Source organism: Ruegeria sp. BG3 (assembly GCF_056538485.1).
Map to the genome: position 1 here is coordinate 230,686 of NZ_JBQFTE010000005.1, position 57,349 is coordinate 288,034.

Annotated in this window: 51 protein-coding genes (1 of these 51 cut by a window edge); 29 read left to right on the forward strand and 22 right to left on the reverse strand. The window is 58.0% G+C overall.

What is annotated here, in order from left to right:
* Positions 1 to 143: 143 nt before the first annotated feature.
* A complete protein-coding gene (locus ACR0AI_RS10110; protein ID WP_480673463.1) occupies positions 144 to 386 on the reverse strand; it encodes a hypothetical protein in 243 nt (80 codons plus the stop codon).
* Positions 387 to 688: 302 nt separating this feature from the next.
* On the opposite strand from ACR0AI_RS10110, the gene ACR0AI_RS10115 reads away from it, so the two are divergent.
* Entirely contained in the window at positions 689 to 1,162 is a 474-nt protein-coding gene (locus ACR0AI_RS10115; protein WP_480701312.1) for a DUF427 domain-containing protein, read from the forward strand.
* Between the two features lie 6 nt (positions 1,163 to 1,168).
* Positions 1,169 to 2,488 carry an ABC1 kinase family protein gene (locus tag ACR0AI_RS10120; protein WP_480673459.1) on the forward strand — a complete coding sequence of 440 codons (1,320 nt, stop codon included), beginning with the start codon at positions 1,169 to 1,171 and terminating at the stop codon, positions 2,486 to 2,488.
* Between the two features lie 11 nt (positions 2,489 to 2,499).
* Here ACR0AI_RS10120 and ACR0AI_RS10125 read toward each other — a convergent pair whose 3' ends face one another.
* The 4 genes from ACR0AI_RS10125 to ACR0AI_RS10140 all read right to left on the reverse strand — a co-directional run bounded on the left by ACR0AI_RS10125 (position 2,500) and on the right by ACR0AI_RS10140 (position 5,172).
* Positions 2,500 to 2,898, reverse strand: coding sequence for a DUF4149 domain-containing protein (locus tag ACR0AI_RS10125; RefSeq protein ID WP_480673457.1), 399 nt, complete (start codon positions 2,896 to 2,898; stop codon positions 2,500 to 2,502).
* A gap of 430 nt (positions 2,899 to 3,328) precedes the next feature.
* On the reverse strand, positions 3,329 to 3,766 hold the full coding sequence (locus ACR0AI_RS10130) for a hypothetical protein (protein ID WP_480673455.1): 438 nt from the start codon (positions 3,764 to 3,766) through the stop codon (positions 3,329 to 3,331).
* Positions 3,766 to 4,209 (reverse strand): thiol-disulfide oxidoreductase DCC family protein, encoded by a 444-nt coding sequence (locus ACR0AI_RS10135; RefSeq protein ID WP_480673453.1) that lies wholly within the window; start codon positions 4,207 to 4,209, stop codon positions 3,766 to 3,768. The genes ACR0AI_RS10130 and ACR0AI_RS10135 overlap by 1 nt, the downstream gene beginning before the upstream one ends.
* Before the next feature lie 723 nt (positions 4,210 to 4,932).
* Complete coding sequence (locus tag ACR0AI_RS10140; protein WP_480673451.1) at positions 4,933 to 5,172, reverse strand: hypothetical protein; 240 nt, start codon at positions 5,170 to 5,172, stop codon at positions 4,933 to 4,935.
* Between the two features lie 7 nt (positions 5,173 to 5,179).
* Between ACR0AI_RS10140 and ACR0AI_RS10145 the strand changes: the two genes are divergently transcribed.
* The 5 genes from ACR0AI_RS10145 to ACR0AI_RS10165 all read left to right on the forward strand — a co-directional run bounded on the left by ACR0AI_RS10145 (position 5,180) and on the right by ACR0AI_RS10165 (position 10,242).
* Positions 5,180 to 5,971: a LysR family transcriptional regulator gene (locus ACR0AI_RS10145; protein WP_480673449.1), complete on the forward strand. Its 792-nt coding sequence runs from the start codon at positions 5,180 to 5,182 to the stop codon at positions 5,969 to 5,971.
* Positions 5,972 to 6,084: 113 nt separating this feature from the next.
* Positions 6,085 to 7,074, forward strand: a complete 990-nt coding sequence (locus ACR0AI_RS10150) for a pyridoxal-phosphate dependent enzyme (protein ID WP_480673447.1) — start codon at positions 6,085 to 6,087, stop codon at positions 7,072 to 7,074.
* Between the two features lie 93 nt (positions 7,075 to 7,167).
* Entirely contained in the window at positions 7,168 to 8,121 is a 954-nt protein-coding gene (locus ACR0AI_RS10155; RefSeq protein ID WP_480673445.1) for an ornithine cyclodeaminase family protein, read from the forward strand.
* 22 nt (positions 8,122 to 8,143) lie between these two features.
* Positions 8,144 to 9,271, forward strand: coding sequence for an aminotransferase (locus tag ACR0AI_RS10160; RefSeq protein ID WP_480673443.1), 1,128 nt, complete (start codon positions 8,144 to 8,146; stop codon positions 9,269 to 9,271).
* Positions 9,272 to 9,282: 11 nt separating this feature from the next.
* The gene (locus tag ACR0AI_RS10165) at positions 9,283 to 10,242 is read left to right on the forward strand and encodes a Rossmann-fold NAD(P)-binding domain-containing protein (RefSeq protein ID WP_480673441.1); all 960 of its coding nucleotides are present in this window, start codon (positions 9,283 to 9,285) and stop codon (positions 10,240 to 10,242) included.
* Positions 10,243 to 10,247: 5 nt separating this feature from the next.
* Here ACR0AI_RS10165 and ACR0AI_RS10170 read toward each other — a convergent pair whose 3' ends face one another.
* On the reverse strand, positions 10,248 to 11,351 hold the full coding sequence (locus ACR0AI_RS10170; RefSeq protein ID WP_480673439.1) for a mandelate racemase/muconate lactonizing enzyme family protein: 1,104 nt from the start codon (positions 11,349 to 11,351) through the stop codon (positions 10,248 to 10,250).
* Positions 11,352 to 11,418: 67 nt separating this feature from the next.
* Positions 11,419 to 13,896: an FAD-dependent oxidoreductase gene (locus ACR0AI_RS10175; RefSeq protein WP_480673437.1), complete on the reverse strand. Its 2,478-nt coding sequence runs from the start codon at positions 13,894 to 13,896 to the stop codon at positions 11,419 to 11,421.
* A 134-nt stretch (positions 13,897 to 14,030) separates the two neighbouring features.
* Here ACR0AI_RS10175 and ACR0AI_RS10180 point away from each other — a divergent pair, with 134 nt between their 5' ends.
* The 6 genes from ACR0AI_RS10180 (at position 14,031) to ACR0AI_RS10205 (ending at position 21,352) form a co-directional block, all read left to right on the forward strand.
* Positions 14,031 to 15,128: an aromatic ring-hydroxylating oxygenase subunit alpha gene (locus ACR0AI_RS10180; RefSeq protein ID WP_480673435.1), complete on the forward strand. Its 1,098-nt coding sequence runs from the start codon at positions 14,031 to 14,033 to the stop codon at positions 15,126 to 15,128.
* A 168-nt stretch (positions 15,129 to 15,296) separates the two neighbouring features.
* Positions 15,297 to 15,677, forward strand: coding sequence for a carboxymuconolactone decarboxylase family protein (locus ACR0AI_RS10185; RefSeq protein ID WP_170376962.1), 381 nt, complete (start codon positions 15,297 to 15,299; stop codon positions 15,675 to 15,677).
* Between the two features lie 331 nt (positions 15,678 to 16,008).
* Entirely contained in the window at positions 16,009 to 17,004 is a 996-nt protein-coding gene (locus ACR0AI_RS10190; protein WP_480673433.1) for a taurine ABC transporter substrate-binding protein, read from the forward strand.
* A 69-nt stretch (positions 17,005 to 17,073) separates the two neighbouring features.
* Positions 17,074 to 17,880, forward strand: a complete 807-nt coding sequence (locus ACR0AI_RS10195) for a taurine ABC transporter ATP-binding protein (protein ID WP_170376956.1) — start codon at positions 17,074 to 17,076, stop codon at positions 17,878 to 17,880.
* Entirely contained in the window at positions 17,877 to 19,142 is a 1,266-nt protein-coding gene (locus ACR0AI_RS10200; RefSeq protein WP_170376954.1) for an ABC transporter permease, read from the forward strand. Before ACR0AI_RS10195 ends, ACR0AI_RS10200 begins: the two co-directional genes overlap by 4 nt.
* A 203-nt stretch (positions 19,143 to 19,345) precedes the next feature.
* Positions 19,346 to 21,352, forward strand: a complete 2,007-nt coding sequence (locus tag ACR0AI_RS10205; RefSeq protein ID WP_480673431.1) for an adenylate/guanylate cyclase domain-containing protein — start codon at positions 19,346 to 19,348, stop codon at positions 21,350 to 21,352.
* 9 nt (positions 21,353 to 21,361) lie between these two features.
* Here the strand turns inward: ACR0AI_RS10205 and ACR0AI_RS10210 are convergent, their stop codons facing one another.
* Positions 21,362 to 23,503, reverse strand: a complete 2,142-nt coding sequence (locus ACR0AI_RS10210; protein ID WP_480673429.1) for an ATP-binding protein — start codon at positions 23,501 to 23,503, stop codon at positions 21,362 to 21,364.
* The gene (locus ACR0AI_RS10215; RefSeq protein ID WP_170472364.1) at positions 23,500 to 24,207 is read right to left on the reverse strand and encodes a response regulator transcription factor; all 708 of its coding nucleotides are present in this window, start codon (positions 24,205 to 24,207) and stop codon (positions 23,500 to 23,502) included. The genes ACR0AI_RS10210 and ACR0AI_RS10215 overlap by 4 nt, the downstream gene beginning before the upstream one ends.
* A 322-nt stretch (positions 24,208 to 24,529) precedes the next feature.
* Between ACR0AI_RS10215 and ACR0AI_RS10220 the strand changes: the two genes are divergently transcribed.
* Positions 24,530 to 25,156, forward strand: a complete 627-nt coding sequence (locus ACR0AI_RS10220) for an adenylate/guanylate cyclase domain-containing protein (protein ID WP_480673427.1) — start codon at positions 24,530 to 24,532, stop codon at positions 25,154 to 25,156.
* A 132-nt stretch (positions 25,157 to 25,288) separates the two neighbouring features.
* Here ACR0AI_RS10220 and ACR0AI_RS10225 read toward each other — a convergent pair whose 3' ends face one another.
* A complete protein-coding gene (locus ACR0AI_RS10225) occupies positions 25,289 to 26,056 on the reverse strand; it encodes a DUF5765 domain-containing protein (RefSeq protein WP_480673425.1) in 768 nt (255 codons plus the stop codon).
* A gap of 40 nt (positions 26,057 to 26,096) precedes the next feature.
* Between ACR0AI_RS10225 and ACR0AI_RS10230 the strand changes: the two genes are divergently transcribed.
* A complete protein-coding gene (locus ACR0AI_RS10230) occupies positions 26,097 to 26,951 on the forward strand; it encodes a class I SAM-dependent methyltransferase (RefSeq protein WP_480673423.1) in 855 nt (284 codons plus the stop codon).
* Positions 26,952 to 27,096: 145 nt separating this feature from the next.
* Positions 27,097 to 28,059, forward strand: coding sequence for a fatty acid desaturase (locus tag ACR0AI_RS10235; protein ID WP_480673422.1), 963 nt, complete (start codon positions 27,097 to 27,099; stop codon positions 28,057 to 28,059).
* 8 nt (positions 28,060 to 28,067) lie between these two features.
* On the opposite strand, the gene ACR0AI_RS10240 is transcribed toward ACR0AI_RS10235, so the two are convergent.
* The 4 genes from ACR0AI_RS10240 to ACR0AI_RS10255 all read right to left on the reverse strand — a co-directional run bounded on the left by ACR0AI_RS10240 (position 28,068) and on the right by ACR0AI_RS10255 (position 31,188).
* Positions 28,068 to 28,994, reverse strand: coding sequence for a thermonuclease family protein (locus tag ACR0AI_RS10240; RefSeq protein WP_480673420.1), 927 nt, complete (start codon positions 28,992 to 28,994; stop codon positions 28,068 to 28,070).
* Positions 28,995 to 29,087: 93 nt separating this feature from the next.
* On the reverse strand, positions 29,088 to 29,348 hold the full coding sequence (locus ACR0AI_RS10245) for a DUF6525 family protein (RefSeq protein WP_480673418.1): 261 nt from the start codon (positions 29,346 to 29,348) through the stop codon (positions 29,088 to 29,090).
* Positions 29,345 to 29,980, reverse strand: a complete 636-nt coding sequence (locus ACR0AI_RS10250; RefSeq protein WP_480673416.1) for a DUF1826 domain-containing protein — start codon at positions 29,978 to 29,980, stop codon at positions 29,345 to 29,347. The genes ACR0AI_RS10245 and ACR0AI_RS10250 overlap by 4 nt, the downstream gene beginning before the upstream one ends.
* Positions 29,977 to 31,188, reverse strand: coding sequence for a GTP-binding protein (locus ACR0AI_RS10255; RefSeq protein ID WP_480673414.1), 1,212 nt, complete (start codon positions 31,186 to 31,188; stop codon positions 29,977 to 29,979). Before ACR0AI_RS10255 ends, ACR0AI_RS10250 begins: the two co-directional genes overlap by 4 nt.
* A 104-nt stretch (positions 31,189 to 31,292) precedes the next feature.
* Here ACR0AI_RS10255 and ACR0AI_RS10260 point away from each other — a divergent pair, with 104 nt between their 5' ends.
* Positions 31,293 to 31,688 carry an Rrf2 family transcriptional regulator gene (locus ACR0AI_RS10260; RefSeq protein ID WP_170640320.1) on the forward strand — a complete coding sequence of 132 codons (396 nt, stop codon included), beginning with the start codon at positions 31,293 to 31,295 and terminating at the stop codon, positions 31,686 to 31,688.
* Positions 31,689 to 31,822: 134 nt separating this feature from the next.
* On the opposite strand, the gene ACR0AI_RS10265 is transcribed toward ACR0AI_RS10260, so the two are convergent.
* A complete protein-coding gene (locus ACR0AI_RS10265; protein ID WP_480673412.1) occupies positions 31,823 to 32,836 on the reverse strand; it encodes a LacI family DNA-binding transcriptional regulator in 1,014 nt (337 codons plus the stop codon).
* A 231-nt stretch (positions 32,837 to 33,067) separates the two neighbouring features.
* Here ACR0AI_RS10265 and ACR0AI_RS10270 point away from each other — a divergent pair, with 231 nt between their 5' ends.
* The 6 genes from ACR0AI_RS10270 (at position 33,068) to ACR0AI_RS10295 (ending at position 39,249) form a co-directional block, all read left to right on the forward strand.
* On the forward strand, positions 33,068 to 34,372 hold the full coding sequence (locus ACR0AI_RS10270) for an extracellular solute-binding protein (RefSeq protein ID WP_170376927.1): 1,305 nt from the start codon (positions 33,068 to 33,070) through the stop codon (positions 34,370 to 34,372).
* 72 nt (positions 34,373 to 34,444) lie between these two features.
* Entirely contained in the window at positions 34,445 to 35,326 is an 882-nt protein-coding gene (locus ACR0AI_RS10275; protein WP_170376925.1) for an ABC transporter permease subunit, read from the forward strand.
* 11 nt (positions 35,327 to 35,337) lie between these two features.
* Positions 35,338 to 36,231 (forward strand): ABC transporter permease subunit, encoded by an 894-nt coding sequence (locus ACR0AI_RS10280; RefSeq protein WP_480673410.1) that lies wholly within the window; start codon positions 35,338 to 35,340, stop codon positions 36,229 to 36,231.
* A gap of 11 nt (positions 36,232 to 36,242) precedes the next feature.
* Positions 36,243 to 37,289: a sn-glycerol-3-phosphate ABC transporter ATP-binding protein UgpC gene (locus ACR0AI_RS10285; protein ID WP_170481540.1), complete on the forward strand. Its 1,047-nt coding sequence runs from the start codon at positions 36,243 to 36,245 to the stop codon at positions 37,287 to 37,289.
* The gene (locus tag ACR0AI_RS10290) at positions 37,289 to 38,305 is read left to right on the forward strand and encodes an endonuclease/exonuclease/phosphatase family protein (RefSeq protein ID WP_480673804.1); all 1,017 of its coding nucleotides are present in this window, start codon (positions 37,289 to 37,291) and stop codon (positions 38,303 to 38,305) included. Before ACR0AI_RS10285 ends, ACR0AI_RS10290 begins: the two co-directional genes overlap by 1 nt.
* 203 nt (positions 38,306 to 38,508) lie before the next feature.
* Positions 38,509 to 39,249 (forward strand): 4'-phosphopantetheinyl transferase family protein, encoded by a 741-nt coding sequence (locus tag ACR0AI_RS10295; RefSeq protein WP_480673407.1) that lies wholly within the window; start codon positions 38,509 to 38,511, stop codon positions 39,247 to 39,249.
* Between the two features lie 133 nt (positions 39,250 to 39,382).
* Here ACR0AI_RS10295 and ACR0AI_RS10300 read toward each other — a convergent pair whose 3' ends face one another.
* The gene (locus ACR0AI_RS10300) at positions 39,383 to 40,306 is read right to left on the reverse strand and encodes an SMP-30/gluconolactonase/LRE family protein (protein WP_480701314.1); all 924 of its coding nucleotides are present in this window, start codon (positions 40,304 to 40,306) and stop codon (positions 39,383 to 39,385) included.
* A 220-nt stretch (positions 40,307 to 40,526) separates the two neighbouring features.
* Between ACR0AI_RS10300 and ACR0AI_RS10305 the strand changes: the two genes are divergently transcribed.
* The 4 genes from ACR0AI_RS10305 (at position 40,527) to ACR0AI_RS10320 (ending at position 44,838) form a co-directional block, all read left to right on the forward strand.
* Positions 40,527 to 41,576 (forward strand): patatin-like phospholipase family protein, encoded by a 1,050-nt coding sequence (locus tag ACR0AI_RS10305; RefSeq protein WP_480673403.1) that lies wholly within the window; start codon positions 40,527 to 40,529, stop codon positions 41,574 to 41,576.
* Between the two features lie 133 nt (positions 41,577 to 41,709).
* Positions 41,710 to 42,723: a catalase gene (locus tag ACR0AI_RS10310; RefSeq protein ID WP_480673401.1), complete on the forward strand. Its 1,014-nt coding sequence runs from the start codon at positions 41,710 to 41,712 to the stop codon at positions 42,721 to 42,723.
* Between the two features lie 4 nt (positions 42,724 to 42,727).
* On the forward strand, positions 42,728 to 43,444 hold the full coding sequence (locus ACR0AI_RS10315) for a hypothetical protein (RefSeq protein ID WP_170376913.1): 717 nt from the start codon (positions 42,728 to 42,730) through the stop codon (positions 43,442 to 43,444).
* Positions 43,441 to 44,838 carry a Dyp-type peroxidase gene (locus ACR0AI_RS10320; RefSeq protein ID WP_480673399.1) on the forward strand — a complete coding sequence of 466 codons (1,398 nt, stop codon included), beginning with the start codon at positions 43,441 to 43,443 and terminating at the stop codon, positions 44,836 to 44,838. Before ACR0AI_RS10315 ends, ACR0AI_RS10320 begins: the two co-directional genes overlap by 4 nt.
* 49 nt (positions 44,839 to 44,887) lie before the next feature.
* Here ACR0AI_RS10320 and ACR0AI_RS10325 read toward each other — a convergent pair whose 3' ends face one another.
* Genes ACR0AI_RS10325 through ACR0AI_RS10340 form a run of 4 tightly spaced genes read right to left on the reverse strand, consistent with a single transcriptional unit; the run spans position 44,888 to position 49,044 of the window.
* Positions 44,888 to 45,520: an ATP-binding cassette domain-containing protein gene (locus ACR0AI_RS10325; protein ID WP_480673802.1), complete on the reverse strand. Its 633-nt coding sequence runs from the start codon at positions 45,518 to 45,520 to the stop codon at positions 44,888 to 44,890.
* Positions 45,516 to 47,228 (reverse strand): ABC transporter permease, encoded by a 1,713-nt coding sequence (locus tag ACR0AI_RS10330; protein ID WP_480673397.1) that lies wholly within the window; start codon positions 47,226 to 47,228, stop codon positions 45,516 to 45,518. Before ACR0AI_RS10330 ends, ACR0AI_RS10325 begins: the two co-directional genes overlap by 5 nt.
* Entirely contained in the window at positions 47,218 to 48,414 is a 1,197-nt protein-coding gene (locus tag ACR0AI_RS10335; protein WP_480673395.1) for an ABC transporter substrate-binding protein, read from the reverse strand. Before ACR0AI_RS10335 ends, ACR0AI_RS10330 begins: the two co-directional genes overlap by 11 nt.
* Positions 48,415 to 48,429: 15 nt before the next feature.
* Positions 48,430 to 49,044, reverse strand: coding sequence for a CDP-alcohol phosphatidyltransferase family protein (locus tag ACR0AI_RS10340; protein WP_480673393.1), 615 nt, complete (start codon positions 49,042 to 49,044; stop codon positions 48,430 to 48,432).
* A 338-nt stretch (positions 49,045 to 49,382) separates the two neighbouring features.
* Between ACR0AI_RS10340 and ACR0AI_RS10345 the strand changes: the two genes are divergently transcribed.
* The gene (locus ACR0AI_RS10345; RefSeq protein WP_480673391.1) at positions 49,383 to 50,357 is read left to right on the forward strand and encodes a LysR family transcriptional regulator; all 975 of its coding nucleotides are present in this window, start codon (positions 49,383 to 49,385) and stop codon (positions 50,355 to 50,357) included.
* Here ACR0AI_RS10345 and ACR0AI_RS10350 read toward each other — a convergent pair whose 3' ends face one another.
* The gene (locus ACR0AI_RS10350) at positions 50,358 to 51,878 is read right to left on the reverse strand and encodes a trimethylamine methyltransferase family protein (protein WP_480673389.1); all 1,521 of its coding nucleotides are present in this window, start codon (positions 51,876 to 51,878) and stop codon (positions 50,358 to 50,360) included.
* 194 nt (positions 51,879 to 52,072) lie between these two features.
* On the opposite strand from ACR0AI_RS10350, the gene ACR0AI_RS10355 reads away from it, so the two are divergent.
* On the forward strand, positions 52,073 to 54,508 hold the full coding sequence (locus ACR0AI_RS10355) for a GcvT family protein (protein WP_480673387.1): 2,436 nt from the start codon (positions 52,073 to 52,075) through the stop codon (positions 54,506 to 54,508).
* Here the strand turns inward: ACR0AI_RS10355 and ACR0AI_RS10360 are convergent.
* Positions 54,505 to 57,349 carry the 3' portion of an adenylate/guanylate cyclase domain-containing protein gene (locus ACR0AI_RS10360; RefSeq protein ID WP_480673385.1) on the reverse strand. 476 nt of this gene lie beyond the right edge of the window, so only the last 2,845 of its 3,321 coding nucleotides appear in the window; its start codon lies beyond the right edge, outside the window; it ends in the stop codon at positions 54,505 to 54,507. The two genes, ACR0AI_RS10355 and ACR0AI_RS10360, sit on opposite strands and share 4 nt — an antisense overlap.

The window sequence follows — 57,349 nt, forward strand, 5'->3', positions numbered from 1 at the left end:
CGACCCACAATCAAACGATCAAATGTCGATCCCATGGCGCAGACCAGTCCATTGGCGGCAAAAAGCGACGCCCCCAAGACGATAGCGGGTCGACAACCAATGCTGTCAGAAAGAGACCCGAAAACCAGCTGACCTGCCGTCAGTCACAAAAAAAGGACAAGAATGATAAGACGGCGCCGATTGCTCTCGACTCCAAACTCCGATGCCATCTCCCAAAACACTGGCGACATAACGTCAATCGACAGCGCAATGGTCGCCATAAAAACGGCGGCACTTGCGACAAACTCAATGAGGCTCGGGTTCTTCTTAGGCTTAATGGTTTTGAAGCTGTAGCCGTGCACAGCAAACAATGGAAACATCAAACCTGAATTCAGCGTCGTCCACATAGCGGTCCTAGTGCCATTTTACGCAAGTGTCCGCAATCACACGAAGCGGTCATTGAGAGTAGAAAATTCGATTTGCCGTGAACGAAGAACTGCTTAGCAACGCTTAGCTGTCATTTGATGAATACAAGCGAGTGACAGAAACAAGCCCAAGGGGGCAGAATTCTTACAGTAGTTGTTCCTAATTTGCTCCTGTGGCTAACGATTGGAAAGCGTTTCTTGAAACTCGACATCCTAGATTAATGCTGACCTTGCGCTATGTCCACCGCGAGAACTGCAATGAGTCATACCGTAGCTGGTTCCTTATGATGTCACTTAAGATCGAAAACGTCCAAGACTATCCGCGACCACCTGCGCTGCGGGCAGTACCCCATCGGGTGCGGATCGAGCTCGGCGGTCAAACCATCGTTGAGACCGATCAGGCGTTTCAGGTTCTCGAAACCCATCACGCCCCCACGTATTATATTCCGCCGCAAGACATTGATGCCGTTCTGACGAAGGCCTCGGGTAGATCATTCTGCGAGTGGAAGGGTGTTGCGAGCTACTGGGACGTTCAGAGCGGGGCGGCCGCGGCTAAGAACGCTGCGTGGAGTTATGCTGCACCCACCACCAGATTTGAACAGGTTAAGAGCTATCTCGCCTTTTACGCCGGACTTATGGACGCTTGTTTTGTTAGTGAGTACCGGGTGATCCCGCAACCCGGGGCCTTCTATGGAGGCTGGGTCACCGAAAACTTGAAGGGTCGCATAAAAGGCGCTCCGGGCACGGAATTGTGGTGAGTATTGATGACCGACCCTAAATCCTCATCAACCCCTTTGGCAGTTCCTACTAGCCGTTTAGCCCGTGTCGCCGGTTTAAGCAGCATGACGGCAGGTATTGCGGGGAACATGGCAGCACGCGCCCTAAGAGAGATCGGCCGCGGTGCGCGACCCGATATGCGTGGTTTGTTGATGACACCCGGCAACGTGACACGCGTTGCGGATCAGCTTGCGCGTATGCGTGGGGCCGCGATGAAGGTGGGTCAGTTGATTTCGATGGATGCAGGTGAGGTCTTGCCGTCTGAACTGGCAGACATCATGGCGCGTCTGCGAGATCAGGCGCATTTCATGCCGCCGAAACAATTGCGTGACATCCTGAACCGAGCCTGGGGTGCAGGTTGGCGAAAATCCTTCCAAAGCTTCGATGTAAGGCCTGTAGCGGCTGCAAGCATCGGGCAAGTACATCGTGCGACATTGAAAGACGGTCGCGATGTGGCGATCAAAGTGCAGTATCCGGGCATCGCTCGTAGTATCGAAAGCGATGTTGCGAATGTCGCGACTCTGGTTCGGATGTCGGGTCTACTCCCGAAGAACTTTGATCTGGATCCATATATCCAAGAGGCGCGCAGTCAACTGCATGAAGAAACCGATTATGAACGTGAGGGACAGCACCTGCGCCATTTTGCTGACCTCCTGCAGAATGATGAAGCGTTTGAAATCCCGGAATTCTATCCAGATTGGAGCACGCCAGAAGTTCTAACGATGTCCTTTCTGGAAGGTCGCCCTATCGAAGCCGTGGGTGATGCGACCAGCGAGGAACGCAATCGAGTCTCAGAAGCCTTGGTCAATCTCACGCTGCGCGAGGTTTTCGAGTTTGGTATCATGCAGAGCGACCCAAACTTTGCCAATTACCGATACAACCCATCCAATGGAAAAGTCAGTCTCTTGGATTTTGGCGCGGCACGCGCACTGCGACCACCTGCAATAGATGGATACATGGATCTGTTGCGCGCCGGTTTGCTTGAAGACCGTGCGGCGCTTCGTAAGGCTGCCATGCAACTGAAGCTTATTGAAGGTGATGGCCCATTTGACGACCGGATCCTTGGAATGATCCGCAGCGTTTTCGAAGCAATTCTATCTGCGAATGAATTTGATTTCTCTGACCGAACTCTTTCCCAACGCCTGAACAAAGACGGCATGTCCTTGGCTGAGGCCGGCTATATCCCACCCCAGGTGCCAATGGACGTTCTTTACCTCCAGCGAAAGATTGGGGGAATGTTCCTGTTGGCCACTCGATTGAATGCCTCGCTACCCGTGAAGACGCTTCTTGAAAAGTACGTCATCTGAACGGCCACGATTCACGCCAAACCAGCAAGTCGAACAATTACAAAACCCGCGGCTCCGATATGAACCAGTGTGATTAGGACAGATAGCGTGTGCAGCAGCTTGAAACGGTGAGTGTCACCTGTGTCTGTAGCGTTATTGATTGCGGGCATCAGAACCTGCCGTGCGAACACCGTTGTCACAGCAATAACTCCCATAATTGCGCTGGACACTGAATCTCTGGCGACGAGCAGAATAGCAGCTGCGCCTGCTGTGGCCGTGACAAACAGGTAAAAGTGGGGGAAGGCCCGCCTTATAAGCGATCCTGCCGCCTCCGCTGGGAGCGCGTTAAAAACAAACGCCGCGAAACCGAAAGAATAGAGTACCGTTCCACCAAACATAAGCGCGGTAATAAGCAAAGCGAGTTCAAGCATTTGTATTCATTCCTTGATTAGTCACGGCTCATAAATCGCCTCGACTCCCTGGCCGAATGATTCACGCTGCTGGCGCGTCGTGGGATCGCATAGGGAACGTTGTCTCTATAGTCTCGGAAACGCTGACCAAATAGCTTCTCAAATCGCCGCTCTTTTAGCTTCGGTGCAGCAAGGCAGTAGCTTGTCAACACGACAGCGAGAGTAAGCTGGTCTGGGGTCCACACCGGAACCGTCCACCGCGTCAAAGCAAAGGAAACGTAGATTGGCTGGCGTATCACGCCGAACAAACCAGTTGTGGGCATGTCTGGGAAAACGGGTTTTGCGTTTCGCATTAGTGACATCCAACCCAATGCGCCTGATTGAACCTCGGCCCCGGCGTCCCAGCTGGCTTTAACCAGCAAACCCCAAGACGCAGCATAGAGCGCGCTAATCAGGTAGACTGCCCAACCCTCTGCCTGCCACCAGATGGCACCTGTGTGGGTCCAAACGCAAAGAGCACAAGCAGTTGGAGCGAGGCGATGATTGCGTACGTGGATGTGCTCAACGTCGCGCTATGGGGACTTGGGACGAGGCTGGAGAGCCATTTCTTACCGGCGTCCGACAAAAGGAATGAGTGCGTCACCGGAAATTGCAGAACCGAAATGGCGTTGACGAATGCCGCGGTTGGCCAAGGCACGGCTCCAAGGCTTTTTCTCCTGCCAAAAAACATGGCCACCACCATCGCAAGAACGGCGGCGGCAAAGATGGTGTGCGTGAGGAACCCAAAACACAGGGCGAGTGTGATGCGACCGATGCCGGGAGCGGGCTCGAAAACCCCTTTCACGAGCCAGACCAGCCGTTTGAAATGACTATCGCCCGGGCTGATCATTAAAGCGTATCTTTCTGGTTGACCGGCTTTGCTCCGACCCAAGATGCGATCCGCGAGAGCATCGGTCTGAGGGGTAGGAAACCCCGATACGTAAGCTCTAGCAAAGGTAAGATCCCTGGCAACCTTGCGATACGCGCTAACCAACGCCATTTGGGTAAAGCGCCCCAAAGCTCTGTGAAGCCACGCGCGCCAGAAACAAGTTTTCCATCCGCTCGTCGTACATGAAACCGACCCATTGCCTCTTGCCGCGTTAGATCTTCACCGAGACGCACCTTGGCGTTTGAGACGTCGACAAAATGCAAACCATCAGAGCCCTCACAGGAGGCATAGTGCCCAATCTCTACTGAGCAGAGCGGGCACGATCCGTCGTAGTACACCGTAGCGCAGGCTTGATCGGCCTTACCCGATTTGACTGCAACCTCAACTCGTTCCGTTTTGTGCATTGTGTTCGACCTTTGCCAGTAAGGTTAGCCCGATCTTTGTCAAAAGTTAGCGCAAATGCTGAAGAAACGAGGTTGTAGCTATCGCAAACAGGTGCGGTACGAGGCCGCAACTTGTCCAGCTTTTAGTTAAATTCAATGGCAGATTTGTCCGCTCAATTGCCATTCCAGTCTAAAAATTCCAACATCCGGTTTCCGCAGTTCTCGGCATGCTGCAAGAGCGAATCTTAAAACATCAGTGGAGGTCTGCTAAGGGCTACTTGCAGACCTCGGTGCGAACGAAGCATAAACCCATCCCCCGTTTTCGCAGCCAATTCAACGGTCCAATGCCAACTTTGAACAAGTCGTTCAGATGTTGGTGCGGCAACCCAAAAAGGCTGACGTTCGACGTGTTTTCCCCGATCAGTGGAAGGAGCAAGATCGAAGCAAACACTTTGTCCAGTAAGTGTTTATCACACGCAGGAAATTCAGCGCATAGCCCGCGAGATCGAGGGTAGCCGGTGGTGCCAGCCGTAAACAGAATTGCCAATATTGTTAATCACGATCAGTAAGTCCTGATAGAAAAAACATCGAGGATTTGCTGGCATCGGCAGCGTCCTATGAGGTAGCCGATGAGACCTACAGACATAACTTCTTTGTCTTGCTCAGGCACTTCTTCTTGACGAGTAAGAACAAAGAATCGTCCCAAATGATCGGCCGAGTCTCCATGGTGCAAATGCAGACAGGCTAGCGTAGCTGAAAGGACTCCTCGACCGCGTGCTCACGCTGAAACACCTCACCGAAAACGTCCCGCAAGCTATCTTTGCAGATGATGATGGCGACATAGCCGGTTAAATCCGCATATGCGAAAAGGCGCTGTTCGGCCTCGCCAACGGTAGGATTACTTTCATTCCCCTCCTGCCAAGCTGTGCGCATTTGCTCGAGCACCCATTGCCTGATCCAGTCCTTGCCAACGGCCAAGGTCATTGGCTCGTTGACGGATAGACGCAGGCATTACTCGAACCTTGAAACGCGGCTGGACCTGCGGCTGTGTGACTACGGAAGTGGAAGGTTTCAACTGACCGAAGGGGGGCTTCTTGTGTATCAGGAACTCTGCTCGCTCAGCGTTGCGATCGGATCCTTCAACAGGTCGGTTCAGGCCTATACGAGCGACATGCAGGGTCAATTCAACATCGCGATGGACGATGCAATTCTGACCAATCTCTCCTGCCCGATCTACAAGGTGATCCAGAGGTTTGCCGCGCAAGCGCCGGAGATTTCGCTGAACATCACCATAATGAGCGCCCCTCAAATGGAGCGCGCCTTGCTGAACAATGAACTCAACATCGCCATCGGGCCGTTTCAGGACTTGTCCCCCTCGCTGAGCGCAAAGACGGTCTATGTCGAACAGCAGTTGTTGTGCTGCGGCCGGTTGCATCCGATTTATGATCTGCACGACCCCGACGAAGTCGAAAAGGCGGTGGCCAAGGCGCAGTATTCCAAACGCAGTTTCGAAGATCGCGACCGGCATCAGGCAAACGGGCGGTTCACCAGCGCCGCAACGGCGGCCACGATGGAGGCGATGCTGGCGATGGTCCTCAGCGGTCTGTACCTCGGCTACCTGCCCCACCACGCCTGCGCGCCATGGATCGAGCGGGGCGATTTGAAATCGCTTTTACCGCAGGTCTTTGCCTATGACACCGATATTCAGCTGGTCTCCCGCAAGGGCCATGGGGACAAACGTTTCGATTTGTTCCTGGCCGCGCTGGCGGAAACTCAAACCTGAACGCCGTCACTTTTGCGCCGCCATAAGTTCACTTCGAAAAAAATGGATTTTCTCGCGGCCGGTTTCTGACATTGTGTCCCGATGGCATCGAACGCAACGGCAGGACCCCTGACATGACGACCCCCGACAGCTATGTCTCGCTGCAAGAGATCATGCGCACCGCACAACGGATTGCGCCCATCGTGCGCAAGACACCTCTGGTGTTTTCCGAGGCCCTGTCAGAACGCGCGGGTTTTGAAATCTGGCTGAAGCTGGAGAACCTGCAAACCACAGGCAGCTTCAAACTGAGGGGGGCCTCAAACCGCATTCTGCAACTGACCGCCGAGGAACGCGCACGCGGGATCATTGCTGTGTCCAGCGGCAATCACGGCAGGGCCGTGGCCTATCTGTCCAAACGTCTGGGGATCACAGCCCGTGTGGTTGTCTGCTCGCTCTGTCCGGAAAACAAGCGTCAGGCGATGCGCGACCTCGGGGCCGAAGTAATCGTGCATGGCGACACCCAGGACGAGGCGCAGGATCACGCGGATTGGCTGATGGAGCAGCACGGCTATACCTGGGCCGATCCGTTTGACGATCTGAACGTCATCGCAGGGCAAGGCACGATCGCGGTTGAGGCGCTGACCGATTTGCCCGATGCGGATATGATCATCGCGCCCTTGTCCGGGGGTGGTCTGTTGTCTGGCATTGCGCTGGCCACCAAGTCGATCTCACCCAAGATCGCTGTTGTCGGGTCGTCGATGGAGGTCGAACCGGGCATGGTGCGCAGTCTTGAGGCGGGCAAACCGGTCCATGTCGAGGAATTCCCAAGCCTCGCCAGCAGCATCACGGGGGCCATCGGCCTGCGTAATCGCTATACCTTCCCGATCATTCGCGACTTCATGGATCGCGCCGTTCTGATCCCCGAGGACGCGCTGGTGCCTGAAATGGCCCGGTTTGCCGATAGCGAAGGGCTGATCGTCGAGGGCGGCTCGATCACCTCGGTCATCGCAGCGCTTAGCCCTGAGGTCCGTGAAATGGCCCCTAAACGGGCAATCGTGGTCATGAGTGGCCGCAATATTGGCCTGCCGACATTTCTGTCGGTGCTCAAAGACACCGGGGTCTGACCCCCGCCCCGGTGATTGGGCATTTCCTGCCCGCATCCCGCCCGTTAAGACACTCCGGGGATTACCCCGCACCGAAAGACCAAGGACTCCGCCATGACCGACACCTCAAAATCCGCAATCGTGCTGAACGCCTCAGACGTTGCCGCGCTTTTGCCCTCAGTTGACGCGCTGGCCGCGATGCGCGCGCTGTTTACCGAGCTTGGGCGCGGGCAAGCCGTGCAGCCGTCACAAACCCTGACGCTGTTCCCTGAAGACAAGGGCGATTTCATCACCTATCTGGGGGCAAGCACCGGGGCCGATCTGTTTGGTGCCAAGCTCTCGCCCTATCTGGTGCGTCCCGGCAAACCCGTGATCACTGCTTGGACAGTTCTCATGTCGATGGAAACCGGCCAACCCCTGATGCTGTGCGATTCCGGTGAGCTGACGACCGAACGCACCGCCGCCACGACCGCTTTGGCCGTCGACCACCTCGCCCTTCCTGAGGCAAAGGTTCTGTCGATCATCGGCTCCGGCAAACTGGCGCGAGCGCATCTGAAACATGTGCTGGCCCTGCGCGACTGGAGCGATATTCGCGTCTATTCCCCCAACCTTGCGCAAAACGCCGAGCTTGCGGCGCAGTGGCAGGAGATAGACAGCCGCGTCCAGCTGGCGGGCAGCGCCGAAGCCGCCGGTCAGGGCGCGGATGTCGTCATGCTCTGCACCTCGTCCGGTACGCCTGTGTTCGACACGACGTCGGTAGATGCTGGGGCGTTGGTTACCTCAATCAGCACCAATGTCGCCAACGCGCATGAGGTCGACCCGGCCTTCCTGACCACAGCCGAGGTCTATTGCGACTATCGCGCCACCACGCCCGGTTCCGCCGGAGAGATGAAATTGGCGGCCGAGGCCGGATGGCAGCCAAGCAGCATTCGCGGTGATCTGGCAGAATTGCAGGTTGAGGCCTGCAAGACACCGTCAGGCGACAAACCCGTCTTCTTCCGCTCAATCGGGTTGGGGCTAGAGGACATCTTCATGGCCCGTGCCGTCTATGACGCGGCTTCGGCGTAACTGAGATCAGGAGGAACGACCCATGGATATCAGACCTTTCGGCGTCGAAATGTGGATGAATGAGTTCGAGACGAAATGCGAGCTCAACCTTGCGGAAACCTGCGTGGAGTCCATCACTCTGGGTGAATTGTTCGAGATGGCCGGACAGCACAACAGCATTCTGAACGACCTGTCGGCAATGAAGATGACCTATGGCGCGATCGAAGGCTCGGACCGGTTGCGCGATGCGATTTGCAGCCTCTACGAAAACCAGACGCCTGAGAACACCCTGACCACCCATGGCACCATTGGCGCGAATTCTCTGGTGCATCAGACCCTTGTTTCGCGCGGGGATCACGTGATTTCGGTGATCCCGACCTATCAGCAGCACTACTCGATCCCCGAAAGCATCGGCGCCGAGATCGAACTGCTGCACCTGAAACCCGAAAACGCGTTCCTGCCCGATCTGGATGAATTGCGCGCCATGGTCCGCCCGGACACACGCCTGATCGCGATCAACAACCCCAACAACCCGACGGGCGCTTTGATGGACCGCGAAATGCTGGAACAAATCGTCGAGATCGCGCGCAGCGTCGGTGCCTGGCTGCTGTGTGATGAGGTCTATCGCGGTACCGATCAGACCGGGGATGGCTTCACGGCGGCGGTCGCTGATCTTTACGAAAAAGGGATCAGCACGGCGGGGATGTCCAAAGCCTATTCTCTGGCCGGTCTGCGCGTTGGCTGGATCGCGGGACCCAAGGACATGCTGCATGACGTGATGATCCACCGCGACTACAACACCATCTCGGTCGGTCAGGTCGATGAGTTGCTGGCCGCCATGGCGCTGGAAAATCGCGACAAAATTCTGGATCGCGCCCAGCGGATCACCCGTGAGAACCTGCAGATCGTCGAAGACTGGATCGCGCAGGAGCCTCTGATCTCGTGGGTGAAACCGAAATCCGGCACCACCGCCCTGTTGAAATACGACCTTCCCATGTCCTCGCGTGAGCTGTGCGTGACGTTGCTGAAAGAGGACGGCGTGATGCTGACCCCCGGCAGCGCCATGGACATGGAGGGCTGGCTGCGTCTGGGCTACACCAATCCCACGGCGGATCTGGTAGCGGGCCTTGAGAAATTCTCGGGCTTTCTGGCCCGCCACAGCGCCGCCTGAAAGAGACGCCGATGATTCAGATGGACAAGGCGTGGATTCAGGATCGATTCGACTTCTCTAGGGCCGTCGATGCGATCCGCGCGGCCTATATCGCCGTGGCGCAGGGACGGGTTCAGACCCCGCCCGTCACCTATCTGGGCTTCCCCGAGGCCGCAGGGGATTGTCACGTCAAATCCGGCCATATCGAAGGTGACGATATCTTCGTCATCAAGATTGCGACCGGATTTTACGACAATCCCTCCAAGGGCTTGCCCAGCTCAAACGGCATGAACCTTGTCTTTTCCGCCAAAACCGGCGCGCCGGTGGCTTTTTTACAGGACGAAAGCTGGCTGACCGATATCCGCACTGGCATCGGCGGGGCCTTGGCAACGCAGGCGCTTGCGGTTGAGGGGTTTGAGAAGGTGCTGATCGTCGGCACCGGCTTGCAGGCCCGCCATCAAGCACAGTGCCTGCAACAGCTGGTCGCGGATCGGCCCTTGTCCTTCCAAATCTGGGGGCGGTCCCCGGATCAGGCCAAGGCGACAGTAAATGACCTGACCGCGATGGGGTTAAAGGCTGAACGCGCCGATGACCTGCCCTCGGCCTGCAAAACGGCGCAAGCCATCATCACGACAACACCTGCTCAGAGCTTTCTCATCGCAAGTGACTGGGTGCAACCGGGCACGCATATCTCGGCCGTCGGGGCCGACTGTCCCGGCAAACAGGAGCTTGAGGCTGATCTGATCGCCCATGCCGATTTGCTGGTCTGCGATTCACCGGATCAATGCCTGGATCACGGAGAGTTCCAAACCCTTGCCAAGACCTGCCACCTAACCGAAGCCGATGTCGTCACACTCGGGAATATCCTGTCCGGCGCGCATCCCGGTCGGCAATCGACCGATCAGATCACCGTCGCAGATCTGACCGGGCTGGCGGCTCAGGACATTGCGATCTCAAGCGCGTTGCAGATAGAGACCAGACAACAGGGCTAGTCCGCTTAGTCAAGGATCGCAACGGGCTGACCCAAGACCTCGGTATCGGGGGTCACCCCAAGCCCAACCCCTTCGGGTGGGGCGATACGGCCATTTTCGCGCACGGGCCCATCCGCCGCAAGGCGGGGGCCGACATAGTGGCTGAGGTCACAGGTATTCATGATCCCTCGCGAAGGGGTCGAGGCCGCCAGATGCAACAGCGCGGCCGTAGTGATATCGCTGCCCCAGGTATCCTCGATACACATCTGCGTGCCGAGGGTCAGACACAGATCGCGGATCTGACGCATAGCGGACAGGCCGCTCATCTTGGATAGTTTCAACGCAACGGCCTGCATACAACCCAACTGATGCGCCTGAATGACAGAGGCAATATCTAAGGCGTTCTCGTCGATCTTCATCGGCAGACCGGTTGAGCGCTGCACGTGGGCGCATTCTTCCAGCGTCGCGCAAGGTTGCTCCAGCATCACATCCAGATGGGCCGCCGCACGTCCCACGCGGATCGCTGTCAACGCATCGCTGCCGCAGTTCCAATCGCCATAGACCAGCGAGCCGGGGCCGACGGCCTCACGCACTTTGGCCAAGCGCTCGACATCCGTTTGCCAGTCTGCATCCGCACCCAGCTTGACCTGAAACTGGCGCATACCTTTGTCATGCGCGTCGCGCGCCATCCGAGCCATCTCATCCGGGGCGACACACGTGATCGAGTGATAGAGCGGCATGTCCTTGACCTGACGCCCGCCCAATAGTTTGTGCAAAGGCAGACTTGCCGCCTGCGCCGTCAGATCCCAAAGCGCCGTATCAATGGCCGATTTCGCATAGCCGTGGCCCGGAAGGTATGCGTTCAGTTTCTCCATCAAAGCCTCAGGTCCGACGGGATCGGCCCCGATAAGCACCGGGGCCAACTCGGTCACGGCCGGAACGACACCCTTGGCATAGGCCGGCAGATAATGAGGGATCGGGCAGACCTCCCCCCAGCCCTGCAAGCCTGTATCCGTATCAAGCCGCAGAACCACTGATGTCGTGGTATCGCAGGTTTTCCCATCGGCCATGTAGTAAGTTTCATGGCTGGTCAGTGGGACTTCCCAAACGGCAATACGGGTGATCTTCAACTTAGACTTCCTTTTGGCGCAGAGCGTGTTGAGGGGGGCAGAAACGCGCGCCCTGCCCCCATCGTATTTATGCCGGAACTGCGGCTGGAGCGTCCATTCTGGGACGCTCGGACTTCGGATCATAGGCCGCTTCGCCAAGGATACGCCCCTTGCGCGGGCTGCCAGCGATCACGACCTCAACCTCGGTGCCCGGGACATTCACATGTGGCTTGACGAAGGCAAAGGCGAGGATCTTACCGACGCTATGACCATAGGCAACCGAAGCGGTCGCGCCCACGACCTTGCCGTCGATGCGGATTGCCTCGCCCCCATGACCGTCTTCGATGCCGTCCGGATCGATTTCCAGGTAGGCGCAGATCCAAGGCATTTGACCGGCTTGGGCCTGTGCGGCGCTGGCCCGCGTAGCTTCAACCCCCAGATACTCTTTGTCCAGCTTGAAGAATCGGCCCACATTCGCCTCGGGCAAAGTGACCTCATTGGTCAGCTCACCAGCGCCAGGGAAGGCTTTCTCCATCCGCAAGCTGTTCATCGCGAACGAGCCGTAGTTCTCGATCCCGAATGCCTCACCCGCGGCCCAAAGCGCGTTGTAGACGTCAACGCAAGCTTCATCCGGCATGTGGAATTCCCAGCCCAATTCACCCGCATACGACATGCGGAAGGCCCAGACCTTGTGCCCGGCGATGGTGATTTCCTGCGCCGACAGCCACCGGAAACCGGCATTGGACAGGTCGGCATCGGTGCATTTGGCCAGCACCTCGCGGGATTTTGGCCCGTTCAGGGACAAAGCCGACCAATCTTCGGAGAGCGTTTTGACGGAGACGGTCTCTCCCGCGAGGTTCTGGTTCAGGTGATCGACAAGGCGTTGCTCGAAGAAGGCCGCGCAGACCAGATAGTAGCGATCTTCGGCCATGCGCACGATCGTGGTTTCAAGCTCAATCCGCCCTCTGCGATTCAAAAAATGCGTCAGCGTGATCGAGCCATCTTTCTGCGGCATCTTGTTCGCGGTCAGGCGATCCAGCAGCGCATGGGCATCTGGTCCCGAGACTTCGACCTTGGTGAAGGCGGTCACGTCCATGATCCCCACGCGCTCACGCACGGCCTGACATTCCAGCGCAATCATCTCGAAGACTTCGTTGCGGCGGAACGAGTAGTGGTCGCGCTGCTCCACGCCATTGCGAGCGAACCAACGGGGGCGTTCGTGGCCGAAAACCTCTTCGTAAACCGCACCTTTTTCCTTGAGGATCTCATATAGTGGAGACGGCTTGATCGGACGTCCCTCAAGACGGTTGAAATGCGGAAAGGGGATCTCGTGACGCAGCTTATAGTCTTCATGCGCCTTGACGACTTGCCAGTCTTTCTTGGCGTAGCTACCAAAGCGGCGCGGGTCATAGTCGCGCATGTTGATATCGGCGGCCCCGTGAACCATCCATTTTGCCAGTTCGCGGGTCAGACCAGGTCCCCATCCGATCCCGATCTGGGTACCGCAGCAGCACCAGTAGTTCTTGACGCCCGGTGCGGGGCCAACCATCGGGTTGCCATCGGGCGGGTGGCTGATTGCGCCGTGCACCTCACGTGTGATGCCCAGTTCGGCAAAGATCGGCATCCGCTCCAGCGAATTCTCCAGCCAGGGCATCACGCGGTCATAGTCAGCCTCAAACAGCCAGTTCTCGTACTCCCAAGGACATTCATCATGCCAGACAGAATTCGAGTTTTCTTTCTCATAAATCCCGATCAGGCCCTTCTTCTGCTCCATCCGGATATAGCCCGACACCATCTTGTCATCACGGATCACTGGCAATTCCGTGTCCAAATCCTGAAATTCCGGCACGTTCTCGGTGACAAAATAGTGGTGCGTCATCGAGGTCATTGGCAGCTGCAGATCGGACCATTCGCCCATCTGCCGCGCATAGGTGCCGCCCGCGTTGACAACATGTTCGCAGGTGATCGTGCCCTGTTCGGTCTCGACCACCCATTCGCCTGCATCGTTCTGCGTGATGTTGGTCGCACGGCAATGGCGGAAGATCTTCACGCCTTTCTGCCGCGCACCCGCCGCCATGGCCATGGTCACGTTCGAAGGGTCAACATGGCCATCATCGGGCGTATACAGCGCGCCTAGGACTCCATCGAGATTGTAGAACGGGTGCTTTTCGGCAATAAACTCGGGTCCCACCAGCTCGATGTTGAAGCCAAGGGCCCGACCGACGGACAGCGTGTGGCGCAGCCAGTCCATCTCATCCTCGGTATAGGCCAGCCGGAACGAGCCGCAACCGTGCCAAGTGACGGCCTGTCCGGTCTCTTCTTCCAGCGTTTTCGAATAGAGACCGATATTATAGTCGACCATCTTGCCCAGCCCGTAAGAGCTTGTGGAATGAGTGATCTGACCCGCCGCGTGCCAGGTCGAACCGCTGGTCAGCTCGGCCTTTTCCAGGAGGATGGTCTCCTCTCCCCATCCTTCGTGGCCAAGGTGGTAGGCTAGGCCACAGCCCATGACCCCGCCGCCAACAATGACGACCTTTGCGCGTTCGGGCAGTTCTTTCTTGGACATCGCAGGATTCCTGTTCCAGAGTCGCAGATTTCTGTGGATTTGATAATCAAACAAATGTACCACGGTCAACACATAACGACACAAATGAACGCTACCCAAGGCAAGCCCCTCGGTTTCCAAGTTGAGGATCCATCATGACCAAGCCGCTCACCCACTCGCTCGAGGCCCGCTACTACACCGATCCCGCCGTCTTCGAAGATGAGATGAACGGGCTGCTGGCGCGGACGTGGCAATTCGCAGGACATGCGGCCGATATCCCGAATGTTGGCGACTATTTCGCCTTTCAGATTGCGGGTCAGAACCTGTTTGCCATTCGCGGCAGGGATGAGGTGGTGCGCACCTTCTACAACGTGTGCCAGCACCGCGCACATGAGATGGTGACCGGAACCGGCAATACTCGGGTCGTGGTCTGCCCCTATCACCAATGGACGTATGAGCTGACTGGCGGGCTGCGCGCAGGGCCCAACATCAAGTCGGTCCCGGGCTTTGAACGGGAAAAAATCTGCCTGACCGAGGTTCGTACCGAGATTTTTCTGGGGTTCATCTTCGTCAATCTCGACAAAAATGCCGCCTCGATGGACGACTGGTACCCTGGCGTGCGCGAAGAGATTGCCGAATTCGTACCCCATATAGATGACCTCGCGCCGCTGGAATGGGTCGAGATTCCGGAGGATTGCAACTGGAAGGTCTCGGTCGAGAACTATTCGGAATGCTATCACTGCCCATCGAACCATCCGACCTTTGCCGAGGGCGTGGTGAAGCCGGAAACCTATGACATCCGGCCTGACGAACAAGGGGGCTACGTGCTGCGCCACACGACCGAGTGTCAGGCGCTGGACAAGATGACCTATCCGATCGACCTGTCGGTGCCCCATGCTGGCGACTATCAATCGTGGTTCCTGTGGCCCATGTTCTCATTCCAGTGCTATCCGGGGAATGTGCTAAACACCTATCACTGGCGGGCCGAAACCGTCGACACATGTACCGTCTGGCGGGGCTGGTATACGGAAGGCGGCCATGAAAGCGATGTGATCCGCGGGCTGGCCGTTCAGGATCGCGAGACCACCGTGGCCGAGGATATTCGCTTGGTCGAATCCGTGTATCGCGGCCTCAAGTCCAAGGGTTATGTGCCCGGCCCACTGGTTCTGGACCCCAAATGCGGCGTGATGAGCGAACATTCCATCGCCCGGCTGCAACAGTGGATGCGGGACGGCGTAGACACACCCGCCTGACCTGAAACGCTTTTGGATTCCGTACGGTAGAACCTGCCAATGCGCGGGTTGACCTGCGACTCATTGCTTTTGAATTTGGATATAAAGGCAAGTCCCATCTGGCAGGAGACCCGTCTGCCAGATTGGCTGACCAATAGTCAACGGGTCGCAAAATCACGAGGAAGGCCTATGGATGACACCCTGTTCGAAACCGGGCTAAAGCAACGCAAATCGACCCTGGGCGCAGAATATGTGGAAAAGAACCTTGCGGCGGCGGATGACTTTACCCGCCCGTTTCAGGAGGCCATGACCGCCTGGTGCTGGGGCTTTGGTTGGGGCGATGACACAATTGACGCCAAGACGCGCTCGATGATGAACCTCGCCATGCTGGGTGCGTTGGGCAAGATGCATGAATGGGAGATCCACTGTAACGGAGCGCTAAACAACGGCGTCACCAAGGAGGAAATCCAGTCGATCATTCACGTGGTCGGCATCTATTGCGGTGTTCCCCAATCGCTGGAGTGTTTCCGTGTGGCGCGCAAGGTGTTGGAGGAACGGGATCTACTATGACGCCCGCTTTCGAACAGCGTTCAGAGATGTCGATTCCGGCGACAGGCACCAGCGCAATCCCGCTTGGCCAGACGTCTTTGACTCAACTGTGCTTGGGGACGGTTCAACATGAGACCATGTTGAAAACGAACAGCAATTCCCGGCAGAGCCGCCAAATGGATTTTGCGCGCCTTTGCGCCCAATTTCGCAGCTCGGCCCCCGGTTTATACAGCGCCGCAGCACAATTTGTTTCGCTGTTTCACCATCTTGGGTCTATTGTCTCAGGTATCGGTCAGACAAAAAGTCGGGCCATATAAAAAAATGATCATCACAACAGGGAGAACATAAACCAATGATCAAAAAGTATCTGCTCTCAACGGCCTGCGCCGGTCTTGCCGCCTTCTCGGCATCACAAGCAACGGCTGCGGATGAAATCACCGTTGCCTATTTCCTCGAATGGCCAATGCCGTTCCAATACGCCAAGGCGAACGGCACCTATGAAGAAGAGATGGGCGTCAAGATCAACTGGGTGTCCTTCGACACCGGGACTGCGATGTCGGCTGCCATGGCATCCGGTGACGTTCAGATCGCTGTGAGCCAAGGCGTTCCGCCCTTCGTTGTGGCCACATCAGCTGGTCAGGACCTTCAGGCCGTAGACGTTGCTGTTAGCTATTCGGACAATGACAACTGCGTCGTCGCCGAAGCTCTGGAAATCGACAAGACCAACGCCGGAGAGTTGAACGGCAAGAAAGTCGGTGTTCCGATCGGCACAGCCGCGCACTACGGGTTCCTGTCTCAGATGGCCCATTTCGGTGTGGATACCAGCTCGCTCGAGATCGTCGACATGGCACCCGCCGATGGCGCGGCAGCCTTTGCTCAGGGTAACCTGGACATGGTCTGCGGCTGGGGTGGCGCGCTGCGTCGTATGCTCGACCACGGCAACATCCTGTTGACCGGCGCCGAAAAGGAAGAGCTTGGCATTCTGGTGTTCGACGTCACAAGTGCACCGACCTCGTTCATTCAGGAAGAGCCTGAACTGCTGTCCAAGTTCCTCAAAGTGACTGCTGACGCAAACGCGCAGTGGAACGCGGGTGACTCCAAGGATGAGATGCTGGCCGCGATCGCAAAGGATGCAGGTATGGACCTGGCCGATGCCGAGGCAACCATCGCGACCTTCACCTTCCCCTCCGCCGAAGAGCAGCTGTCTGACAAATGGCTGGGTGGTGGCGCGCATGAGTTCATGGGCGGCGTTGCCAACGTCTTTGTGGATGCGGGCAGCATCGACTCGGCGCTGGACTCCTATGAGGGCGCTGTAAACAGCGCGCCGCTGGCGGCCGCGTCCAACTAATACAACATACATATTCCGGGGGCCGGTCATCAGGCTGGCCTTCGGAAACAACAGCAGGAAGGAAACGGAATGCCTGAACTGGACATCATTGATTTGTCCATGCGCTTTGACTTGCCCAACGGTACCTCTGTGCAAGCCCTTCAGGACGTCACGCTCAGCCTTAAAGAAGGTGAGTTGGTCTCGGTCCTCGGGCCCTCGGGATGCGGCAAGACAACGTTGCTGAACATCGTCGCGGGCTTCCTAGCGCCCACCTCGGGCCGGGTCGAGCTAAATGGCCACGTGGTCGAAGGGCCGGACGCGGAACGCGGCATGGTGTTTCAGAAAGGCGCCTTGTTCGAATGGATGAACGTGCGCGAAAATGTGGAATTCGGCCCGCGCATGAAGGGCATGCCCAAGGAAGAGCGCGATAAGATCTCGGACCATCTTCTTGAGGTCGTCGGCCTTCAGGACTTCAAGGAAAAGGCCGTCTATGAGCTGTCGGGCGGTATGCAGCAGCGCGTGGCCCTGGCCCGGTGTCTGGCGAATGAGCCTGACGTGATCCTGATGGATGAACCTTTGGGTGCGCTGGACGCGCTGACCCGGGAAAAGATGCAGGGCCTGGTCCTGAAACTCTGGAAAGAGACGGGCAAGACCATCATCCTGATCACCCACTCTGTCGAAGAAGCCCTGTTGCTGGGTGAACGCCTGATCGTGATGGCCCCGCGTCCGGGGCGCATTCACAAGGAATACAACCTGCCTTTCGCGGAACGCGGCGTGAACGCCGACCTTCGCGATGTCAAAAAGTCCGAAGGTTTCGCCGAAACCCGAGATGAAATCCTGTCGATGATCTGGGAAATGGAAGAAGAAATCATGGGCCGGACGGAGCAAGCATCATGATCGTACTTCTGTTTTATATCGGCCTGTTCGGCGGCGCGTTTTTGATCGTTCACCTGCTGCGCAAGGGCCTGCAAAGCCGTCAGGACTTTACCAGCCTTAAAACCGTGACCTTTGGCGACGAAAGCGCTGTGCGCGCGGATCGCGCAGCCTCGATCATCTCGATTCTGGTTATCTTCGTAATCTGGGCGGCATTCACAGGATCGAAACTGATCCCGCTACATGTTCCGGGGCCGTTTGTGGGGGAAACCCAATTCACCTACACGGTCGAGAATGCAGACGGCACGACTGATGACGCCACCGTCTTCATCCGCGTCCCACCCTTCGGAGAAGACGCCGAAGATTTCGAGGTTGATCCCGGTACGGGCTTCGCCAAAGACGATGCATTTGCTGCCCCAACCGGGCGGTCCTCGACCATCTTGTTTGACAAGAACGACGACGCCAAACGCGCAGATGGCGCAAAGATCATCGCGATCAATGGCAATCCGATCGGTCCTGACGCAAAAGTCAATGTTGGCGACGGCACTGTATCGCTGACCGGGAAGGGCGCCATCAGCTTTACGCCAGCGCAGGGTTTGCAAATGAACCCGATCTGGCTACCTGCGCCGGAAACGGTCGTTGCGCGTTTCTTCGAGATCGCCAATGAAGGCTATCAGAACTTCTCGCTCTGGCAGCACTTGGGTTGGTCGTTGCTTCGCGTCATCGCAGGCTTCATCGCAGGGGCCATCGTGGGTATTCCGTTGGGCTATGCGATGGGCTTGTCGGGCTGGTTCCGCGGTTGGTTCGACCCGATTGTCGAATTCATGCGACCCGTCCCTCCGCTGGCGCTTATCCCGCTGGTCATCATCTGGTTCGGAATCTGGGAGACCGGCAAGATCGTTCTGCTGTTCCTTGCTGCCCTTTGGATCATGACCATTGCGGCCCGTGCGGGGGTTTCGGGGGTGAACATCTCCAAGATCCACGCGGCCTATTCGCTGGGTGCATCCAAATGGCAGATCATGCGTCATGTGATCGTCCCTAACTCTCTGCCCGAGATCTTCACGGGTGCGCGGGTCGCGATGGGCGTCTGCTGGGGCACGGTTGTTGCGGCGGAACTGGTCGCCGCTCAGAAAGGGGCTGGTATGATGATCATCGCGGCTTCGAAATTCCAGCTGACCGACATCGTGATCATGGGCATCGTGCTGATCGGCATCATCGGCTACGGCATCGATATCCTGATGCGCAAGGCCGAGAATGTGCTGGTCCCATGGAAAGGTCGAAGCTGACCTAAGTTACCAAAACCACCGGCAGATTGACCCGCTCGTCGATCTGCCGGTTTTTTCTGTCTAACTGTTCCTCTCGCCAATTACACAAGTTAGCGCGCAGATTGAAACCAACTGGCAACAGACGGTTGCAGCCCCTAGACTTGACCTAGAACCTGACTGTCCGCATCGCAGCGCCAGTCACTATAGGCCGCCGTGGAGCTTCAATGCGTGTCACCGTTGGGATCGCTGTGTCAATGCTCGTCGCTTTGTCCATCGGCGTGTCGACCTTCATTGTGCATTCCCTTTGGTGGACTACGGCACGGGACAACAGTCAGATGCTGGCCGCCGAGATCAACAGCCAGATCTCGAACACGGTCCGGATCGAGGTTGGCCTGACCCTCAGATCCGCCGAGGCTGCCTGGGCTGCTGTCCGGACGATCTTCATTCAAAACGTGATTGAGACACGCCAGGCCGACAAGCGGGAATTTGTGTTCCTGTCCCAGCTGCAATCTCAGCCAAATATCTCGTGGATCACCTTTGGCTGGCCCGATGGTAATTTCTTTGCAGCCCACCGGCTGGGGGATAGCGGGCTTGAGATGATCGAGATCGACGAGAACATTCACGACAGGAAGCTGCGTAGAGACCGCTATATCTTTATCCCCGGCGACATTCAGTTCGAAGAACGCAGCTTTGCCGAGACAGACTACGACCCGCGCGATCATCCTTGGTATGACAACTTCATCGACCGCGACACGCCAGATTGGATCGAAGTGCGCGATCTGCCAAACAGCGACAAGACGGTGTTTGCATATTCCGGCCCAATCGATGTACGTCGCCAACGGCAAGGCGTGCTGTCGGTTGCCATTGATACCGACCGCCTGTCCCGCTTTCTGGGCTCCCTGCGCCCCGGTGAGTTCGGTGCGGCCTTTATCCTCAGCGCCGATGGCAAGGTCATTGCCGTGCCCGATCCCAACGCGGACGAAATCACCCCCGCCCGCATGGGTGAGGGAGAGCTGTACGAAGTGGCGAAACTCTCGGGCCAAAAACTGCTGACCGAGGCAGACGGGGTCGTTGCGGGCACCCTGACGAAACGGATCCTCTACGACGACGTGGCTTATGCGGTCGCTTTGACACCGCTGGGTTTTTACGGTTGGCGTGTGGCGACGGTTATCCCGGAATCGGCCTTTCTGTCCGGGATCGACCGGACGCTGGTCAATCTGGTCTACATCCTGCTGGGCGTGGTGGCCTTGGCGACCATCGCCGCAATCTGGCTGGTGCGCCGGGTCGTTGCCAACCCGCTGTCACGCGTCGCCGAAGACCTCAGCCGGATTGAGCGGTTCGATGTCGAGCAAGTCTCACGACGTCCCTCACGTTTGATTGAGCTTGAGAACCTCTCGGCCGCGACGGCGAGCATGGCGGCAGGGCTTTCGGCCTTTCGGAAATACGTGCCGACCGATCTGGTGAAAATGCTGGTCGCCGCAGGTGTGAAATCGCAACCCGGTGGCGAGACCAAACAAATCTCAGTCCTGTTCTGCGACGTGTCTGGCTTCACCGGTCTGGCCGAGAAACACGGTCCAAAGGTCGTGGAACTGATGGAGCCGTTTTTCAACGCGGCCTCTTCTACGATCGAACGCCATGACGGGACGCTCGACAAGTTCATCGGCGACGCTGTGATGGCTTTCTGGGGTGCACCGAGGCAGAATCCAAACCACGCAGAACACGCCTGCCGCGCCGCGTTGGAACTGGTAGAAGACATTGAGAACTCGGCCCTGCAAAGCCAGTCGGACGAGGCCTTGCATGTGCGGATCGGATTGAACAGCGGAGAAGCGCTGGTTGGCAATATCGGGTCCGAGCATCGCCTGAACTACACCGCCATAGGCGACGTGGTGAACGTCGCCAGCCGGTTGGAGGGTGTGAACAAAACCTATGGCACCGCAATCCTGATCGGCCCCGAAACCCGTCGCGAAGCGGGCAAGGCGATCATCGCCCGTGAATTGGACACGATGGAGATCGCGGGCCGCACCGAAGAATTGGTCGTGTTTGAATTGATCGCAATGGCCGACGACACATCTGAAACGCCCGCCTGGATCGTGGCCTATGAATCTGGCCTGACGCATTTCCGGGCCAGGCGTTTTGCCAAGGCCATCGACGCGTTCAAATCTGCAGACACCCTACGCGGTGGCGACCCGGCATCAGTGGTGATGATCGAACGGGCGCAGGCCGCACTTTGAGAAACCGCATCACGAGGCCTGTCGCTTCAGACCCTGAATGACAACTCCGCAGGATTGAATAAGCTTGTCCAACTCTGCGCTATAATTCTCGGCACCGCTGCGCAAAAGCCCCTCGACCGATTGTGCCTTGGCGGCCAATTCCGTTTCACCAAAACTGGAGACACTGCCATAGACCCGGTGAACGAGGAACTCGATCCGATCCCTGTCGCCTTGGCCCCGCGCTTTCTTAAGCTCGACATAGCAGTCTTCGAGCGACTCTCGGAATGTCAGGAAAACCTGTTCCAACTCTTCATTGCTCAGGAATTTCCTCAGGCGTTCTTTGGTGTCATCGGTGTTTGGAATGTACGATATCTCAGACGACGGCTGCCCGAGTGAGGCGCGCATGGCACCATATAGCACCCGCTCATCCAGAGGTTTGGAGACAACCGCGTCAAAGCCAGCACTCGTGTATTCATCCAGATCTTCGGGCATCACATTGGCCGTCACTGCAATCGTCGTGATCGGTTTGTCCAATCCCGCTTCCTTGGCGATCTGCTTCAGGTCGCGCGCCAGTTGAACGCCGGTCGTGTCGGGCAGTCGGATATCGGTCAAAATGCAATCGGTGTTGTCTGGACGGAAATGGGCGATTGCCTCCTTGCCGTTGGCCGTTGCGGTGACCGTGTGGCCATCCCTCTCCAGCAGGCTTTTGAGGATTTCCATGCTGGTCGGGTCGTCCTCTATGATCAGAACATTTTGCTTCGTCCCGACCGTGGCTGCAAATCCTGCCATCTCGGATTGCGGGCTTGGTGCCGGAGCTGCGTGGAAGGGTACTTCGACCCGGAACACTGTCCCCTCGCCCAGATTGCTTTTGACCGACACCTGCCCATTCAGCGTTGAGACCAACCCACGTACAATCGAAAGCCCTAGACCGGTCCCGCCTGTTTTGCGCGAGTCAATGTTCGAGGCCTGCGTGAAGGGTTCAAAGATATCTTTGACCTGATCTTCGGGCACGCCAATCCCAGTATCGCTGACTGTGAAGGCCACCGACTGCTTTGATTGCTCAAAAGACAGCGTGACCGAGCCTTCATTCGTGAACTTCACCGCATTGCCCAGAAGGTTCAGCAGAATGTGCCTCAGATGGCCACTGTTGCCGCTGAGATAAACGCCATCGTCAAACTGCGGGATGATCAACTGTACGTTCTTAGACCGGGCCAGCGGGCGCAAGACGGCCTCGAGGTCTTGCAGAACCTCGGACAGGTTGAAGGTGCGAAACTCGCGATCTTCGGGCTTTTCCTCAAGACGCGCGATGTTGAGGACATCGTCGATGAGATTGCGCATCGCAAGGCTGGAGCGTTCAATCTCATCCAGCCTCTGGTCCAAAGACTCAGGATCCTGCGGGGTCAATTTGATCAGACGGATATTACCCACGATGCCATTCAGCGGCGTGCGCAGCTCATGGCTTGCAGTCGCCAGAAACTGGGATTTCGCCTCATTCGCCTTTTCCGCATCGTTGCGCGCCTTTTCCAAATAGACACTCTGCACAAAATTCGCCCGAAGCGTGCGTTCGGAAAAGAACTTGGCATAGAGACCGATCAGAACAGTGGAAGCCAAAACGAAGGAGGGGCCAATCCAGGTATCAATACCGCTGCTCAAACTCGTTTTGTCGAACACCAGATAGTACGAGACCGGCACAAACAGCAAAAGTTGCAAGGCCGCCGAGTGGGAAAAGACAAAAGGCAGGAACACGGTGCCCGCAAGGCTGATCAGCGCAAAGCGATACAGAAAATCTTTGGATTCATGATCCCCGGAAAAGGCGAAGGCGGCCCAGATGGCCAAATACATCATCGACCAGCCGGTCGAAATGATCACGGGCAATGTGCGCGCAGGAAGTTTGTGAGAAAAAAAGAACAGCCCGAAGATAAACGAGATGATGAACAGCCGCGCGCCCCAAACGGCCAGATCCTGACCCGAGAAGCTGCGGGAATGCAGGACAAACACCTCAAGAAAAGCAAAGACGACGTAGAAAGACGCGCCAAACAGTAGCGCTGTGCGGAATTGCCCGCGCGTGGATTCGAAGTACCAATCGCGGTATTGGGCCTCGAACTTCTTGTCCAGAAAGTTCTGGGTGACCGCGTTGATCGGCTCATCATATATGAAGGCGCGGGGTTTCACTGTCGTGTCACCCCCAGTCGATAGCCGACCCCGTGGACCGTCACGATGATCTTTGGACCATCGCCGCCATCCGACAGCTTCCTGCGGATCTTGGCAACCAGAGCGTCAATTGTGCGCTCTCCGGCGTCATGGTCCGGCGACAGGGCAACTGCATCCAGCAGCACCGACCGGGACAGCACCCGACCGTTCGCGTTTACGATAGCCATCAGCACGTCGAACTCGGCCCGCGTGACGGGTATGACCTCGTGCTGGGCGTTCCAGACCTGTCGACTGTCCAGATCAATCTCGATCTCGCCCAGCCGGACCCTGGTATCCTGCCGCGGCATCTGCGCCTGGGGGTTTGTGCGCCTGAGGACCGCATTGATCCGGGACAAAAGCTCATCCGGGTCAAACGGCTTGGTCAGATAGTCGTCGCCCCCGATGTCCAACCCGCTGATCTTGTCGCTCGCGCTATTGCGGGACGACACGAAGATAATCGGAGGATGCGCCGATTTCGCCCGCATCGAACGCGCCAGCACCAGACCGTCCTCATCCGGCAACCCGAGGTCCAGCAAAGCGATATCCACCGATTGAGACGCCAGCGTCGCGCGCGCATCCGCAACATTGGACGCCTGAAGAACATTGTAATGCGGCCGAAGAAGCGCGGACGTCAGCGCAAGCAATGACGGGTCGTCTTCCACCAACAATACGTTCAGCTTCTTCAACTCTGCGGTCCTACCTGTCTGTTTCTAAATACAGCTTGGCACGTGTGAGTGTTTTCGTCCAAACCATCCCCACCCTCTTTTTGGAATATGTTCAGGCACGGACACAAGCCTAGCGTGCGCGACAACCCGGCCTGTTAACATCTGGTTAACATCTGCATCGCGGTTTGGTGACAATTTGATTTTAATCTCTGTTTCAACGTCCCGATTTGTTGGTGCAGTTATGTTGAATACATCTTTTGAAATTATTGAGCCCATCGACGATCCCGAACTGTCTGAACTTCCAGCGCCATGCAGCAAGCATAGCACTCTGGCAGTCGTTGATATGGAGAGCAACGAACCGGCGGTCGTAAAAACCTTCCCGGTTCGCCCGACGATCATCCACCCTCAGCCAAGCACATTGATCGACCAAACGTTCGAGGACAACATCGCCGAATGCGAAGCTGATGGTGAAAACAAAAGCCTGTTGGTCACGATCATGATGACCGATGTAGTGAACTCGACCGAGATCATCGCGCGTCTGGGCGATGCAGAGTGGCGCGATGTCATGGATGCTCTGGATACTGCAGCGCTTGAAACCGTTGCAGAACACGAAGGCACACTTGTGAAACTGATGGGCGACGGCATGCTGGCGGTCTTTCCTCGCCCCAGTGCCGCCATCGCCTGCGCCAAGGCCTTTCGGATCACAGCAGACGCGCTTGGCCTAAAGCTTCGGGCCGGTATTCATTGTGGAGAGTGTCTGCGCACCACCAACGATGTGACCGGTATCGCGATCGCAATCGCGGCCCGTGTTCTCAGCCTGACAACTGGTGGGCAGACATGGGTTTCCAGCACCGTGCGCGATCTGGTTTTGGGCCTGGGGCTGGAGTTTCAGGAAATTGGACCCAAACAACTGAAAGGCCTGAGTGACGATTGGGTTCTGTATCAACTGGAGGATGACGACGAGACTTAGTCGCCTCCATAGAGTTTCTTGCCTCCCACCGGCTTGAGGGGGAACCGGGTCTCCAACCAGATCGGAGCCGCGGTTCGCAGGTTAGGCACGAGGTAAAGAAAGTGGTGCGCGGGTGAACGGTTTGTTAGGGTACTAGAGTGGTTTTTTTTTGGTCCCGTTCACCCAGCGCAGCACAGTCCATAAAGGCCATGAACTTGCCTGCAGCGCCGTCTTGAGCGGCGTGAACACGATCATCATGACAATACCCAGCGAGAACAGACACCAGATCGCAGGCATTTCCGTCGGGCTATCGGTTGAAGCCCAAGCAAGTGTCGGCCCGATCAACAGCTGAAACCCTGCCACTTTCCAAGCACCCAGAGCAGCAGGCAGCAGGAACATCACCGTAAAATAGACCGGGAAGTTCAGATCATAGTGCTGCCCAAGAATCGTTGCAGGCAGGCTTTCACCAAGATCGTTCAGCGGTAGATGCCAGCCAATATGCCAGCTTTCCGCCTTCACACACAGATGATCGCTGCACAAAAGACGCCCCGGTCGGCACGGGCCTGCCCAGTCGAACGGATAAATTTGCAGCAACAGATACGCTCCGGTCACTGCGCCAAGACCGAAGACCACGGGCGCTATCATGCCGCGCACATCCTTTGGGATGAAATACAACGCGAGAATACCGGTAAACAGCGGCTGAAAGGCGATGTGTATATAGGCCAGCAACGCGGCGACCTGATTTTGGGGCAATGCGCATTGCCCCTCGACAGAATAGGAATAGCCCTGCAGTACCTCGATCGCGGTGAAGTACACCAGTGGAGACCAGAGCAACGGGCTCTCGCCTTGTCGTATGGCTTTGACGGTGGCGATCACCCCGACGGCAGCAATGGTATAGGACGCTGGCCCGCTCCAACACATTGTTATATCAATCCTTCAAACCACTCGTCTTGGGATCAGTATGCATTCGGTCAGCCCTCAAGAAAGCCTTTTTTCGGTCGACGACATTCTTGAGGATTTCGCGCGGTTCGACTTTCCCCTGAAAGACATCTGGCTTAGCGCGGCACGGTTTCATTTCCAGAATCTCGACCCTGAAATCTGCGCCCTGCCCCCCGGCGCGCGCGCGCTGGAGATCGGCTGCGGGGCAGGTATCCTGCTGACCATGCTGCGCCAGCGGAACCCTAACATTACGCTGGACGCCATTGAGCCTTTCGCCGAAGGCTTCGCACCGATGGAGCATGTTCTGGATCACGCCGCCAAGCTGGGTGGAGACATCTACCGCAACACCTACGAAGCCTTCACTCCGTCACAACCCTATCACCTGATCTACATGGTCAACGTGCTGGAGCATTTGCAGGATTGGCGACACTTCCTAGATACGCTGCCGCGATTTCTGGCCCCACAGGGCCGCTGCCTGATCCTGTGCCCCAACTACGGTTTCCCGTATGAGCCGCATTTCAACATCCCCGCGCTTTGCTCAAAGACCCTGACAGGGCGACTGTTTCGAAAGCGGATCACATGGGTCGAGGACACCTACAAGGTCCATGGCTTGTGGAACAGCCTCAACTTCGTTCGTCTTGCCCAGATCAAACGTCACCTAAAAGGGTCAAGCCTGCGCCTGCGCGTGCGGTCTGAGATCACCGACCGCATGATCGACAGGTTCAGCGACGACCCGGTATTTCAGGAACATATTGGAGTGTTCAACACGATCGGGCGCGGGGCACAGAAACTGGGCCTGACGCAGGTGGTCCGCGTTTGGCCATTCGAGAACATACAGCCCTATATGTTTTTGGAGCTGTCCCGAACCGATGCCTGAGCCGCGCACCTCATCGAATTTGGCGGAAATCCAAAGCCGTGCTAACGATTGGGGACGCTAAGCGTTTTCATAGTCTCAATCATTTTCAGTGACGGTAATGAGTTCGATCAAGGTTCCGAGGGAATTCACAAAACAAGACGACAGGATGGCCTGCAAAGCGCTGGCAATCAGCGCAGGGATCGTCGCTGCGGGGCTTGCTATCCCTGCCCTTTTTTCCGGGGCATGGCTTTCCCTGACCTTGGGTTCGGTTCTGTTTGGGGCTGGCATCCTCCGGCTCTATTCCATCCAGCATGACTGTGGGCACTACAGTTTTTTCACGAACCGAACGTGGAATGATCTCCTTGGGAACTTCCTTTGCCTCTTTTCCGGGATCGCCCATAGCGTTCTGAGGTATAACCACAACCTGCATCACCAGCATCTGGGCAATCTGGATCACCGGGACGCCCACGAGGTCTATGTCATGACCCGGCGCGAATATGAGGCCGCGCCCCTGTCCAAGAAACTGTTCTACCGCGCCTACAGGCACCCTATAACCTTGTTCTTGATCGGCCCGGTTCTGATTTACTTTGTCCAATACCGCTGGCCCCGAAACACACTGAAAGTCAGCGTCCGGGATGTCCTATTGCAGAATATCGCCATGTTTGTCTTCTGGGGCCTGATCATCACATTTCTGGGTTGGTGGAGTTTTTACGCCCTGATCCTTGGCAGCATTCTTGCAGGCAGTTTCGGAATATTTGTCGTCTATGTCGGGCACAACTTCGAAGAAACCTATTGGCGCCAATCCGGCGACAAAACCGCCCACGCTGCCGCCTTGAACGGGGCGAGTTCGCTCCGACTAGGACCGGTTGTAGATTTTGTTCTGCTGAATTTCGGCTTCCATGACCTGCATCACCTGAACGCCAAAATCCCCTGCTATCACCTCAAGACCTGCAACGCCTCAATCGCGCAGGACTGGAACAGCGCGGCGATCGACGTCCGAGGCGCGCTCAACTGCCTGAAATGGAGGCTGTGGGACGAGGATACCAATCGGATGATCCCCTTCCCACATAGTCTGCGCCATGATCTCAGTCTGGACTGGCGCGGCCCGGCACCTTCGGCGAAGCTTTAGACCTGGCGCTACTGTGACGGCAGGCCGGTGTCGGGCATGGTGAAATCGTCCGGCAGGATCACGATATCCTTGGGGTCGACTGTCAGCCTCATGGAAGTGGGCGAGGTCACCTCGACCACATTGTGGAAATGGGCGTCATAGTCATCAGGCAGAAGCATGCGATCGTCCCGGTCCCTCGGATCCGCGCGCAGCCAGGTGTCGAACCCGCTCAAATCATCGAATTCATCCGCGAAATAGTCATGCAAGCGCCGAAAGAGCTTGGGCCAGATTGCCAGATTCTGATAATTCGCCGGGGTTACTTCGAAGTCTTGCCCGGGGGCAGAAGCGTCATCAGGATACAGACCCTTCCCCGCCGCACGGGCCTGATCCGCAATCCCTCCGAGATGCCGGGCAAGTGAGATCGGCAGCGTCAGGTAGAACAGCGGATAGGACTGACCAGCCTCCAGGCTGCGCGCGTTGAAGCTCTGATCCACGCGGTCCGGCATCAGTTTGAATACCTCACCGTCCGGTTCGGGCGCATCGCCCGAGTAGACAAAGGCCACAATCCGGCCGTGGCCGTCCAGACCATTGGTCAGGATGTAGCCGCGAACCGGGTTGTTTTCGACCTGCTTCACTTTGTTGGGCTTGTCCTCCCAGAACACCACGTCTCCGAACCCGGCCCAATCCAATAGAAAATCGCGCGACGCCTCCGCGAGGGGTTTGTTCTGATGTGCGCTGCGGAAATGAGTTTCGAGCGCATCCAGCCCTTCAAACCGCAGATTGATCATCCCGCGCCCATTGAAGCCGGGCCGGGGCTGACCCGAACGCCAAAGGTCATGAACAAACGACGGGTCATCTGGTTTGAACTTCAGAGTATCACCGTCAGGTTCCGGGCCCTGCTTTGGAATGTCGGGATAGAAAATATGAAACTCGCCCTTAATCAGCTTATAGGCCATTGCGCCCTCCGTAATTCATCAATCAACAATGATCGGATGGTGACGGCAGAGCGTAACAGTTTCAAGTCAAAGCAACCCCAAAGCCTGGGTGCCTTAACGGCGCGGCAGGGCCATCACCTTGTCACGTGCCAGTGTACTCGCCTCGGCCCGATTCAGCGATAGCAACGTTTCTTCCGGCGTAAGACCTTTGGCCAGCGCTTTGACCCAAATCCGGCGCGCCGAGACGGGCGACCATGGCAGGGCCGCTTCGGACAACCACTGCCGCAACGGGGCGGGCAGGCTGTCAAAGACGGCCAAGGGATCGCCCGCGCGTTTCTTGCGCCGCAAGCTGCTTTGCCCCAGATTTCCGGTCATGCGGCCTCGTCCGGGTCGGTGATCGGATCCAATACCAGTACAAGCCGGGTCTCACCGGTGCCTTCGATCGGAGGGGAACGGTGCAAAAGGCCCGATCGCGGTGTTTCTGGCCAACGCGTCCCGCGCAACAGGATCGGAGACCCGGTTTGCATCGTAAAGACACGTTTCGGCTCAGCGCCATCACGCGAAATGCCGTATTGCGTACCAGTGCCGCGATAAGTGCAGACCAGTCGCGCGGTGATGGCGTCGATATGGAACTTGCGGCAAGCGTTGGTCGTGACAACATCCAGCCGCAACCGCAAATAACGGGCCGAGACGAGATCTGATAACACCTCTGCCAGTAAGGCGATATCCGCCTCCAGCCAATCCCGCTCAGGGCATGCTGGCAAACCGGACATGTCGCAAAGATGGCCGATTGTTTCGGCCACCTTGCCCAACGGAAGGATCACCCGCCCGTTCGGCAGGTCCTCGGGGTCAAGACTATTTAGCCAGCTTTGAACACTGGGCGGAGTTTGACGCCGCCAAAGTGCCGCGGCGCAACCCGGGTTGAGAAAGGCGCTCAGCGCCTCGGGCGTATCCGCAACGCCAACCCCAACGGCCGCACCGATTACGGTTTGGCGTACAACGCTCATGCCGCCGCCTCAGCCCGGCGCCAGATCGGGAACGGGTCGGGATAGTCCGGCAAATTGTCGGGACCCAAACCCGCAACGGCGGGCACAAGACAGGCATCCAATCGCGCCCTGAGGGTCGGCCAGTCGATCCCTGCCCCAATGAACACGATCTCTTGCCGGCGGTCTCCCCATGGTTCTTGCCAATGAGCCTGCATGTAGGCGCGGGCGCTGTCATGGGTCGGTCGGCGTTCTTCCGGAACCGAAGCCCACCAAGTGCCCAAAGGCTGCACGCTGGAAAGCGCCCCGGCCAGCGAAAACTCAGCCACCCAATCGGGACGCGTAGAAATCCAGAAATGCCCCTTGGCCCGGATCACACCCGGCAGATCGCCGTTCAGAACCTCAAAGATACGCTCGGGCACGAAGGGCAGGCGCGCCCGGTAGACATAAGACGCAACACCATATTCTTCAGTCTCCGGCACGTGGTCGGCAAAACCATACAACTCCTTGGCCCACATGGGATGCTCATGGGCTTTATCGAAGTCAAACAGCCCGGTATCGAGAATTTTCTCAGCCGCCACAGCGGAGTGATTGACCTCGACGATCTCGGCATCCGCATTTAGGCTGCGGATGATCTTGCGGGCCGCGTCGACCTTTTCTGGCCCAGCATCGTCGACCTTGTTCAGGATCACGACATCGGCGAATTCGATCTGATCGGTTAGCAAATGGACGAGGGTGCGTTCGTCTTCCTCGCCCATGGTCTCACCACGATCCTGCAGGAAGTCGTGCGAGGAGAAATCCCCGAGCAGGTTTACCGCATCGACAACCGTCACCATCGTGTCCAGACGCGCCACATCGGACAGGCTTTCACCATACTCATCGCGGAAATCGAAGGTCGCAGCCACCGGCAGAGGCTCGGAAATACCCGTCGATTCAATCAGCAAATAGTCAAAGCGCCCCTCAGCCGCCAGTCGGCGAACTTCATCCAAAAGGTCATCACGAAGGGTGCAGCAGATACAGCCGTTAGACATTTCAACCAGCGTCTCGTCCGTGCGGCTCAGCTCGGTATCGGCGCGCACGAGGTCGGCGTCGATATTCACCTCGGACATATCGTTCACGATCACCGCGACACGGCGACCTTCGCGGTTGTTGAGAACCCGGTTCAGCAAAGTGGTCTTGCCAGCCCCAAGAAATCCGGAAAGCACCGTGACGGGAAGGCGCGTATCTGACATATGAGTCTCCATAGCTCTGGATGCGGTTCTTGTAACTTTCATAGTTACTAGATTAATGCAACAGCCAAAGTTACGTTGCCAGCAGGTTTGGAGAACCCCGCCCTATGAAGCGCAATAGCCGCCTGTCACTTGCCCTGCACACGCTCAGCCATATGGCCGGAGAGCCGGACCGTGTGCGCACCTCAACCGAAATTGCGGACCATGCCGGAACCAACCCGGTTGTTGTACGCCGCGTTTTGGGAAAACTACGCGCCGCCGGTCTGCTGACGTCCGAGAAAGGCCATGCAGGCGGATGGCGTCTGGCCCGCGGGCCGAGCGAAATCACGCTGGCCGATGTCTACCTAGCGCTGGACGAGCGCCTTGTCGCCAGCGGCCTTGAAGATGAGGCGCCAACCTGTTCTGTCGAACACGCCCTTCAAAAACGAGTACGCGGCGTTCTGGAAGAGATTGAGCAAAACCTCGTGGAAAGACTGTCAGAGACTTCGATCCAAGAGGTCTGAGTCAGGGCGCTGCCTAGGTGTCGAGACCTCTCTCTGTCTGCAAGAGCAGGCAATCGGCGGTGTGAAGAATACTGTCATCCAGCACGGCGCCGAGAAACCCTTCACGGTTTCAAGCACCTCGGGCCATAACAGCGTCAATGGGTACCGCGCGGGACAAAGAAGGGCTCGATCAGAAGGGTCTCACTGGCCTTTGCCGGTTCAGCCAGACGTTTTTCCAGCAAGGTGATCACATGTTCGACCGACAGGTCGATCGGATTGTTGATCGTGCTCAGATTGAAAGCGGGCCACCCGGCCATTTCAATATCGTCAAAGCCCACAATAGAGAGTGTTTCGGGCACGTCCACACCCAGCTCTCGCGCCGCGGTCAACGCCCCGATCGCGCTGGCATCGTTGGCACAGATCAGCGCATCGAGGCTGTGTTCACGCAGCAGTTTGTGCGCTGCGTCGTATCCAGACCCAACCGTGAAATCTCCGACCTCTTCCGCGATCAGGGACAATCCTGCCGACGCCAAAGTGTTGACCACCCCGGCCCTCCGATCATCTGAAGATCCGAACTCGGCCGCGCCCGCAATGAACCCGAACCGTGTGCGGCCCTTGTCCAACAAAACACGGGTCGCGATGGTCATCCCGTCGGCATTCTTGCAGCACACATTGTCGATCCCCGCCGCATCCACGATCCGCCCGGATGAGATCATGGGGACCCCGAATTTGCTGCATTGCTCCACAAGCGCGCCGGGCATGCTACCTCCGCGCAGAATCAGAGCATCCAGCGGATAGCGCAAAACCTGATCCATGGCTGATTCAGCGCTCTCGCCGCTGCCATCAATCAGAATCGGCCACTTGTTCAGCGCGTTCAACTGCCCGACCAACCGGTTCACGAACTCCGAGTCGTAGGTGCTCCGCTTGTTGCCTACAAAGACCGCAACGAGGTGCGATCGCCCTCCCTTCAACCCTGCCGCCAACGCGTTGGGTTGATACCCCATACGGTCAGCCATCCGCATGATTTTTGTACGTTTTTCCGCATCGAGGTAAGCGCCGGCCGTAAACGCACGGGACACGGCCGATCGGGACACGCCCGCCGCATCGGCAACCGCCTGCGCCGTAACGCGGCGCGGTCTGTCCAGTTGTTTTTTGCTGTCATCAACCACGCCTAAGCTGTCCATCTTTTTTGTTTAATTTGTCAATATTGCTAGAAATCTTTCATCGAACTGTCATACGTTAACAGTATGTGGTCACGTGTGCAGTTTGCGGACGTGTTCCACTGATGCGGGTCGGAGGCTGCGCGCGAAAAACGCCGCAGGGGAGCCTGCATGAAAACTGGCACATAATGCCAACGGTCTTTTTGCTGCAAAGGGCCGATACCGAACCGGAGGATCGAAATGAACAATCTGAAGTTTTGCGCGACAGCTGCCGCGCTCGCGTTCACCGCGACCGCAGCTTTTGCAGAAACCGAAATTACCTGGTGGCATGCACATGGCGGGCAACTAGGGGAAACCGTCAACAAGGTTGCCGAGAAATTCAACGAGTCGCAGGACGAATACACAATCACTCCGATCTACAAGGGCAGCTACGAAGAAACGCTGACCGCCGGGATCGCTGCCTTCCGCGCGGGCGAGCAGCCCAACATCATGCAGGTGTTTGACGCAGGTGCCGCCACCGTGATCGCGGCCAAAGGCGCGACCGTTCCGGTTCAGGACCTGCTGGCTGAAAACGGCGTCGAATTCGACATCAACGACTACATCGCCGGCGTGCGTTATTTCTATGCCGACAGCGATGGCAAGATGATCGGGATGCCGTTCAACTCGTCGACCCCGATCCTGTACTACAATGTCGACGCTCTGGAAGCTGCAGGCGTGACCCCGCCGAAGACATGGGAAGAGTTCCAGTCTACCACCGCTCCGGCGCTGAAAGAGGCAGGCTACATCCCACTCAGCCAGTCGCACCTGCCCTGGATCTTCACCGAAAACTTCATGTCGCGCCACAACCTGCCGTTTGCGACGAACAACAACGGCTATGACGGCATGGACACTGAGATTCTGGTCAACAACGACGCGATCAAGGCGCACTTCACCGCCGTGACCGAGTGGAAAGACAACGGCATGTTCGAATGGTATGGCACCGGTTGGGGTGACAACGCAAAACCGTTCGAAGAAGGTAAAGTTGCGATGTGGCTGGGTTCGTCGGGTTCCTTCGGCGGGTTGCTGCAGAAGGACCTGGGCTTTGAATTCAGCGCGGTTGAGCTGCCCTATTGGGAAGCCGTCACAGCTGAGCCGACCCAAACCTTCATCGGTGGCGCAGCGCTGTTCGCGATGTCGGGAAAGTCGGACGAGGAAAACAAGGCAACTGCCGAGTTCTTCCGCTTCCTGACCGCGCCTGAGACCCAGTATTTCTGGCATCAGGAAACCGGTTATGTCCCGATCACCGAGGCCGCTTATGAAGCCGCCAAGGCAGACGGCCACTATGACCGCTACCCTGCCGCCGAAGTTGGCGTAAACCAGCTGCAAGCCAAGGCCGGTGACAACACCAAGGGCTACCGCATGGGCTTCTACGTTCAGATCCGCGACATCATGAACCGCGAGTATGGCCGTATCCTGACCGGTGAGACCGACGTGGAAAGCGCCTTCCAGAACATCGAAGCCGAAGCCAACGAATTGCTGGCACGCTTCGCCAAGACTCAGGGCTAAGGTTCTGGGATCACCCCCAAGATGGTCGCGCCTTTGGGCGCGGCCATCCTCCATTTTGCAACTGGACTAACAATGAAACGCGCGGGCTTCGACACTATCTGGCTTCCTGTGGCGCTGCTGCTACCGCAGCTCATGATCATCGCCATTTTCTTCTACTGGCCCGCTGGATGGGCGCTGCAATCGTCGTTCTTTCTGCAGGACCCGTTCGGGTTCGGCTCGACCTTTGTGGGGGCGGACAACTACACCTCATTGCTGGGCAATGATCAATACAAACGCATCGCGTGGTTTACGGTTGTCTTCTCCATTCTGGTCACCTTCTTTTCGCTGGCGATCGCGCTGTTGCTGGCGGTCAAGGCCGACAAGGTGATCCGAGGGGCGAGGTCCTATCGCACCCTGCTGATGTGGGTCTACGCGATCGCACCCCCGGTAGCAGGTTTTCTGGGTATTCTGTTCTTTGATCAAAGCACCGGCCCCATGACCAAGTTCTTCGGACTGTTCGGCTGGGAGTTCAAGCTGGGCGTTGACTACAACGCCACCGCAACCGCAATGATCATCGTCGCGGTTTGGAAACAGATCCCGGTGAATTTCATCTTCTTCCTGTCGGGCCTGCAATCCATCCCTCGTTCAGTCCGCGAGGCGGCCATGATCGACAACCGCTCATCCACGCGGCGGTTCTGGGACGTGACCTTTCCTCTGCTGGCCCCGACCGCGTTTTTCCTGCTGATCATCAACATCACCTATGCGCTGTTCGACACATTCGGCATCATCGACGCACTTATGAAGGGCGAGCCTGGCAACAACCCGATGACGCTTGTTTACAAGGTGTATCTGGATGGCTTCCGCGGCAACGACCTTGGCGGATCATCCGCGCAGTCCGTAGTATTGATGGCCCTTGTTCTGATCCTGACCGTCTTCCAGTTCCGGCTGGTGGAACGCCGGATTCACTATACCTGAGGGAGGATATCATGGCCGACACCACACTCGACACACCCGCCGTGACCCGCAAACCCAGCAGAATCCGCTGGGAAACGATCGGAGATCACTTTGTCCTCATCCTTGGGTCCTTGCTGATGATCCTGCCGCCGCTGCTGGCGTTGACCACAGCCAGCCACGACGCGGTCACCATCCACCGCGAAGGCATCCAACTGGGCCTAGGCGACGACCTGGGCAAGAACTTCAACGCCGCCATGTTTGAAAAAGGCGGATTCACGCAGACAGTTGATGGAACCTTGATGCTGATGAACTCCTTCATTCTGGGCATCGGCTTTGCCGTGGGCAAGATCATCATCTCGATGATGGCCGCCTATGCCATCGTCTATTTCCGTCTGCGCTTTGCAACGCTGGCCTTCTGGGTGATCTTCACCACCCTGTTGCTGCCGCTTGAGGTCCGCATCCTGCCTTCCTACGAAGCGATCCAGAAACTGGGCCTGACCAACACCTATACCGGTCTGATCGTTCCCCTGATCGCATCTGCCACTGGCACGTTCTTCTTCCGGCAATTCTTCATGTCCGTCCCCGAAGAACTGGCCGAGGCCGCCCGGATCGATGGCGCAGGGCCGTGGAAGTTCTTCATCGACATCCTCGTCCCGCTCAGCCGCACGATGATTGCCGCGATCTTCATCATCATGTTCGTCTTTGGCTGGAACCAGTACCTGTGGCCAACACTGATCACGACGGATGAAAGTTTCTTCACGCTGGTTCGTGGTATAAAGCAGATCGTGCTGACCTACACCGACAGTCAGATCCCCGAGCATGGACAAGCGTTGGCGCTGGCCATTGTTGCGATGATCCCGCCGGTGGCGATCGTCATCTTCTTCCAGAATTGGTTCGTCAAGGGCCTCACAGAATCCGACAAATAAGGAATACGCGCATGGCTCAGGTATCATTAGAGGGCATCCGCAAGGTCTATCCTAACGGCTTCAAGGCCGTTCAGACCACCAGCTTCACCATTCAGGACGGCGAGTTTGTCGTTCTGGTCGGCCCTTCGGGATGCGGCAAATCCACGTTGCTGCGCATGATCGCGGGGCTTGAGGATATCACCGAAGGCACGCTGAAAATCGGCGACCGGGTGGTCAATGATGTAGACCCTGCGGATCGGGACATCGCGATGGTGTTCCAGAACTACGCGCTCTACCCGCATATGACGGTGCGCAAGAACATTGGATATGGCCTGAAGAACCGCGGCACGCCCGCGACCGAGATCGCCGCCAAGGTCGAAGACGCCGCCAAAATGCTGAACCTGACCGAATATCTGGACCGCAAACCGGCGCAACTGTCTGGTGGTCAACGTCAGCGTGTCGCCATGGGGCGTGCCGTCGTGCGCGACCCTGCCTTGTTCCTGTTTGATGAACCCCTTTCAAACCTCGATGCAAAGCTGCGCAACCAGATGCGAATCGAGATCAAAGCCCTGCAGCGTCGTCTTGGCACGACGGCAGTTTACGTAACCCATGACCAGGTCGAGGCGATGACGATGGCCGACAGGATCATCGTTTTGAACGCAGGCCGGATTGAGCAGATCGGTACCCCCTCCGAGATCTACCACAATCCGGCTTCTACCTTCGTCGCCTCGTTCATGGGTGCCCCACCCATGAACCTGATTGAGGCCGAAGCGTCAGACGGACAGGTCCGCCTCAACGGCTATGACGGGCTGATGCCCGCGCCACAGGCCGTCAGCGGCCCGGTGACCATGGGTGTACGTCCCGAGGATGTCGAACTGGATGAGAACGGATCCGTCTCGTTCCAGGTCGACATCCTCGAAGAACTTGGCGCGCATCGTCTGCTGCACGGTACGCTTGCGGACCAGCCCTTTACGGTCATGGTCGGCAAAGATCATAGCGTGCACACGGGCGAGACCCGCATCACCCTGAAACACGACGCCCTGCGTCTGTTCGACGTGGAAACGGGAAAAGTCCTTTGATCACACAGACTGTCGCGACTTTGCCCGCTGTCACATCTGACCAGCGGGCTGAAATCCTGGCTGCCCCGCGCACAACGACGGCACATCGTTCACTGATGGCATCCTTGCCGGCGATGAACGCGCTGCAAATGGGCGGCGAGGCCACAGCGGCTCAGCTGCCCACGCAAATCACCGTCGCCGCTTGGAATGTTGAACGCTGCCTGTTCCCCGAAGAGACTGCCGTGCATCTCGGCCCGATTACGCCAGATATCGTTCTGCTGTCTGAGGTCGATTGCGGCATGGCCCGCACCGCGCAACGCCACACCACCGAAGAGGTCGCCCGCGCCCTCGGAATGACCTACGCCTTTGGCGTCGAGTTTCACGAGCTTGATTTGGGCGGCCCGACCGAGCGCGCCTTTTGCACCGATGATTTCAACACAACCGGCTGGCATGGCAACGCCGTGCTGTCCTCGGTCCCGTTTGAGCGCACGGCGTTGATCCGGTTGGACGACCACGGCCACTGGTTCACCCCCGAAAGCGGCGCTGCCGATCCCGAGCAACCCCGGGTAGGAGGGCGCATGGCTATTGCCGCCGTGGTGCCAACCGAACGAGGGCCGATCTGCGTGGTCTCCACCCATCTGGAAAGTAATTCCGCCGCTGAACACCGGCAAGTTCAGTTCGAACTTCTGCTACGGGAGATTGACGCCTTCGCCCCCAACATGCCAGTTCTGATCGGCGGAGATCTGAACACCGGCAACCACCTCCCCCCCGATTTCGACTGGCGCCGCGAAACCTTGTTCGCACTGGCCGAAGATCAGGGCTATTCGTGGGCGTTTACAGCCGAGGGCGACACGACCCGCCCCAGTCTGATCACGCCGCACCCGGACCGAAAGATGAAACTGGATTGGCTGGCCGGCCGGGGTTTCACGCCCATAGACAAAGGCGTGCTGAGTTCGATCTCGGCCACTGGCACACCGCTTTCCGACCACGACTGCGTGTGGACGAAGGCCGATATCTCCGAGCGTTCAGACGCTTGATCCAAATCCGATCGTAGGCTGCGCACACCTACACGTTCCTAGGGCATTAGGCGCACTAAGCCTCCAACCCTTTGGTCGAGCGGTGGGTATTGGCGGATGCCCTCAAATGGTTCGCGAAAATTCAAGCTGCCCCACTGGGCAGGCACAATACAATTTGCAAAACCGGATTGACGCGGCGCGACGCTTGAGAGAAGCCAAAGACCATGACACCGCCCGCCCAACACCTCTCTGCCCTTCAAACGCGCTCCGACGGGTTCCTAATGGACGTGCGGGCCTTGGACATCGGGTCTGCAACACCGACTGCTGTGATCGCAAGGTTTGATCAATCTCGTTTTGAAGATGGCCTTTTCACGACGTTAGATGTCGACCGACCGGATCGTTTGCACAGGGCCGTCGAAAAGCGAAAGGCCGAGTACATCGCAGGCCGTGCCATAGCCATGGCCGCTTTGGCATCAAATGGGCATGCATCGACGCAGATCGCCACGGGTCCCAACCGTGAGCCGATCTGGCCCGCAGGCATCGCAGGTTCGATCACGCATTCCAAAGGGCGATGTGCGGCGATTGTAACCAATCAGCCCGGCACTTTGGTTGGCGTCGATATAGAGGATATCGCCGAAGGATCCTCACTGGATGCGATTTTCAAGGTCGCTTTGCAGCCAGAGGAAACCCGGCTGATCCGGGAAAGCGACGCGCAGGCGTTGATGGCAACGCTTGTATTCTCCGCCAAAGAGACATTCTACAAGGCCCTGTTCCCGGCGGTAAAACAGTTCTTTGGTTTTGCCCATGCCGAACTGCACTGCGCGCCCAGCGAAACCGTCCTGAGGCTGCGGTTGACCAAATCGTTGAATAATACGGTCACGGCAGGGACGGTCTTCGACATTGGCTACCGACAACTGGACCGCAGCGTTATTACCTGGCTCGTCACACCCGCGCCTGCAGACTGAGCCTCCGCAGCCTGGCCAAGCCTTTGTCCTTTTTGTTCCTTGTCGCCGGATTATACCTGCGACACACCCTCAGTGATTGGCCATGGCTCAAGCATATGCTGATCTCGACCGCGCAAAACCGACGGCCCTTACATCAAGCCGTAAACTCCAGCTTCAACCCCGGACGCGGCCATCTGGCCTTGTAGATTTTGCCCGTGCTGGAGGCTGTGATCCAGATATCCTGCATGTCCTCACCGCCGAAACACATATTGGTCGTGAAGAGATCCGGGATGGCGACATGTTCCGTTGATCCATCGGGGCTGAACACCGTGATCCCGCCATTGAAAATCGTCGCCACGCAGACCCGGCCATCGGCCTCAACCTTGAGACTGTCGAGCCATTGGTACCCCGGCAAGGTCTGAACCACCTGCCCCGGCATCCCCGGAATTGGGCCGGGTTCAACCTGACCCTTGCCGGTGATCTTCATCGCCCAAAGCCGCCCAAACACCGTGTCCGAGACGTAGACGGTGCCGCCATCCGGCGACAATCCGACCCCATTCGGCATCGGAATCGTGGCGGCCTTGATCAGGGTCTTGCCGTCGAACGTGGCATAGTACAGCCCACCATAACGCGTGGACTCTGCGTCCTCGATCCCCGTATCGGTGAACCAGAACCCGCCATCCTTGTCGAAGACCAGATCGTCGGGCGCGATGAGCCGTTTCCCCTCGTAGGAGTCAAACAGCATCGTGACCTCTCCGGTCTCAAGATCGACCCGATGCACCGACCCACCCTTGTAATGCGGGCGAATGGGTGCGGGAACGGTGATATCGTCGGGTCCGTAGGGCACGAAACTGTAGACACCGCCATTGTTGCAGACATAGGCAGCGCCATCCGGTCCAATTGCCACGCCATTCGGGCCGCCGGGGATTTCGGCCACCACACTGACGGTGCCATCGACGGTCAGGCGCACGAGGGTCTGCTCTTTGATATCCACGAACAGGACCGAGCCATCATTCATCGCAACCGGACCTTCTGGAAAGCCCAGCCCGCTGCACATCTCATGTAGTTCCAACGCCATAGCCTCAACTCCCTGATTGCGCCGGGGCCCCGGTGGGGTCGGCCATTGCGGGCCAAGCCCGTCCTTTTCGCGGCGAACTGTGCTGACAAATACAGGTTTTCGCAAGGCTTTTTCCAATTTGCTATGCGGGATAAGCCTCAACGGGTCGCAAAACGGCTGGCTTTTCCCAGCCCAGTTATCCTAAAACCTCCTACAACTAAAAAGCGATGAGGCGCATCGAATGGTATTCAAACTTGTGTCCTGCGATGGCGGGGGGATCAGGGGCTACCTGACCTGCTTGATCCTGCAAAGCTTGCAGGAGGAGACCGGCGTTCTGGACAAGGCGGACGGGTTCGCCGGCACCTCGACCGGTGGGCTGATCGCCGTGGCGCTGGCGGATGGCCGGACGCAGGGCAAGGATATGGGCCGGCTGATCGGCGACCTTGCCGCGCATTACCGCGAAGATGCCGACAAGATTTTTCGTGAAAACGAACACAGCTTTCTGGACAAGGCACTGGATGAGGTGCTGCGTAGGTTCAAACTCGGCGGAGGCCCGGGCATCACCGCCTCGCAATACAATGCCACCGGGCTTGAGGAGATCGGGCGAGGTCTGGTCGGAGACCGCAAAGTCAATTCTCTGTCCCCGGATCTGGTTCTGGCGGTCAACACCGTGTGCCTGCATCGCAGCGACAAGGTGGGCTGGTCCCCGTTTACCATCACCAACCAGACGCTTGGATACGAAAAATGGCTGGATATGAGCGATGTCGGCCTGTTGGATGTCGCCATGGCAAGCTCGGCCGCGCCATCCTATTTCCCGCCGCATCAGATCATCTCGGACGGGGTGGACTATGGCTATTTCGCGGATGGCGGGGCCTTTGCCAACAATCCAGTGATGAACGGCATTAACGTGGCCATCGCGGCTGGTCGCGCTGAAGGGCTGGCGCATATCGAGGCTCTGTCGATCGGCACTGGCCAACAGCCGACCGACATCTCGGAGGAGATGATCAAGAACCCCGACGACTGGGGCCTGTTGAAGTGGTTCGGGATCACGTCGGGCGCGCCTCGGGGGGCTTTGATCGAACTGCTGCTGACCACATCTGCCGAAAACCAGTATTGGATGGCCCATCTTGTGTTGAAAGAGCGGATGGTGCGTCTGAACCCTCCGCTACCCAAGGTCGTGGGGCTGGCAACACACCGACCTGAATCCTACGATCTGATGGAGAAAGCATTCTACACCTGCCGGCAAAGTGAATACTGGACCCATGCCAAAGATATGCTGAACAAATGGTAACCGACCTCAGTTTTGCTTGATCAAACAGTGGCTTCGCCGCGTTTTATGTATTCTTCCTGTTGCCTTTGCCCGGCCAGTGCTTATGGTTAACGCCACGTTTTGGGGGTAACTTCAGTTAACAGGTGGTCAAGTCATGAGCGATCCCGGCCTTGCCGAGAAGCTGGTAGAAGTTCTGCATCGTCCTGATGGTGATCTGGCCCTGCGCCCCGTTCACACAATCGGGATCAGTGCGACCGGCTATTTCAAGCCCACGCCCATCGCCCGGAATTTCTGCACCGCGGATCACTTCACCAATGAAAAGACGGATGTGATTGTTCGGTTCTCGAACGGGTCGGGCTGCGCTGTGGTGCATGACGGCTGGTCCGATGTCCGGGGGCTGGCGGTTCGGTTTCACCTGTCTGATGGCTCCGATACCGACCTGATCGCAATGAACCTGCCCGAGTTCTTCACCCCAACGCCCGAGACGTTTCTGGATTTCGCGGAGGCCGCCAAGCCCAAGCTCTACAACGGTCAGACCCCCTGGCAGAAAATCTGGAGCTACCTTCAGCTGATGCTGCCTGAACGCGACCCCTATCCTGGCGAGACGATAAGCCCGGACGAAGGTGCCATCGGGTTTGCCGACCGGAACGCTTATTCTCAACTTGGTGTATTGCAGGCCGCCCAGATCGGCGCGCCGACAAGCTATGCGCGCGCGGCCTATCACGCCTGCCATACCTTCATCGTGACCGGAGCGGAGGGCGTCCGCCGCTGGGTGCGGTTTTCGTGGCAACCCATCGCAGGCGTGCTGAACACCGACCCGGATGAAACACCGGTGGATGACTATCTTCAGGCTGAACTTAGGGAGCGTCTTGCTAAAGAACCTGCGCGGTTCTCTCTGATGATGACAATCGGTGAGGTCGGTGACGATTTCAACAACTCCGCGCGCCCCTGGCCGCCCCATCGCAAACGGATCATGATGGGCGTTCTCACGCTAAACGCTGTGCCTGAGGACCAGATAGAACAGGCCGAGAAGCTCAGCTTCAATCCCGGTTTGCTGACCCCCGGGATCGAGGCCTCGGATGATCCTGTACTGAAAATGCGCATCGACTCGTACAAAATCTCAAGCGCTTGGCGCGGCGGGTCCCCTTGCCCGTTCTCGAAGGGGTAAGGTCATGACTCGTCAGAACAGCTGGTTCAACCGCTACGTCAACACCCTGCCGGATCGGGGATGGTTCAAGTTCCTGTCGCGCTACATCGTTGTGCCCTATTGGCACTGGCGCGACCCCAAGCCGAAACTGCCCGGTGGCCCGCGCCCCTCACCGCAACCCAGCGAGAACGTGCAGCGCATGATGAATCTGATCATGCCGCTGAAAGATCCCTCGCCCGCCGGACGGGCCCATGCTGCTCTGGCGATCGCGCAAAATGTCGAAGAGATATTTGCGGGGCTCGACAATGTCGGAACGGTGCATTTCGCCCGGTTTCTGCTGATCGACGACAAGATCTGCATGATTTCGGTCTATGACGGCGATTTCAGCAACTACATTCGGGATTTCATCACCACCATCGGCAGTGTGTTCAATGACGTCATCTCGCTTGTGGACGGGGCGGAGCACCTGATCCCAACCGAACACAACGTCGAAGAGTTCATCGACTGGGTCCATGAGCACGACCTGTTTCAGGCCCCCGATTTCCCAACCGACCTGTTCGGCCTGCAGGATGAGGCCAAAGGGCTGCCTCCGAACCAGCCGCCGCATCGGTTGGAAACCCTCCCGCGTGCGTTTGTTCTGCAACTCTACGCGAACCCTAACCTGTCGCTGGGGGGCGGTTATCGCGCCTATCCGGGCGTTTCCGCCGCGCAAGTGCGCCAAAAATTTGGACAAGGCTGGTGACTGCAAAACTCGATCTCGCCGACATTCAGGGCAACATACTGCGCGGTTATCGCCGCGATCTGGTGCGCCATCTGTTTCTTGAAGTCACCGACCGCGCCGCGGCACGCCAGTTTCTGGCAACCGCTGTTGATGGCGGCAGTGACACCGTCCCCGAAATCACCCGAGGGGTGTTGTGGGAGGTCAAACCTCCCTTCTGTTTCAACATCGGCCTCACCTATGCCGGGCTGCGTGCCTTTGGCACCGCGCCCAAGGATCTGAAAACCTTCCCCAGCGAATTCGTGCAGGGCATGACGAAACGCGCGATGAAACTGGGCGATTTCGGTACCAGCGCGCCGGATCACTGGCCTGCTCCGTTTGATCAGCCTGACCGGGTTCACATCATGGCGTCGGTCTATTCCGACGTTCAGGATCACCTCGACTTGGTCGAGAAACAGGTTGGCGCGGCCTTCACCATTCTGGGCAAACGCGACGGTCGCAATCTGGCCGATAGCAAGGTGTTTTTCGGCTATGTCGACGGTATTTCCCAGCCCCGGTTCGAACAGGTCTTTGATCCCGAACAGGCTGGCGTCGACGAACCTATCGACCCGCTGGGCACAGCACTTCTGGGTTATCCCACGCGACAAGAGGGCGTGGTGTTCCGCGTCCCCTCGCCCAATGCGCTTGGCTTCAACGGGTCGTTCAATGCGTTCCGTGTTCTGGCGCAGGATGCGGCCGGTTTCGAGGCCTATCTGAACAAAGCCGCCGATGACCTGATGGATCACCCAGATCGCGACAAACTGGTCGATCCGAAAAATCTGGATCGCATCGGCGAAGGCCTGGACATCCACGGCGCGCTGCGCGAGGTCGTCGCGGCCCAGATGTGCGGGCGCTGGCGCAACGGCGTTCCTTATGAGTTGTCACCGGATGCGCAATGGCCCGAGCATGAGGTCTCGCTGACCAATTTCAACTATAACGCCAATTCCCGCTGTCCCGCCGGCTCGCATTTACGACGAGGCAACCCGCGTGGCGGTCGGATTGTGCAACGCATCGCCAACTACACGCGACGTTTGGTACGTCGCGGCATGTCCTATGGACCGGATTTCGACCCCCAAAACCCCGACACGGCCGAGCGCGGCCTGCTGGGCAGCTTCATTGGCGCCAATATCGGCGCGCAGTTCGAAGCGGTAATGTGCGACTGGATCAACCTTGGCCTGCACGACCCAACGATCACGGGTGCCAATGACCCTCTGCTGGGGGCGAACACGCCGGAAACCAGCTGGTTCGACCTCAGCCTGCCCGATGGCGGCACGATCCGCCTGCACGGCTTTCCCCGCCTGATCCATACGCGCGGTGGCGCGTACACGTTCCTGCCCAGCCTGACGGCGATCAAGTACCTGTCCGGATTGACGAACTAGGCTAGGGCGAGCCGGAACCAGATAAAGCCGAACATCTCGACCAACACCGCTATTGAGGCAGAGTCACAACCCTGCCTCCTGCGGCATCGGCATCGGCGATGTCATGGGTCACCAACAAAACTGGCAGCCGCGCCGCGCCGGCTCGGGCAAAGACGAGGCCCCGCATTTTGTCCCGGAGACCGACATCGAGGCGCGAGAAAGGCTCATCCAAAAGCAACGCATCGGGCTCCGCCAGAAGCATCCGCATCAGGGCCACACGGGCGCGCTGACCTCCGGACAGGGTCTCGGGATCGCGGGTTTCAAACCCGTCCAGCCCGATCTCGGACAGGGCGGCCTGAATGCGCGCGGCCCGGTCCGGGGTGCGGGGCGGCAGGCCAAAGCCGACATTCTGCCCCACCGACAGATGTGGAAACAACAGATGATCCTGAAACAGGATCCCAACGCGCCGCTTCTGAGGAGGTAGGGCATTCAGAACCCGCCCGTTCAACGTGATGCGCCCCGCCATGTGAAAGGCGGGCGACAAAGTTCCGGTGATTGCCGCAAGTATGGTTGATTTCCCAACCCCGGATGGCCCCATCAGGCTCAGAACCTCTCCCGGCGCAATGTCAGCTGATAGCTGCACCAGCCCTCTGCCATCGGCATGAGAGATCGAAAGCTGATCCAAAGAGAGGCCGTTTTCAATCATGACGCAGTCCGCTTTTGTTGCGATAGACAATTCTGGGGATCATCAAGGCCAGCAGGAACGGCAGCCATGCCGTGAAGGCCAGCGCGATGGTCCAGACCCCTATCGCACGGCGATCACCGCCTGAAAACAGGGCTAGAGCCTCGGTCGTCAACGTGTTCAATCGCCCGCCAGAGGCCAGAAGAGTGGCCAGATATTGGCCGACTGACACCGCCATCCCCACCGCAAGCGCGGTCAAGATCGGAGCCAGCAACATTGGCAGTCGGATGCGCCAGAGCACTCCAACCGGTCCCAGCCCCATGGCGGCGCCAATCGTGGCATAGCGGCGATCGAGCGCGCGGTAAGGGCCGGCCAATGCCAGAAACACATAGGGCAGAACGAAGACCAAGTGGGTCAGGACCACGGGAAGGATGCCCTGCGCCGCTCCGATCTGGATCATCAGGATCTGCAGACCCGGCAGGAAAGCGATCTGAGGCAGGATGAGTGGCAGGTACAAAATAACTATCCCGGTCCTGTTCATTGCACGCCCGGCGCGGAGCTCCGCGTTCAGGCAGCCGATCACCAGGACCAGAGCGACCAGTGCGGTGGCAAACGCCAGCGCCAAGGTGACCAAGGTGACCTCAACCGCGTCCGGGCCATTGCGCGCCCAGGACATCAGGCTGAAGCTGCTCGGTAGCGCGTCGGGAAACCTCCAACGTCCGGCGAAGGACCAGATGAACTGGCCGATCAGCCCGCCGAACACCGCGATCCCCGCCGTGAGTGATACCACGAGGCCAAGGGTTCTAAGGGCGGTGTCGCGCAAGCCCATGCCGCGCGTTCCGCTTTCCACACCACGGTTGATCAGCGCGGCCACGGCCCTTTCACCACCTCGCCAGACCATGATGGCCGCCGCCACCAGCCCCAACTGAACCAAGGCAGCCGCAGCAGCGGGCGCCCGCATGGCCAAATCGGGGTCCGTCATCCAGCGCAGGATGAACATGGACAGAGTCGGCGGGCGCGACGGGCCCAAAACCATCGCGACATCCACATTCGACATCGCATAGGCCAAGACCGCATAGATCGGCAATCGAATCTGCGCATAAAGCGCGGGCATCACGGCCAGAAACCACCCTCGGACCCTGCCGTAACCCAGCACCTGCGTCACACGCATCCGTTCGGCCGATTTGATCTGAGGCAGCGCGGCCAGCGACATCAGCAACAGGAACGGCAGCTCTTTAATCATCAGCCCCGCAATCAAAGACCACCCGCCGGGGTCTTGCAGGATCAATACGTCCGGAGGGCGGGCCCATCCGGTCAGACCGGGCGAGATCATACGCGCAATCCACCCCGATGGCGCAATCAGGAACGCCAGCCCCAGCGCGGCCGCTGCATGGGGTACGGACAAAAGGGGCGACAGCAGTGCCTCAAGCCGTGAAAACGCGCGTGTGCCCTGCCAACCTGCGATCAGCAGAAAACACCCGATCAGCGCCCCAAGCGTTGAAAGGAAACCGGTTTTGAACGACAGCCAGAGGGCCTGACCCAAGCCGGGCTCGGCCCAGAGGCGCACCCACGGATCAAGTGAAAATCCGTTTTGCCCGTCCGGGCGCATGCCTCCGAAGGCCGGGAGGATCGTTCCCAAAAGCCCGGCAGCGATGGGACCCAGCAGCAACGCTATGGTCAGCGTCGGTGCCAGCCCCCATCGTTTGCCGGGGCTGAGGTCAGTTGCCAACGCCGTAACGCTCGGCCCAATCCGCTTCGATCCGGGTCATCCAGCTGGGATGCGGCTCCGGCAAGGCTTGGCCAAGTTCGGCGGGCGAAAGGGTTGCTACGCCCAGCTCCAACGCGTCAAACCCGGCGCGGTCCTCCGCCGAAAGGGCGGCCATGTCCAGCACGGTGCTAAAACCCAACACATTTGGGTCCTGCGCGCGCAGTTGCGCCTCAGGGCTCATCAGGAAATCTGCGACGACCATGGCACCTGCCTTGGCTGAGGCATTGTAGGGGATCGCCACAAAGCTGGCATTGCCCAGTGTTCCATCATCCAGAACGAAAGTCCGCGCGCTTTCCGGCAGCTGCCTGTTGGCAATGGCCGTTGTCGCCTCACCCGGAGAGAAACTGATCGCCATGTCGACCTCTCCATCATTGATCAGCTGCAGTTGGCTTGGCCCGGTTTGCGGATAGGCGCGACCAGCGCGCCAGAGGTCGGGCGTAACATCCTGCAGCCAGTCCCACAGCGGCGCCGTCACCTGCGCATAGTCTTCACCAGCAGGCTGTTGCAGAATGGTCGGGTCCTCGACCAATTCGATCAGCATCTGTTTCAGGAACGTCGTTCCCAGAAAATCAGGGGGCTGAGGAAACGTGAACCGACCCGGGTTCGCAGCCGCCCATTCGCGAATTGCCTCGGCGGATTTGGGAGGCTCAGGCAGTACCTCGCTATCATAGATGAACACGACCTGCGCCATGGCCCAAGGGCTTTCGAACCCTTCGGTCGGGACGGTGAAATCGGTAGTGACAGTCTTGCCGTCCACGTCTACGAACCGCCAGTTGGGCAGAGCCTCAGCAAAGGGGCCGAACAAAAGATCGGCCTCTTTCATGGCACTGAAATTGGCTCCGTTGATCCAGATCAGATCAATCGCACCGTCCGTGTCCTGACCGGCGGACTTCTCGGCAATCACCCGGCTTACAGCGTCGGCCGTATCGGTGAGTTTCACATGCTCGAGCTTGACGCCATGTTCCTCTTCGACGCGGGTTCCGACCCATTCGATGAAGTCATTGATCGTGGTCGAACCACCCCATGCGTTCCAATAGACGGTCTGGCCATTGGCCTCATCCAGAACGTCCTGCCAGTTTACGGGATCAGGTTCAGCCCATGCTGTTCCGGCCAGCGCCGCGCAGAGGGCAGCAAATAGATGTTTCATGGGTTTTCCTTGCGTTTATTCCGAGTGAGTGAAGACCTGCCGCGCCAACAGGATGCGCGAAATGGCGGTGACAAAGCAAACCGCGCCAAACGCCCATGCCATCGGGCCGAACCAGTTGGGCAGCAGGCAAATTGCGATGAAGAAGGCAATGGTTTCAGTGCCTTCCAGAAGACCACCAGTGAAGTAGAGCGACTTTGCACCGTGTTTCTGCGTCTCAAACCCGCGTTTTTCGGCCAGGATCGCATAGCCCAGAAAGGTCGCGCCGTTAAAGTAGAAGCTGACCAGCAGCCATGCCCCGGCCATGGCATTTGCCGACGGGTCCGCCCAGACAAACGCCATGGGAATCGCGCCGTAGAACAGAAAGTCACAGGTGATATCCAGGTAGCCGCCAAAGTCGGTCTTTCGCCCAGCGCGCGCGATTGCCCCATCCAGACCATCCGCCAGACGCGACAAAAGGATGAACAGGACGGCCAGAACCTGCAAACCCAGAATAATCGCCCCAGCTGCAAACAGGCCGAACCCCAGACCCACCAGAGTCACAAGATCAGCCGAGACACCACGCGCCGCCAACCCCCGCCCAATCGCGTTCAGCGGTGGATCAATCAGAGGGCGGATGCGTGCATCAAGCATGATTGGCCTCCGGGCTGTTTACGGTTGGCACGGAGACGCAGTTTTTACATACCGTGGCATTGGGTAGAATTGAAAAGAGTGGCCGTTTTCCAACCTTTTTAGCCTCATTGAATGTTTGCACGGCGCCTACAGGACCGTTCCATTGTCTTGCGGTACGACTAAAGAACGATAGGGCAAAAGAAAAAAGGAATACTACGTCTTCACGGTGTTGTGTCATCTACAACACGAGGCATCCGTGCTTGTTCAGGCGTAGGGCGCGTGCTCATTGATTTGATAGATTGCAAACAATAGTTTCAAGCCATAGTAGAAATTTTGTTTGAAAGACGTGCCAAGGAAACATGCCCCGCCTTAACGCCAACAAGGACCTGAACCTTAAAGGCTTGGAGTTGTTTCAGATCTGCGCCCAGAAAGGATCGCTTCAGGCCGCAGCCGAGGAAACCGGCCTGACCATCAGCACCGTCTCGCATCACTTGCGCAATCTCGAAGACCACCTTGGGGTGGAGCTGTTCAATCACGCGCGAAGGCCGATGGTACTGACGCCAAAAGGGCAGGTCTTTCTGCGCAATATCAGTGACGCGCTCTATGCCATCCGCAAGGCCAAGGCCGAAGCATCTGCCGGAAATATAGCCGAGGCGAGTTACCTCAGGATCGGCACGATCGAAGATTTCGACAGCGATATTATCCCAGAGCTCGCCGTCTTTCTTTCGGGCCATATGCCGAGCTGCGATTTCATGTACCACACCGATTCCAGCCACGCGATCGTCGAGATGCTGCGCAACCGGCATCTTGATCTTGGGATCACGACCACCCCAGAGGAACGGCTGCGAGACCTGCAGGATCGCCCGTTGTTACGAGACCCGTTTGTGGTGGTACTCCCTCGGTTTAGCGAGAAATCCCTTTCCGACATTGTCGAAGGGCGCACCAAACTGCCGTTCTTGCGGTTTTCCGGCAATCTGATCATCGCACGGCAGATCGAGTCCCAAATGCGACGGCTGGGGCTTTCACCGCAGTCCAATTTCGAATGCAGCAACAACCAGACTTTGATGGCTATGGTCGCCGCAGGTGCGGGATGGACCATCACCACCCCTTTGCTGTTCTCGCGTGCCAAAAGGTTTCACCCAAATCTTAGCATGCACAAATTTCCGGGCAAAAGCTTTGCCCGCACGCTTGCGATTGTCTCTACACCTGATTGTTCGCGGTCTGTGTTGGACCTGATAGATGGCAAGCTGCGCGCGCTCATCCGAGATCACGCTTTGACTGCGCAATATGAGAAAACTCCGTGGCTGGCGGATAGCTTCAAACTGGTGGAATGATCAGATCAGAATATTGAACCGAGACCGGATAGCCTCCTCCTGTTCGGGCGTCAGGTAAGAAGGCTCGTGGTCGCGAAGAATCTCACCCGCGCGAGCCCTTGCCCTGCCCCAAGCATCTTGCGCGCCATTTTCGGCCCATGTACGCGGCTCTGCTCGGTCAGCAAGAGTGGGGTAGAAGTAATCCCGTTCCATCGCGGCATGAGTGTGCTGACCACCCAAGAAGTGCCCATCCCCCAGAACGGCATCACAAATCGCATCGAACCCGAGGTTCTCACCCGTCACCTCGACCCCGCGCAAGGCGCGATAGGTATTCGAATGCATCTCATCATCTAGCACGAACGCCTCGAAACTGGCCCCCAACAACGATGCGGTCATGCCGGAGCTTTCGTAGATCAAGTTCCCACCCGCCAAGGCCGCTGCCATGGAGGTTATGCCTTTCTCCATCCCATATTGTGCGTCTATGGCCTTGGCGTCGGTCATTGAACAGGCCACGCCCGAGGGCAAACCAAGCCAATTGGACAGCTGCGCGGACGCGGCATTCAACACCGCTGTCTCTCCGCTACCACCGGAAAATGCCCCGGTGCGCAGGTCGATAACCAAAGGCCAGTTCGAAAACACCATTGGAAAACCGGGCTGGATTGAGTGGACCATCAACAGGGCCGCCAAGGTTTCCGCCAGAGATTGCGCCAGAAACCCCGCCAAGGTCGCAGGCGCCGTTGCTCCGGCCTGGGCCGCCGTTATGCACGAGATCGGAATATTGTGTTTGATGCATGCGTAAGTGACATCCACCGCATCTTCGCCATAGCGCATGGGCGATATCATCGGGCTGATATGCGCCTTCATGAACGGGCGTTTGGCAAATTCTCCGGGCCCTCCTGCGGCGATGTCCAGCATCTCGACGATCGGAGCGACATATTCGGCCAGCGTGAACGACGTCGCCGTCGGTTTGGTGGTGTTCTTGAGCAGCGCGAAAACGGTGTTCACGTCCAGATCGAAATTATCCGGCACATCGGTCGCCACGCAACAACGTGTGAACCAGCTGATATTGGCCAGCGTGTCCTGTAGCCGCGTAAAGTCATGCAGGTCCTTTAGGGTCGACGGCCGATAGAGCGCGCTTTCCATATCAAGCGTCTGCACCGCGGCCCCACCGGTTCCGAAATACACTTTGTTGCCACCAACTTCGATCGACCTCTTGGGATCGCGGCCATGCAAGGTGAAGGTCTTTGCGGCTTGATCAATCGCTTCTTCGACAAGCTCGGGCGGGAAAAGAACGCGTCCTCTACCGTTGTCCACGGCACCCACGGCCAACAGATCGTTGCGCAGTCTCTCCGGCACCTCACCGATACCCAGTTTCTCAAGCAAATCGAGGGCAGTGTCATAGATGCGGCGCAGGTCGGCTTCGCTAAGCGGCCTATACATCCCACCGATCTGACCCGGCGGGCATGGATCAAACGCGGGCTTGGCTGCTCGTTGTGCCAGACGCCCTTCGCGTCCACCTCGCTTGCTACGCTGTCCAGCCATTCCCAGTCCTTTGAAACGAGGGTTTTGTGACATCAAGCAAGAGGAATTGTTGCCCGTGGCGCAAGATCATCTCTTTTACTTCGAAAAAATAGATTTCTAATTATGATAACGTCTCAATATATCACTCTACAATTGCACATGGTGACAAACGGACTTCGTATGCAGGGCAAGCGAACTCCGGAGGCTTACCCGTCATGAAATCCCGTACCAAAGTTGTTGTCATCGGCGGCGGCATTGCCGGATGCTCAACACTCTACCACCTGACGCAGGAAGGATGGAGCGACGTTGTTCTGGTCGAGCGGAACGAGCTGACCAGCGGTACCACGTGGCACTCGGCGGCGCAGGTGACGAATTTCGGCATGAACCAGACCATGGTCGGGCTGAAGACGCATTCGATCAACCTGTACAAAGAACTCTCCGAAAACCCCGAATATCCGATCAACTACCACCACGCAGATGGCGGCATCCGGCTGGCCAATACCGAAGCGCAGATGCAGGGCTACCGCCACTTTACCTCGATGGCGCGCGGGATGGGGGTGCATTTTGAGGTGATCGACGCCGAGGAATGCGCCCGCCGCCACCCTCTGATTTCGACTTCCAACCTATTGGGCGGATTGTGGGACCCTCTGGACGGTGACATCGACCCGGCCCAGCTGTGTCAGGCGCTGGCCTATCACGCTCGCAAAGCTGGCGCCGAGGTCTATCGCAATACGCCGGTCACCGCGCTGACCCAACACAAGGATGACACTTGGACCGTGCATACCGAACAGGGCGACATCGATTGTGATATCGTCGTCAATGCCTGTGGCTACCGCGTGAACGAAGTGGGCGCGATGATGGGGGTTCACCATCCCGTCGCCTCGATGGAGCATCAGTATTTCCTGACCGAAGATATTCCCGGCATTGCCGAAGCCGGTCACCGGATGCCTTTGCTGCGCTGCCCAATCAGCGATTATTACTGCCGTCAGGAAAAGGGCGGACTGCTGGTCGGGTTCTACGAGCAGGATTGCAAAACCTGGGGCATGGACGGGATTGATCCGAACTTTGTAAATGCCCTCTGCCCCGACGATCTGGAACGTGTCATGGACGTTCTTGCCGGAGCGTTTGAGCGTATGCCTGCTCTGGAAGAGACCGGCATTCGGTCCATCGTGAACGGACCAATCACGTATACCATCGACGGTGCCCCGCTGGTGGGTCCGATCCCCGGCAAACGAAATGCCTTCTGCATCATCGGCCTGCGCGCGGGGTTGGGCGAAGGTGGCGGCCATGGCTGGCTGCTGGCGCAGCAAATCGTGCATGGGGAGGCATGTTATGACACATGGTGCCTCGATCCGCGCCGGTTCACTGGTCATACGAATGTGGAACTGACCTCTCTGAAGGCTATCGAAGACTACCAGAACGAATTCCGGTTCCACTTCCCGCATGAACATCGGCCCGCCGGACGACCGGCCAAGACAACCCCGCTGACGCCCGTACTGGCGGCAGAGGGGGCCGAGTTTACCGTCGTGAACGGGTGGGAGAGGATGGACTACATCAAGCCATCACCCGATTTTCACCCGACGCTCACCTTCAACTTCGATGAGGCGTTCGACATCGTCGCCGCAGACGTGAAAAACGTGCAGGAGAATGTTGGCCTGTGCGAAGTCAACGGCTTCAACCGGTTCGAGATCACCGGCACAAATCGCCTCAGCTTCCTCGATCGTATGTTCTGCGGCACGGTCACCAAGCGCGACGGCCGCGTTGGTCTGGGTTATCTGCTGAACCACCACGGCATGGTCAAAGCCGAAGCCACTGTGGCAAACTTACCGGCCTCGGATCGGGGGCCAGAGCGTGTGTGGTACGGCTCGGCTGCGGCGAGCGAATATCACGACATGGACTGGCTGACCCAGCACATTCATGAGGATGAGGATGTTCAGATCCGATCCCTGACCAATGATCAGACCATTCTGGTCCTGGCTGGCCCCAAAGCGCGCGATGTTCTGTCGGCCTGTGCCCGGGGCGACTGGTCGAAAGAGGCCTTTCCCTGGCTGTCCGTGCGCGAATGTTTCGTCGGGTTCGCCCCGGCCATGGTCATGGGTGTCAGCTTCTCGGGCGAGTTGGCCTATGAAATTCACGTACCCAACGCCTCACTCTACGCGGCTTTTCTGGCCTTGCGCGCGGCGGGCGAGGCCCATGACATGAAGCTGTTTGGCGCGCGCGCGGTGGAATCCATGCGGATGGAGAAGGGATTTCTGCATTGGAAATCCGACATCCTCACGGAATTCGACCCATATGAGACCGGCTTGGATCGGTTCGTAAACCTGAACAAAGGTGAGTTCATCGGCAAGGCCGCCCTGTTGGAACGCCACGCCAGCGGCAAGCGCAAGCAGCTCGTGACGCTGCAGATCGACGCCACCCACGCACCCGCTCACGGCGGGGCTTCGTTGATGCAGGGCGACACTGTGGTGGGCACCGTCACCTCGGGCGACTGGGGTCATCGGGTCGGGCAGAACCTGGCCTACGCGTTTATTGATCCCGCGCTGGCGGGCGAAGGCACTAGTGTGCGGATCGACATGTATGGGGATTTGGTCGACGCGCAGGTCATCCCTGCCTCACCCTATGATCCTGAACACGTACGGATGCGCGCCTAGGCCGTTTCCACCCCAGCCAACAATTCACGAGCGAGGCGCATCTCAACCGTTTGGTCCCCGCCCGAGATCGCTTCAGCCGCCGCCTGAAGCGCTGAGTTTGCAATCGCCGAGCAGTGAAACCGCTCGCAGGTTCGGGCGAAATCTATGGCCGTATGGAGGGCAAACATCCGCGCCTTCTGGTCCTTTGCGCGGGACAAAGCATGTCGGAATTCCGCCTCGGCTGGACTGGTTGAGGATTTCGCCAGCGCATAAACCCGGTCGGTTTCTGCCTGTGCCCACCCCTCGTTGGTCAATCGCTGATGTTCACACGCTTCCGCCAAAGCGGTCAGAGCACCTTCATGGTCGCCCATGGCAAGCGTGACTTCCGCAATCAGCGTCATGAAAAACGGTTTGTGATTTCCCGCTCCACTGGCCCACCATGCATCCGTCGCCCTTTTGAGGTCCTTGATGGTTTCCGCGCCAGGGGATGCGTAGGCCTTGACCCAGCTTCTCCAGACATTGGCTGTCAGGGTCATGAAGGTGAACGCGTGCTTGTTCGACAGCTCTTCCAGTTGCTCCATCTCCCGGGTCACAGCGACCGGGTCGCGGCGCAGAAGATGCAGCATGCACAGGTAAGTCAGAGCCTGCGCCACGCTATGGGCATGTTCAAGGTCGCGGGCAGCCCTAACGGCCTGAGTCTGGATTTCCAGCGCCTTGTCCGGCTCACCACGCATCCAGGTGGCGAGGCTCAGGAAGCAAGAGGTTATGGCCGCGTGGTCGGAGCCATAGACATAGGCCAGATGCGCATCGCGTTCGGGGCGGTACAGCGCCAGCGCCTGTTCGAGATGCGCGTGGGCCGGGTCCAGCTCTCCGATATGAAACAGCACCGCGCCCATCGCCCGATGGGCCACCATCTGATGTTGCGTTTCGCCTGATGTTTCCGCCAAGTCCAGAAGTTGCCGCGCCACGACCCGCGCCAAATCATACTCACCCCGAACCAAGTGAAAGGAATAGAGGCCATTGAGGACCGGGAACAGGTTCTCTGTCTCATCCATGCGTTCGCACAAGTCCCGTATCCGGGCATAGGTCGAACCGGTCTCATCCGCGGCGATACCTGCCGTCGAGCGCAGAACCCCTGCGCGCAGGGTCTGTATCTCGATCTCTCGCTTGTCACGCTCAGGACTGGTCGTCTGATCGCCTAGCAGATCAAGCGCCAGGGACAGCTGCGTATTCGCTTCGGTATTGGCCGAGCGTTTGACGGCGCGCTGACCGGCCAGATAGCGACAGTCGATCGCCTCATCCACCATACCTGCAAAGGTGTAGTGATGGGCCAGAACTTCCGGGCCTGCATCCTCGACCGCTGAAGTTTTCTGGTCCAGCGTCTTGGCGACCCGCGCATGCAGAACCCGGCGTTCGGTTTTCAGAAGACTGTTATAGGCGGTGTCGCGGATCAGAGCGTGGCGATAGCTGAAGATCTGCAACGCATCATCGCCCGAGGTCGTGACGATGCCAGCCTCAACCAACAGATCCAGGCCGGACCGCAGCACAGTATCGCTGAAACGTGACACTTTCGAGATCAGCGGGTACGAGAATTGAGGCCCGATCACAGCCCCGATCTGCGCCACTTCCTTGGCCGAGCTCAAGCGGTCCAAACGTGCCATCAACGCATCGTGCAATGCACTGGGAACTGAGCTTGCAGCAGAGGCCCCTCCGCTGGCGCGGGCGATTGGAGCATCGGGCATATCGCCGGACTCCAACAGATCCTTCGTCACCTCTTCCACGTAGAGCGGTACGCCATCGGATCGGGCTGCCACCAGTTCATACATGGCATCGGGGATGTCCTGCCCTTGCGCGACCTCATTTGCGATGCGCTTAACATCCTGAAAATCGAGCTGCCTGAGCACCACTTTGGTCAGATTGGACTGCAACGCCCAACCCGGGTCAAACTCCGGTCGGAACGTCATCACCACCATCACCGGAAGATCCCGGAGACGGTCCACAAGCCGATCCATCAGCGCTTTTGACGTCGGATCGAGCCAATGCGCGTCCTCAAACAGCAGCAAAACCGGCTTTTCCGACGCACGGTTCAACAAGTGGTCCAACAACATCTCCTGTGTCTGATCCATGATCTGCTGCGGCGTCAGGGTCAGTGACCCCAACCGATCCTCGAACGGGACCGACAATAGCGACGCGGCCAATCGCAGGACCTGATCTGAGGGGTTTTTCAAAACCGACGATATTTTCTCCAGCTTTGCCTCATCCGTGTCCTCGGATCGCAGGTCGGCTACATGGTGAAGCCGCCGGATGATCGGATAAAACGAGCTGGCAAAATGGTACGGAGAACATTGCAGTCGGATTTGTTCATGCGCGCCTTGGGGGGCTTTCAGCCGCAACTCTTCAATCAGGCGCGATTTCCCGATCCCCGGCTCTCCGGACACCAGAACGATCTGACCTTCGCCCTCACTAGCCAGCTTCCACTTGTCGCTGAGCGTCTCGTATTCCGTCATGCGACCGATTAGAGGGCCGAGCGAGGCACCTTCAATGCGTCTGAAACGACTGTCCGTGTCGCGCGCGCCGATCACTTGCCACGCCTCAACTTCTTTCGTGAACCCCTTCAGCTTGAAAGACCCTTGCAGCACATAGTCGAAGGCCCCACCCGCCAACTGGTGCGTCCGAGGTGACACAATCATGGTGCCAGGTTCCGCCATCGCCTGAAGACGAGCGGCCAGATTGGGTGTCTCACCCATCGCGGTGCCGTCTTCGAACATCTTCTCGCCGCGCAAGTCCCCAACCACGACCAGACCGGTGGCAATCCCGATCCGCACCTGGAGTTTCGCGTGAGTGCGGATCTCGGGTACTTCA

What these genes read in the sequence shown, in the direction of transcription:
- ACR0AI_RS10300 (WP_480701314.1), bottom strand. Translation starts at nt 40,306, where the DNA reads ATGGCGTTGGAACTACATGAGATGTGCAGCGGGCTGGGCTTTCCAGAA.
- ACR0AI_RS10270 (WP_170376927.1), top strand. Translation starts at nt 33,068, where the DNA reads ATGAACAATCTGAAGTTTTGCGCGACAGCTGCCGCGCTCGCGTTCACC.
- ACR0AI_RS10150 (WP_480673447.1), top strand. Translation starts at nt 6,085, where the DNA reads ATGACGACCCCCGACAGCTATGTCTCGCTGCAAGAGATCATGCGCACC.
- ACR0AI_RS10205 (WP_480673431.1), top strand. Translation starts at nt 19,346, where the DNA reads ATGCGTGTCACCGTTGGGATCGCTGTGTCAATGCTCGTCGCTTTGTCC.
- ACR0AI_RS10185 (WP_170376962.1), top strand. Translation starts at nt 15,297, where the DNA reads ATGGATGACACCCTGTTCGAAACCGGGCTAAAGCAACGCAAATCGACC.
- ACR0AI_RS10245 (WP_480673418.1), bottom strand. Translation starts at nt 29,348, where the DNA reads ATGACCGGAAATCTGGGGCAAAGCAGCTTGCGGCGCAAGAAACGCGCG.
- ACR0AI_RS10250 (WP_480673416.1), bottom strand. Translation starts at nt 29,980, where the DNA reads ATGAGCGTTGTACGCCAAACCGTAATCGGTGCGGCCGTTGGGGTTGGC.
- ACR0AI_RS10285 (WP_170481540.1), top strand. Translation starts at nt 36,243, where the DNA reads ATGGCTCAGGTATCATTAGAGGGCATCCGCAAGGTCTATCCTAACGGC.
- ACR0AI_RS10125 (WP_480673457.1), bottom strand. Translation starts at nt 2,898, where the DNA reads ATGCTTGAACTCGCTTTGCTTATTACCGCGCTTATGTTTGGTGGAACG.
- ACR0AI_RS10155 (WP_480673445.1), top strand. Translation starts at nt 7,168, where the DNA reads ATGACCGACACCTCAAAATCCGCAATCGTGCTGAACGCCTCAGACGTT.
- ACR0AI_RS10160 (WP_480673443.1), top strand. Translation starts at nt 8,144, where the DNA reads ATGGATATCAGACCTTTCGGCGTCGAAATGTGGATGAATGAGTTCGAG.
- ACR0AI_RS10180 (WP_480673435.1), top strand. Translation starts at nt 14,031, where the DNA reads ATGACCAAGCCGCTCACCCACTCGCTCGAGGCCCGCTACTACACCGAT.
- ACR0AI_RS10280 (WP_480673410.1), top strand. Translation starts at nt 35,338, where the DNA reads ATGGCCGACACCACACTCGACACACCCGCCGTGACCCGCAAACCCAGC.
- ACR0AI_RS10255 (WP_480673414.1), bottom strand. Translation starts at nt 31,188, where the DNA reads ATGTCAGATACGCGCCTTCCCGTCACGGTGCTTTCCGGATTTCTTGGG.
- ACR0AI_RS10135 (WP_480673453.1), bottom strand. Translation starts at nt 4,209, where the DNA reads ATGCACAAAACGGAACGAGTTGAGGTTGCAGTCAAATCGGGTAAGGCC.
- ACR0AI_RS10295 (WP_480673407.1), top strand. Translation starts at nt 38,509, where the DNA reads ATGACACCGCCCGCCCAACACCTCTCTGCCCTTCAAACGCGCTCCGAC.
- ACR0AI_RS10240 (WP_480673420.1), bottom strand. Translation starts at nt 28,994, where the DNA reads ATGGCCTATAAGCTGATTAAGGGCGAGTTTCATATTTTCTATCCCGAC.
- ACR0AI_RS10220 (WP_480673427.1), top strand. Translation starts at nt 24,530, where the DNA reads ATGGAGAGCAACGAACCGGCGGTCGTAAAAACCTTCCCGGTTCGCCCG.
- ACR0AI_RS10235 (WP_480673422.1), top strand. Translation starts at nt 27,097, where the DNA reads ATGGCCTGCAAAGCGCTGGCAATCAGCGCAGGGATCGTCGCTGCGGGG.
- ACR0AI_RS10350 (WP_480673389.1), bottom strand. Translation starts at nt 51,878, where the DNA reads ATGGCTGGACAGCGTAGCAAGCGAGGTGGACGCGAAGGGCGTCTGGCA.
- ACR0AI_RS10200 (WP_170376954.1), top strand. Translation starts at nt 17,877, where the DNA reads ATGATCGTACTTCTGTTTTATATCGGCCTGTTCGGCGGCGCGTTTTTG.
- ACR0AI_RS10260 (WP_170640320.1), top strand. Translation starts at nt 31,293, where the DNA reads ATGAAGCGCAATAGCCGCCTGTCACTTGCCCTGCACACGCTCAGCCAT.
- ACR0AI_RS10355 (WP_480673387.1), top strand. Translation starts at nt 52,073, where the DNA reads ATGAAATCCCGTACCAAAGTTGTTGTCATCGGCGGCGGCATTGCCGGA.
- ACR0AI_RS10120 (WP_480673459.1), top strand. Translation starts at nt 1,169, where the DNA reads ATGACCGACCCTAAATCCTCATCAACCCCTTTGGCAGTTCCTACTAGC.
- ACR0AI_RS10230 (WP_480673423.1), top strand. Translation starts at nt 26,097, where the DNA reads ATGCATTCGGTCAGCCCTCAAGAAAGCCTTTTTTCGGTCGACGACATT.
- ACR0AI_RS10190 (WP_480673433.1), top strand. Translation starts at nt 16,009, where the DNA reads ATGATCAAAAAGTATCTGCTCTCAACGGCCTGCGCCGGTCTTGCCGCC.
- ACR0AI_RS10165 (WP_480673441.1), top strand. Translation starts at nt 9,283, where the DNA reads ATGATTCAGATGGACAAGGCGTGGATTCAGGATCGATTCGACTTCTCT.
- ACR0AI_RS10305 (WP_480673403.1), top strand. Translation starts at nt 40,527, where the DNA reads ATGGTATTCAAACTTGTGTCCTGCGATGGCGGGGGGATCAGGGGCTAC.
- ACR0AI_RS10275 (WP_170376925.1), top strand. Translation starts at nt 34,445, where the DNA reads ATGAAACGCGCGGGCTTCGACACTATCTGGCTTCCTGTGGCGCTGCTG.
- ACR0AI_RS10315 (WP_170376913.1), top strand. Translation starts at nt 42,728, where the DNA reads ATGACTCGTCAGAACAGCTGGTTCAACCGCTACGTCAACACCCTGCCG.
- ACR0AI_RS10225 (WP_480673425.1), bottom strand. Translation starts at nt 26,056, where the DNA reads ATGTGTTGGAGCGGGCCAGCGTCCTATACCATTGCTGCCGTCGGGGTG.
- ACR0AI_RS10340 (WP_480673393.1), bottom strand. Translation starts at nt 49,044, where the DNA reads ATGCTTGATGCACGCATCCGCCCTCTGATTGATCCACCGCTGAACGCG.
- ACR0AI_RS10130 (WP_480673455.1), bottom strand. Translation starts at nt 3,766, where the DNA reads ATGATCAGCCCGGGCGATAGTCATTTCAAACGGCTGGTCTGGCTCGTG.
- ACR0AI_RS10195 (WP_170376956.1), top strand. Translation starts at nt 17,074, where the DNA reads ATGCCTGAACTGGACATCATTGATTTGTCCATGCGCTTTGACTTGCCC.
- ACR0AI_RS10310 (WP_480673401.1), top strand. Translation starts at nt 41,710, where the DNA reads ATGAGCGATCCCGGCCTTGCCGAGAAGCTGGTAGAAGTTCTGCATCGT.
- ACR0AI_RS10140 (WP_480673451.1), bottom strand. Translation starts at nt 5,172, where the DNA reads ATGACCTTGGCCGTTGGCAAGGACTGGATCAGGCAATGGGTGCTCGAG.
- ACR0AI_RS10110 (WP_480673463.1), bottom strand. Translation starts at nt 386, where the DNA reads ATGTGGACGACGCTGAATTCAGGTTTGATGTTTCCATTGTTTGCTGTG.
- ACR0AI_RS10115 (WP_480701312.1), top strand. Translation starts at nt 689, where the DNA reads ATGATGTCACTTAAGATCGAAAACGTCCAAGACTATCCGCGACCACCT.
- ACR0AI_RS10175 (WP_480673437.1), bottom strand. Translation starts at nt 13,896, where the DNA reads ATGTCCAAGAAAGAACTGCCCGAACGCGCAAAGGTCGTCATTGTTGGC.
- ACR0AI_RS10335 (WP_480673395.1), bottom strand. Translation starts at nt 48,414, where the DNA reads ATGAAACATCTATTTGCTGCCCTCTGCGCGGCGCTGGCCGGAACAGCA.
- ACR0AI_RS10345 (WP_480673391.1), top strand. Translation starts at nt 49,383, where the DNA reads ATGCCCCGCCTTAACGCCAACAAGGACCTGAACCTTAAAGGCTTGGAG.